The organism is Microbispora sp. H10949, from assembly GCF_014161435.1.
GTDB lineage: Bacteria > Actinomycetota > Actinomycetes > Streptosporangiales > Streptosporangiaceae > Microbispora > Microbispora triticiradicis.
This window is the reverse complement of record NZ_JABBWZ010000007.1, coordinates 282,972-338,443: the sequence shown is the minus strand read 5'-3', so window position 1 is coordinate 338,443 and position 55,472 is coordinate 282,972. Positions and strand designations below refer to the sequence as shown.

Genomic DNA, 55,472 nt, shown 5'->3' with positions numbered 1-55,472 from the left:
CGAGGTCCAGCGCGAGGTTCGCGCCGAGCGCAACCTCGGCGACGATGTCGACGCCGTCCGGGGCGATCGTACGGATCTCGGCGGCCGGGTCGCCCCCGCGGTAGTCGACCACGTGGTGGGCGCCGGCCGCGGTGGCCAGCCGGGCCTTCTCCGGACCGCTGATCGTGCTGATCACGGTGGCGCCGGCCCATCGGGCGAGCTGGATCACCGCGTGCCCGACCGCTCCGGCCCCGCCGGCGGCGAGCACCACCCTGCCGTCGAGCGCACCCGGCCGCAGGCGGCGCGGTCCGTCCTCGGCGACGGTTAGCGCGCGGTGCGCGGTGAGCGCGGGGACGCCGAGCGCGGCGCCGACGTCGAAACCGGCCTCATCGGGCAGCGGGACGGCCTGGCCGGCGGGTACGACGGTGAACTCGGCGGCGGTGCCGGTGGGCCGCCCCGCGGCGGCCAGGAACAGCCAGACCCGCTGACCGATCCGGCTCCGGTCGACCCCTTCGCCGACGGCGTCGATCACACCGGCGCCGTCCAGGTGCGGAGTGACCTCCGGGAAGCGCTTGGGGCCGGTGACGCCGGAGCGGGCCTGCAGGTCGGCCGGGTTGACCCCGGACACGGCGACCCGGACGCGAACCTCGCCGCGGCCGGGCGCGGGCAGGTCACGCTCGACGAGCCGGAGTACGCCGGGGCCGCCGTTGTCGCGGTAGACGATCGCCTTCATGATCCGTCCCCTAGCCGAGCGAAAGTTCGCTGGAGCGGGACTCGACCGCGTCGAGGACGGCAAGGGTGGCGTCGTCGAAGGCGATCTCGCTGGCCGCCATGTTGGCCTCCAGGTGGCCGCGGTCGGCGGTGCCGGGGATGAGCAGCACGTTCGGGGCGTGATGCAGCAGCCAGGCGAGGCCGACCTGGGCGGGCGTGACCCCCAGCGACTCGGCCACGGTGTGGACGACCGGCTCCTCGGCGACCTTGGGCAGACCCGGAAAGGCCCCGCCGAGCGGGAAGAACGGCACCCACGCGATGCCCTCGGCCGCGCACAGCCGCAGCATGTCCTCGTCGTCGCGGGAGACGAGGCTGTAGGCGTTCTGCACGCAGACGATGCCGGCCGGCAGGGCGCGGCGCAGGCCGTCGAGGGTCACGCTGCCCAGGCCGATCGCCCCGATCTTGCCCTCGTCGCGCAGGGTGATCATGGCGGCGAGCTGGTCGTCGAGGTCGACCACCTGGTCGCCCTCGGGACGCAGCCCCGGGCCGGAGTCGAGGCGGCGGAGATTGACCACGGGGAGCCGGTCGACGCCGAGGCTCCGCAGGTTGTCCTCGACGCTGGCCCGCAGTTGTTCGGGCCGCTGCGCCATCCGCAACGGCAGGCGCCCGCCCGGGTTGGGGTCGGCGCCGACCTTGGTGACGACGACAACGTCGTCTTCGGGGCGTACGGCTTCGCGGATCACCGCGTTGGCGAAGCCAAAGCCGTAGAACTCGGCGGTGTCGACGTGGTTCACGCCCAGCTCGACCGCCCGGCGCACCAGCGCGACGGCCTCGGCGCGGTGGTCTCCCAACCGGCCGAGCTGGGCCGCGCCGTAGCCCACCCGGGCCACGGTACGGCTGGCGAAGGAAGCAGTAGGAGTGCTCATGAGCACACCGTACAAACAGAAAATGACAGATTTCAATAGTTGTCATCTGTCGAACATGGTTTGACGGCCGTCAGTCCGCTGACGTACGTTCCGCTGCGGGGCCCGGAGGCCTCGTACCAGCTCGACAGGGAGATCCGATGCGCGGAGAGCCACTCGACGCGGAGACGATCGTGTCGGCGACCGAGGAGGTGCTGCGCCGCCACGGTCCGGAGAAGACCACGGTGCTCGACGTCGCGCGGCTGCTGGGAGTGAGCCACGGCAGCGTCTACCGGCACTTCCCGTCCAAGGCGGCGCTGCGCGAGGCCGTGATCCGGCGCTGGCTCGACCGGGTGCGAGACGATCTCGTCGCGGCGGTTCAGGACGCCGGACTGACCCCGCCCGACCGGCTACGCGGCCTGCTCACCGCCATGTTCGCCGTCAAATGGGCGAAGGCGAGGGAGGACCCGGAACTGTTCGCCACCTTCCGGGTGCTGGCGGCGGAGCACAGCGCCGGGTCGCGGTCCCATCTCGCGTTCCTGCTCGACCAGATCCGCGCCGTCGTCGCCGACGGGGTGGCCGGCGGCGACTTCGCGCCCTGCGATCCGGAGGCGACCGCGCGAGCCGTCTTCAACGCGAGCACCCGGTTTGTCGATCCCAGGCACGCCGCGGAGTGGCAGTCCCCCGAGATCGAGGCGGAGGCCGCGAGCGTCGTCTCGCTCATCCTCGACGGCATCCGGGCACGGTGACGGCCGTCAGGTCAGGACGTCGCCGACGAGGCGATGAGGTCGTCCAGGTTGTCGGCGGCCCACTGCGCCAGTTGCGCGAGGGGGCCGTTCGCGAACGACTCGCCCAGCGGGGAGAGCTGGTAGACCGCGCCTGCCTGGCCGGCGCCACCGCTTCTCACGATCAGTCCGCGCGCCAGCAGACGTCGCAGGGCCTCGGTCAGGACCTTGTCGCTGACCCCCGCGATACGCGTGAGCAGTTCTCTGCGTCGCGTCGGGCCCAGGCGTAGGGCTGAGAGCACGACGGGATCCCAGGCGTGGCTGATGAGCTCGGCCGCGGCGCGTACCTGGCAGTCGGAGACGAATGTCTCACAGGTCCCCTCGATCACGGATCCAGTCTCGCATCGGTCGCCTACCGGATGGTAGGAGCCTCGTTCGTAGCGTTCCCCGGGAAGCCCCTTCGAGACAGAGGAGATCGCTGTGAATCTGGGGATCTTGGGCACCGGGAACCTCGCCGTGACGCTCGGCCGAGCCTGGGCCGCGGCCGGGCATTCGCTGCTGGTGGCAGGGCGCAACCCGGCGCACGCCCGCAGGGCGGCCGATCGGATCGGCCCTGCGGCGGAGGCCGCCGACCCCGCCGGCCTCGCGGCCCGGGTCGATGCGCTCGTGATCGCGATCGCCTGGGAAGGGCTGGAGACCGCGGTGTCCCTCGTCGGCGGCCCCCAAGGGGCGTTGACCGGCATGACCGTGATCGACTGCACCAACCCGGTCGACTACGCGACCGGTGAACTGAAGCCGGCGTCCGGCTCGGCGGCGGCACTCGTGGCTCGGACGGCTCCCGGTGCGCGCGTGGTGAAGGCGCTCCACCTGTTCGCCGGAGCTTCATGGCCATACGTGGGTCCGCGGGAGTCGGCGCCGGTCGTGGCGATCTGCGGCGACGAACCGGAAGCCCTCGACCGCGCCGGGGCACTGATCGGAGATCTCGGCGGACGGGCCGCGGTGGTCGGCGGGCTGGGCAGCGCCCGGCAGTTGGAGGAGGCCGCCGGATTCGTCATGAGGGTCGTCGCAGCGGGCCACAACCCGAGACTCGCCGTTCCCGACGTGGACCCGGCGCTCCTCCGAGCCTCGGGGTCATGATCGCGACTCCCTGAGCTTGAGCGAATACTGTGAGCGCTGTTAGCTTCACCCGGTGGACGACATGCCTGCACGGGCGAAGGCGATCGAGGACTTCGCGGCGGCACTGCGAGAACTCCGCAAATCGGTCGGCAACCCACCTTTCCGAGAAATGTCCGGCCGGTCGGGGGCGATCTCACACACGACGTTGCACGAGGCGACGAAGGGCAACCGGCTCCCCAGTTGGGAGACCACCGTCGAGTTCGTCAAGGCGTGCGGCGCGGACCCGGCCGCGTACCGCGAACGCTGGGAGAGGGCGAACCTGGCGGTCAGATCGGCGGGCGCCGGACCCGAAGCCTCCGCCGCGAACGTCGCGGAAGGCCATAGCGCGCCCAGCGCTCCCGAGTCGCGAACCTCACGGCCGGGCGGTGAGATCGCGGGCGACGTCCGGCCGGTCCCCTCCGCGCCAGAGGACCGAGGACGATTCCGGCGGATCCGCCCGGCCGCGCTCGCGGTAGCGGCCGTCGGTGCGGTGACAGCGGTCCTCATCGCGGTCGCCGTCAGTCGTGGCTCCGGGGCCGACGGGCACAGCTCGAACCCGTCCGGGAGCCCGTCGAACTCCGGGCTGTCGGCGGCCGACTGCCCGATACACGCCACCAGCCCGCCGTGGAGCCCACCCGCGCACGAGGGTGATTCGGCGAAGTTCATCGGGGACATCACGCTCACCGACTGCACGCGCGTCGGCCCCCGCCAGACCGTGACCAAGGTGTGGCGGCTCAAGAACGCCGGGACGGTGCCGTGGAAGGGATATTCGTTGCATCGCCTCGACCTCCCGCAGCGACCTGATCAATGCCAGACCGTCTCCGACATACCGATCAAGGACACACGACCCGGAGAGACGGTCGACATCCGGACCGAAATCACCACGCCGAGCAAGCCGGGCCTGTGCTACGTGCGGTTCAAGATGATGGAGGGTTCGGGACGGGTCGCGTTCCCCGGAGGCCGGCCGCTCAACTTCCAGGTCATCGTCGGCTGACGCCTGTTCCCCGCCGTACGCGGCACGGCGGGGAACAGGGGCGGACGATCTCCGGGGGTTCAGCTGAGAACGATCCCCTTGTAGTAGTACCTGAGGATCCTGGCGTAGCTCCAGCCCGCCTCGGCCTTGTCGCGAGAGCCGTTCTGCGACATCCAGTCGCCGGTGACCCAGTGGCCGCACGCCGTCGTCGTGGAGCAGTACTGCGCTTTGAAGATCTTCCCGTCGCGCGTCATCCGGATGCCCCACGTGGCGTCCACCGCGGCGTTCGTCGCCGCCGTCGCGGAGCCGGGCTTGTACATCTGGCTGGACGTGTGGTCGGTGACGTCGTAGCACTGGCCGCTCGGCGTCCTGCTCGCCGACCTCAGCGCCCAGTACCAGCCGAAGTTCTTGACGGCGATCGCCCCGGCCTTGAGGGACTCCTTCGGCCAGTGCGACCGCCACTCGTTGGGCAGGACGTTCTTGATGTAGGTCTTGAACTCCACCCGGTCCACGCGGTTGAGGGATTTCCGGTAGACGAGGATCGTCGTGGGCAGCCTGCTGTGCGTCCCGTCGGTCTTGCACCCGGTCGGCGGTGCGGAGCTCAGGAACCGGTGGGAGGCGTTCTGGTTCTTCAGGCCGGGCTTGAGGTTGCCCTTGGCGCCGGGAGCGAAGTCCTGGTAGATACTGCCGCCGTAGTTGCTGTTGAAGTAGACCCGGACGGTCTTGCCGCTGCGGTTCCAGACCGACGCGGCGGCGTTCTTGACGCACTTGCCCTTACCTGCGCCCGGACCCTTGAAGTCGAAGCAGGAGGGCTGCCGGGTGCCGTAGTCGGGGACGGACCCGGTGAAGTCCGACAGCGACCCCTTGGTGCCGCTGTTGAAGTAGTAACAGAACTCGCCGGTCTCGCACACGCCGTTGCGGGTGGCCGCCGAGGCGGGCGAGGCGGTGGCCAGCACCGTCCCGCCGAGCACCGCCGCGGCGGCCGTCGCGGCCAGGGGCGAGATCAGCCGTGCGGTTCGCGGAGACACAGTTGCCTTCCTCCTCATCAGAGATCCCGGTGCTTAATCAGGGATCCCGGCGCCCTAGCGGACGTTGTAGCCCTGGGAGATCCAGAACGAGTTCGGGTTCGGGTTGCTCAGAGTCGAGTCGCCGACGCTCTTGGCGGCCCGCGTCTGCCGTCCGGGGCGCATCTCCACGTGGGTGTGCGCTTTGTTCTCGGACGACACCCCGTGCCACGCCTCTTTCGCGATGACCTGGCCACGGGAGATCTGCTGACCCACCCGCAGCGAGGACAGCGGAGCGGAGTGCAGGTAGATGATCGTCTTGTTCAGCGAGGCGTTGTAGACGGCGATCGTGGAAAGCCCCGAGCCGCCGTTGCGCCCGTACACGACGTTGATGATCTGACCACTCGTCAGCGCGTGGACAGCCGAACCGACCCTGCGGGTGATGTCGATGCCCTCGTGCCGGCCGGAGGTGTGGACGTAACCGTCGAAGCCGCAGCTGATATAGCCGCCGCCGGCCTTGTACAGCGCGTACGACATGTTGACGCGCACCGATGACGACGGGCCGAACTGGTGGGAGGCGTTCTGGTTCTTCAGGCCGGGCTTGAGGTTGCCCTTGGCGCCGGGCGCGAAGTCCTGGTAGATACTGCCGCCGTAGTTGCTGTTGAAGTAGACGCGGACGGTCTTGCCGCTGCGGTTCCAGACCGACGCGGCGGCGTTCTTGACGCACTTGCCCTTACCTGCGCCCGGACCCTTGAAGTCGAAGCAGGAGGGCTGCCGGGTGCCGTAGTCGGGGACGGACCCGGTGAAGTCCGACAGCGATCCCTTGGTGCCGCTGTTGAAGTAGTAACAGAACTCGCCGGTCTCGCATACCCCGTTGCGGGTGGCCGCCGAGGCGGGCGAGGCGGTGGCCAGCACCGTCCCGCCGAGCACCGTCGCGGCGGCCGCCGTGGTGAGGATCCTGTTGAGCGTTCCCATGGTGTTCTCCTTCGTTGTCTGTGCAGCCTGGGTTTCGGATGGTCAGCGGCGCCGGTACTCCTCCCAGGTGCGGATGGTCACCTTCGGGCCGTCGTCCGGGCCACGGCCGGCGAGCCCGTTCAGGCCGAGGTAGTAGTCACCGATCTGGTGCTGGGCCTGGCTGGAGAGGTCGGTGTCGTTGATTGCGGCGGCGTGGATGTGCCACGGCCAGTCGGCTTGATCGGGGTTACGCACCCAGGCGGCGAAGCCGACACGTCGCAACGCGCGGACGACGGCGGTGCGGGTGGCGGAGCCCATCCCCTCGACCGAGATGTCGACGACGCCTCCGCCGTCGTGGGTGCCCGCGGACGTGGGGTCGCCGCCGCGGTTGTACGACCCCTGCAACAGCACGAGGTCGCGGCCGAGCAGCCGCTTCGCCTCGGCCAGCATGCGCCGCGTGCGGGCGTCGACGACGACGCCGCCGCCGACGGACACCCGAGCGCCCGGCCCGATGGTGCGGGTGACCGTGAAACGACCGGCTCCGAGCCTGGTGAGCGACGCCTTTCCCGGAAGTCCGTTGGCGGCGAGACCAGTGAGGCCGAGCGACCTCTGGAACTTCGTGAAGGCGACGACCGTCGTGGCGCCGAAGTAACCGTCCACCCACTTCGCGTCGAGCAGGTGCCGGTCGCGCAGCGCCCGCTCGACAAGGAGCACGCCGGCCTTGGCGCCCGGGGTCGGCCTGTCGTCGGACCGCCGCGGGTCGATCTGGGCCGCCTTGACCGTGGCCTCCATGTCCACCCTCGGAAGGGCCCTGACGTCGGCCGCCTGTGCCGCCGGCATCCCGGACGCTCCGGTCAGGCAAGCGAGCAGGGGGGCCGCGAGGGCGGCGGCGCATGGCGGCAGCTTCATCGTTTCTCCTGGTGGCGAGCGCCGGCAGGTGAGTCCTGCGGCGGGATCCACGGTTCCGGATCCCTCGCGCTGTCCACAACGAGATCGTGTTGTCAGCCTGTTCGACAGGCTCGCCGTACAGGCGTCCGTGCCGCCTGACAGGTGATTACGTGACGAGCGAGACGCCCGGGCGCCTCGAAGCGAGCGGGACGGACGCCGTTTCGAGCCCGGAGAACACTGAGGCCCGTTTCCAGGTGATCCTGGTAACGGGCCTTCTGTGATGTGCGCGGCCGAGAGGACTGGAACCCCTAACCTTCTGATTATTAGGGCTCAACGGGCCGGTAGCCCCGCACATAGTCGACCACGAACTCCTTGGGGTACGGCCCTACCCGTTCGGGCCCCTCCTCGTCGGGGAACTCGTAGATCCCGAGCATGAGCTGCATCGGATAGTCCGGGGACTGCCGGACGGTCTTGACGTGCCGGCCGTCCACGAAGAACGTCACCCGATCCGGAGTCCACTCGGCCGCGTACACGTGGAACTCGCGTACGTCGATGGGAAGGACCTCGGCGGCGAACTCGTCGGTGATCGCGGGGTCGCCGAACGGGTGGACGCCCATACCGACGGCCGCCGCCTCCGGTCGTACGTCACGCCCGAAGATCTCGCAGACGCAGATCTCCGCGGACCGCTCGGGCGTGTCCTCGAAGCCGATCATCCACAGTGCGACCATGGCACGCGGGTCGTCGGCGGCCCTGGCGCGCATCTCGATCAGCCCGTAGTGCGGGGTGTAGAGCCGCACCTCGTCCTGCGCCTCCCGCACGACGGCCCGGCCCCGCCCATGCTGGCCGACGCCGCTGCCCACAGGTCCGGAGAACACGCCCGTCTGCAGCGAGGACACGCGCATCCGGCCCTCCGTCTCCGGCGACCACGGCGGCTGGTCCTCCTCGATCAGCAGGCGCAGGCACCCGTCGCCCATCCGATGTCGGGCGGCCGAGGCGGCACGCGTCGTCCACTGGGGCAGGTAACGCGGGATCCAGCGATGCTCGTCGAGCGTGTCTCCGTCGAAGGTGTCCTCGAACTCCAGCACATAGCCGGCCTTCGTCACCGGGTCCGGCGGGTGCGTTCTGTCCACGGCTTCGCTCATACGGCAATCCTGGCGCGACTGGGAAACCTGAGCGTATCTCAAGCAAGCCGACGCCCAAACGTCAGTCGGGAAGGCACACCCAGATGCTCTGGCAATCCCCGAAAGCGTGGAGACATTTCGATGCGGCGATGGCCTCCTGAGCCCTCGCCTTGGCCGCTTTTCGAGCAGCTGTAATCCGTTGTTACGCGGCGATCAGGCACTGGGTCGCCCGCGCACCCCAAGAGGTCCTCCAACACCTCGGGGCCCGGCGAGCTGGTGCGAGGCCGCCTGGGCTCTCGCCGCGATACGGGGCACCGGCCTTTCGGCCAGGCCTTTCCCGGTGCCCATTGCCGGGAAGTAAGGGATAAGCCAAGATCGATGGGTGATCCGCTGCGGCATGCGCCCCGGTCCGCCATCGGAAGGTAGACAAGTGATCAGGTCTGTTACGAAGGTCGTCGCCGTGACGGCCTTGGCCGTCGGCGTTCTCGCGGCCAACCCGGCATACACGGCGTACGCGGCCTCCTCCCCCTACACCCCCGAGGGCGTCTGCGGGGCGGGGTTCGCCCGGGTGAAGGACGGCTCCCGTCCCCTCAAGTCCGGACGTGACACCTTCGGCTATGTCTACCTCATGTACAACCGCAGGACCGGTTACAACTGCGTGGTCAGCATCAAGACCGCCTTCTACCGGACCGCCACCTACACCACCGCCACCCTGACGGTGAAGGGCAGCAAGCCGAAGACCGACGCGGGCAAATTCAAGTACTACGCCGGGCCGGTCAAGGTGAAGGCGCGCGGCAAGTGCGTCTCGTATTGGGGCAGCACCCGAGACACCCGGCTGGACTTCGCCGAGGCGACCGGTGGCCGCAAGACCTTTGGCAACTGCGGGTAGCGAAGCCCCAAGCGCCGAGGCCACCCAGAGAAGGCCGAGCTGCTCGCGGCCAAGCGCGGCTGTTGTCAGCAGCCGCGTTGGCAAGAGCGCTCCGTTGGAGCGGGGGTCGACCTCTCATACCGAGAAGCGGATATCGGATGAAGGCTCCGTTCACCCAGATCGGGCCTTGACCGCACCGTGATCCGGGGCGACAGGTGCTGCACCTGCTCTATCGAGTTCGCCAGTACCTGGACACCTAAGTTCTGCGTGCGAGAACAAGCCGGCAGCGCGGGCTGCCATCTTCGCGTCGGCCAAGGGCCGTCAAAGGGACTGTCGTCACGGTGAATCCGGCTGCTGTCAGGTCATCGCGGACCGCGTGCAGCGGGCAGGTGCCGTAGTACATGACGAAGGGGGGACGCCACACGGCATTGCGTACCTGCATGGCAAGGTCGAATCCGAGCAGCGCCCAGTACCAGCCCGACGTGATGGGGGGCGGCGCGACGATCGGGAAGGCGAAGAGCCCGTCAGGCCGTAACGCGCGGTACACCCCGGCGAACAGCGAGGGCCGTTCGGCGGGCAGGAAGTGTCCGAGCGCTCCGAAGCTGACCGCGAGGTCGAACGCCCCGGCGAAGGGCAGGGCGCGAACGTCGGCCTGTACCCACTCAGCGTCCGGGTGCGCCCGGCGCGCCTGGGCGAGCATGCCGGTGCTGAAGTCGACGCCCGTGATCCGTCCCTGGCACAGGGGGTTGAGGATCCGCATGCCCGCACCGGTGCCGCAACACACGTCCAGTCCCTTCCCGAACGGCCCGAGCGGACGCAGAGCATCGGCGGTTGCGTCAAGAACGCTATCGGGGGTGCGAAAAGGCGTGTGTTCGAACTTCGGGGCGAGCAGGTCGTAGCCGCGCTCGACCGAGGACAGCGCCTGGACCACCAGTTCACGCAGCGACGGGCCTTGAGGCGAGAACACCAGCCAAGGGTACTTCCTCGGATGCCGGGCGGGCCGGCCGCGGGAAGTCCCGGCCGCGGTAGTTGCCGACCGGTGGCGGGTGATCGCCAAGGCGCCGGTGCGTACGGACTGCTGGACACGCACTCCGCTCCACCTCCACAGACTGTTGGCCGAATCGCGGGCGGGCGAAGGCGGGATCGGCATCGTCGTAGTCGCCGTGCAACCAGATGGAGGTCATGTCCCAGTGCAGGCGCGTCACGTCCAGGCCGAACGCCTCGATCGCGGCCAGCCCGACCGACCCGGCCAGCAGGTCCAGATGCGGGGCGATGGCATCCAAAGCGCGGCCGATGCGGTCATCGTTGAGCAGATCAGGCTCGATACCGAAGGCCTCGCCCACCGCCCAGGCACGCGCCCACTCCTGCACGTGCACCAGCGGCGCGGGTGAGGTCAGCCGGTTGGCCACCAGCACCTCGATCACCTGCCCACGAGTCAGCTCCGCGACATCCCGCACCGGGCAGGCCGCATCCGCCAACTCCCGGATCCGTAACCGCGCACAAAACCCCGCGATAACCGGCAACGCCCCAAGCATCTTCTCGACACTGGCCCCGCCCCACTGCGCACGCCGTCTCACCGGCCAGGTCATACCGAAACAACGATCACCACAGCAACCCAGCGATCTCCAATCAACCCGACCTGCGGAAAATGGGGCTAGCCGCTCTCACTGCCGAACAGCATCCGCTCGTCACGACGTGACAGATGCCTGCGATGTGTTTGAGGCAGCCTGCGTTGCGTCAATAGACGCTCCAGGAATCTGGTCCCGACCATCCTCAAGGTCACACGCAGCTGCTGACCGCGCCCGCATCTTCCTGGCCAACCGTGCGGCGTACACCTTGCGCTGTGGCCGATCACGGTCCACCAGCACTGAGGGGCCGGTCCGGGAGATTGAGTCCGTTCCGCCCGCAGCCCACGGGATCACCCTCACGTAGGGCGTCGCGTACACAATTCGAATCTAAAACGACACGGCCGCGATTCCGAACAACAACAGGATCCGACTTCACAGCGCGCCCGCGGCGCCCCATTGACCGTTCTCCCCGAACGCTGGCACGAGGTTGTCCAGGCGCATCCAATGATGAACGCATATCGATGATCGAATCCGTAGTATGGGACCGCCTTTGTTGAGAGTTCGCTTGTTGAAGCCGTCCCCCGGAGGCACCAATGACCCACCAACCTGTCATACCTGTACCCGAGGCTGCCCCCACCCGGCCTCGTCCGCGTGCGCGCTCCGTGAGCGTCGTGCTCGCCATGCTGGCCGCCGTGGTCGCCGGCATCGGGCTGGTCGCCGGCACTGCCGGTGCGGCGACCATCCAGTCCGCAGTTCCCGCAGCGGCCACCCCCACGACGAGCAGCACTGCGGGCGTCCTGCCGACCCCGAGCACGACGCCGACCATCTGCCCCACGTCGCCGACGGCGCTCATTCCATGGGGGACGGCGAGCCCAGCCGTGGCCAATGGCGACACCGTGCCGCCCACGCCGCACGGCGGGCCGGTCTTCACCGAGTGCGGACCGACCGTCGTGGTCAGCTGGGCGCCCGCCACCGACAACGTCGGCGTGGTCGGCTACTACATCCTGCGCAACATCAACCAGTCCGAACAGTTCTACCGCTACTTCGTGACGGGCACCTCGTTCGCGGTCAGCCACGTTGAGGGGCACGAGGTCTACACGGTCACGGCCGTGGACGCTGCCGGCAACGCCTCCGGACTTGGCCAAGCCACCACGGGATGCTGGTCGGCGTCCTGCCTGCCGCCGTCGCCGTCGCCGTCGCCGTCTGGTGGGTACCCGTACGGCTACCCCGGCAATCAGATGCTGACGGTCAACGGGTCAACCGCCACCGTGAGTTGGGCCGCGGCCGGCAGCGTGCCTGTCGTGAGCTACCTGGTAGGCCACCAGTGGTACGAGGTCGGCGGGACGGTCCACGCCGAGTTCGTCACCGTTCCGGGCACCACGACCAGCCAGACCCTCAGCATCGCCACCCCCGGCCTCCATACTTTCTGGGTCAGCGCCCTGGACGCGGCGGGCAACATCTCGCCGGCGCCCAACACTCTCGACTACGGTGTCCCCGTGCCGAGCCCGACCGTGCTCCCACCCACCAGCTGCACGGTCACCTACACCATTAACAGCCAATGGCCCGGCGGGTTCCACACCGACGTGAAGATCCTCAACACCGGCAAGACCACCGTCCACGGCTGGCGGCTCACCTTCACCTTCGCCAACGGCCAGACGATCTCCCAGATCTGGAACGCCGTCCAAGTATCCAACGGCGTGTCCCCCACGGTCGCCCACGCCGACTGGAATCCGGACATCGCGGGCGGGGCCACCGTCTCCTTCGGATTCATCGGCACCTGGACCGGCACCAACTCGCGGCCCGTGGAGTACGCGCTCAACGGGTCGAAATGCTCAGCCGCCTGACCGGCGCAGCGGAGGCGTCGGCGCATGCACTGGCCGTAACGGGAACAAGCCCCATCGTCAGAGGAAAGCCGTCGAAACGTCAGGGACCGTCTGCGGCACCGGACCAAGGAATGGCACGGTGTGCTGTCGGCCTGCGAGACTCTGTGGGAAGGCATCGGGAAAGATCAACCGGAGTCAACGGCTGACGGCCGGACATAGCCGGACACCGGCAACTGATCTGGAACACGAGAAAGCCCAGGTCATCGGCTGATGATCTGGGCTTTCGTGCTGCGCGGCCGGGAGGACTCGAACCCCCAACCTTCTGATCCGTAGTCAGATGCTCTATCCATTGAGCTACGGCCGCCTGGCTGCCTGTTCACTTGCTGTGCTCGGCAACGCGTGTAACTCTACCAGACCCCTCACCCCTGCTTGCGCCAATAATCCGCCCTGCGCACGGTCAAGCCGACCCGTACGCGGGGACCGTCCGCGCACGGCAGGAGCCGGTCGGCGAACGGGCTGGCCGGAATCGGCCGCATGGCTACCTTGGTGCGCCCCCGATGCGCACACTGGTCCTCGGGGGACCCTTGCCACGCCATCACTCTCCGTGACGGATATGACTTCGTGGCGACAGGAGAGGCGTGCCCGGGGTATATGAGCAGGGCACGCAGGCGGACACCGGGCCGCCCCGCGGGAGGGAACGTGAACGAGCCACCAGGCCCGCCCGGCAGGCGGTACCGCCTTCGCGGGCTCGTCGCGGCCGTGGTCGCGGGTCTGGTCTTCTGGGCGCTGGTCATCTGGCTGGTCGTGGCCTTGTTCCGGTGAGAGCCGTCCCCGCGGGAGCCGGATCGCTCAGGGGATCGGGGACGTGCCGGCCAGGAGACCCGCCCCGGCCGGCACCGGCCCTCACCCGCCACGCTGGATGCTCTCCATGAGGTCGAGGTGCTCCTGCACCACCGGCTTGGTGTCCCGGGCGAGCTGCCGCACCTTCTCGGAGGAACCGGTCGACGCCTCCTTGTCCAGCGCCACCAGGGTCATACGGTGATCCTCGACCTGCGCCGGGACCCAGGCCCGGTCGAACGCGGCGCCGCTCTTGGCGGCGAACTTCCGCAGTTCGGCCTGCTGCTTCTCCGTCGGCTGGCCCGGCAGGTCCACCCCGTACTCCGCGGCGACCTTCGTGACCTGCTCGTCGAGGGTGGTGTGGTCCTTGACCAACCGGCTTCCGGCGTCCTTGACGGCCTGGCTTCCGGCCTGCTTCTCGGCGGTGTGGCCGCCCTCGATCTCCGTGAGGTTGTCCTGATGCGCGCTGACCAGGAACGCCTTGTCCTGGTCGCTGGCATCCGGCGGCGCGGCGTGTGCGGCGGTGACCCCTGACAGCGGCGCGATCACGGTCGCGACCGCGACGATGAGCGATCTCAGCATCGGATCCCCCGATCCTCGCCCGACGGCGAGCACCGGTGATCGGTACTCGACCATCCGGGCATACTCGTTGTCAGGTGTCATACCCACCGGCCCGTTCACGGGGAACCGAGCGTGTACGGCGGCGCGGCCGGGAGTTCACCATACCTTTGGCGATCTTTACCTTGGTTCGGGCCGAATTCGGGGTGATGCTGGCGATTGTCCATCCCCCTCGCCTCTGCAAGGAGGTCTCGTGCGGACTCCGCGACGCTTCCGGTCGTCCTGGCCGGCCCGGTTCATCGCCCTGATCGCCGCCGTCGTGTCCCTGACCACGGTGACCGGCACCGTTCCCGCCAGCGCGGCGGTCTACGGTTCCTGCACCATCTCGCGCTGCGCCGACGCGCGCTCGGCCAACGCGATCTGGGCCGGGAAGGGATACCCGACCAGCGCCGGCTGGTACTCCTGGCCGGATGGCAAGTACAACTACACCGGCGGCCGTTTCTACAACAGAGAGGGCCAGCTGCCCAGTGGCGCCACCTACTACGAGTACGACGTGTACTCCCGGGCCCGCGGCGCCGCGCGGGACGCCTACCGGATCGTCGTCAACCGGAGCACCGGCGTGACCTGGTTCTCGCCGAACCACTACACCGACTTCTACCGGCTCTAGGGATCCTTATGACCTCCGCCCCGCGTCCGCTGCCCGAATGGCTCACGATCACCACCGGCCGGGCCCCGGCGGTCGTCGACGGGCGGGCCTGCCGTACCCGTGCCGCCTTCTTCGCGGAGGTGGCACGGGTGCTGCGCCTTCCCGGCTACTTCGGCCACAACTGGGACGCGCTGACCGACTCGCTGCGCGACATCGGGAACGTCCATCTGGTCGTCGAACACGCCGGGGACCTGCTCGCCGCCGAACCCGCCGAGCAGTTCGCCACCCTGCTGGCCGTACTGGCCGGGGCGGCGGAGGACGGGCTGACCCTGACGCTGTGCACCGACTCCGCCCACGAGGCGCCACTCCGCCGGCGTACGGCCGAGGGCCTCGCCTGACCCTTCCGCGGCCCGCACCGGGCTGCCCGCTGCGAGAATCGGCGAATGCTCCTGGAAACGCCACGGCTGTTCCTGCGTCGGTTCCGGCCGGAGGACGCGCCGGCGTTCGCCGCCTACCGCTCCGACCCGGTGGTCGCGCGTTACCAGAGCTGGACCGCCCCCGTTCCGGTGGAGTCGGCCGTCTCGCTCGTCACCGCGTTCTCCTCGCGGGACCCGGAGGAGCCCGGGTGGTTCCAGTACGCCGTGGCGCTTCGGGCCGAGGAGTGCCTGATCGGCGACGTGGGGGTGAACCTGCACGAGAACCGGATGCAGGCGGAGCTGGGCTTCACTCTCGCCGCCCGATGGCAGGGCCGGGGGTACGCCACGGAAGCGGTGCGGGCCGTACTGCGCGACCTGTTCGAGCGGCGCGGCCTGCGGCGCGTCTCCGCCGAGTGCGACGCCCGCAACACGAGCTCGGCACGGCTCCTGGAGCGAGTGGGCTTCCGGCGGGAGGGGCTGCGCCTCCAGCACACCTGGTTCAAGGGCGAATGGACCGATGATCTCCTCTACGGTCTGCTCGCCGACGACTGGAAGAACCGCGCGTGACTCATGCCTCCTCGGGGTCGCGTCCGAGCACCGACCGTCCGCCGTCGACGGGAACGGTCGCGCCGTTGACGAAGCTCGCGTCGGCGGAGAGCAGGTAGGCGACGGCGGCGGCCACCTCCTCCGGACGGCCCACCCTGCCGAGGGGGTGCAGCAGTCCCATCTCGTTCTCGATCCGCTCGGCCGCCGCGGGCTCCTGGCGGCGGAGGAACGCCTCGTACCGTTCGGTGCTGATCGAGCCGAGGGCGACGGCGTTGACCCGGATGCCCCGCGGGCCGTAGTCGACGGCGAGCGCCCGGGTGAGCCCCTCGGTCGCGGCCTTCGCCGTCGCGTACGTCAGGGAGCCGCGCACCGGCCGCTGCGCCTGGTGGGACGAGACGTTGACGATCGCCCCGGCCGTACCGGCGTCGAGGAAGCGGCGGATCGCCGTCACGCAACCGGCGACCACGGGGTTGAAGTTGGCCCCGATGAGAGCCAGGAGCTCCCTCGCCGACGGCGAGTCGAGCGAGGCGGCGCGGAAGACGGCGGCGTTGTTGACCCAACCGGCGAGCGGGCCCGCCGCCTGCGCCAGGTCGGCGGCCCGTTCCGTGACGGTCTCGTCGGCGGCGTCGCCTGCCACCGCGATCAGCCGGGAACCCGCGGGGTGAGTACGGATCCACTCAAGCGCGGCCGGGTCGAGTTCGATCACGGCGACGGTGTTCGCGTCGCCCAGGAGTCGCTCGACGATCGCCCGGCCGATGCCCCGCCCACCCCCGGTGACAACGTACGAAGAGCCCACAACGCCCCCTCCATCGAAGTCACCCCGGGTTGAGGTGTGTACCTGTGATCATTCGACCATGGCACATGAAGAACGTCGCGCACTACCAGCGCCTGCCTGATGTCGCCCAGTTCCTTGAAGCCGGGTTGTCTTGGACGGTCGTTCAGCCCTCGTCGAGCCGATCGGCATCGATGACGTAGCCGCGTCAGTGGTCTTCGCGGAAGAGGGCCAGGAAGCCTCGCTCCAGCTCCTCCTCACCTGTGGCCGAATCGCTAGACCGCGTAGATGGGGGCAAGATCGACGAATATGCGGTAGTCGGAGATCAGGCCGTCGTCGCGGGTGCGCCAGATCGACACGGCTACGGCGCTCGCGTCCTTGCCGTCGAGCCTCCGATAGGTCACCTCGGTCTCGGCGATGACGTCGGCGTCCACCTGCCAGGTACGGACGACCCGGTGCCGCAGGCCGCCGATGGTGGAGTAGAACTCCCGGATGCCCGCGACGATGGCCTCACGTCCCGCCAACGGCTCGGCGTTGCCGAACACCAGCGTGGCGTCCTCGGCCAGCAGCAGCCCGAACTCGTCGGGATCGAACGAATCCACTGATCGGAAAACGCGTAGCACTGCATCGTCGGACATGCCGGTCCATTCTCACGCAGACGGGATCACTGATGCGGACGATACGGGGCGAAGGATGGCGTACAACTAGCGCAAGGGTGTGGATCTTGTTGCCGTGCCCCGGATCGGAGACCTGTCTCAGGTCGCCAGGCCGCAGCAGTGGGCAACTACCACTCGAGCGGGCCGTGACCTGCGTGGATGCGCACACCTGCCTCTCCGGTACGGCACCTCCAGCTACCTGGGCCCGGTGAAACTGTCAGGGCCGCCGCGTAGCCTCGCATCGACGTTCGGCGCCGACAGCCGTAGGAGAGGGCATGGACAGCAAGATCGTCTTCGAGGACGTTGCGCCTGTGATCCCCGTCCGCAATCTGGCCGTCGCGCTTGAGCGTTACCGTCACCTGGGGTTTGCGGCGCGGCAGTCCGATGAGGACCCTGGATACGGGTTCGTCGCTCGGGGGCCGGTGTCGCTCCATCTCACCGAGTGGAACGAGCACGACCCTGCGCGCACCGCTGCGGCCGTGTACATCTATGTTTCAGACGCCGATGCCCTTCACGCCGAATGGGGCGCAGCGGGCGTCGCCGGCCGCCTCGGCGAGCCTCACGACACTCCATACGGACTTCGGGAGTTCGGCTATGTCGACCCTGACGGAACACTGCATCGCGTCGGCTCGCCCTTGCCGTGAATCACGTAATCGGCTCTCCCACTTCGCCGGACGGCCACCCGACGGTGCCGCGTACACGAACACGCCGGCGACTCACGACTACATCGCCAGTCCCAGGTGAAGGACGCGAGCGAGCGCATGGGGGCGGCCCTGTGGGGCGAGGACCGAGGACAACTGCAACCAGAACTGCAACCAGAGGCCCTTTGGAGATCAAAAAGCCCCTCTCGCCAACGAGGGCGAGAGGGGCTCTGAACTGCGGAGGCTCGGGGATTTGAACCCCGGATGGGCTTAAGACCCAAACCGCATTAGCAGTGCGGCGCCATAGACCTGACTAGGCGAAGCCTCCTGGGAGCGCTGCTCAGCACAGCGTACCGGCGATCGCGCAACGCGGCAAAGCGGATTGCCGGGTGGGGCGTGGCACCGTCTCGACCACCCGCGTCGCGGCACCGGAGCGGGCCCGCTCCGGGCGGGCTTCGGCGGGGCTGGAGGGTTGCCGCGCGGGTCGGCGAGCGGCGCACAGACTCGCGCCGGTGCGTACGGCAGGATGTCCTCGGCCGCCGGGTGAGCTGGCGTTATACAAGGGCACAGCCGTCGTCCACAGGCTGTGGATGACGGCTGTGCACAAGGTGTGGATTTCCGCCGGTGCAGTCCACAGGCTCAGGCCTGACGGACGGCCTCGCCCTCGATCTCGATCTTGACCTTCTTACCGACGAGGACACCGCCGGCCTCCAGCGCCTGGTTCCAGGTCAGGCCGAAGTCCTCGCGGTCGATCTCGGTCTCGGCGGAGTAACCGAAGATCTCCTGGCCCCACGGGTTGTTGGCCGCGCCGTTGAACTCGACCTTGAGCTCGACCTCCTTGGTGACGTCACGCACCGTCAGGTCGCCGACGAGCGTGAACTCGTTGCCGGAGAGGCCGGTCACGCGCTTGCTGCGGAAGGTGATCTCGGGGAACTTGTCGGCGCCCAGGAAGTCGTCGCTGCGCAGGTGGCCGTCACGGTCGGCCGCGCCGGTCTCGATCGTGCCGGTCTTGATGACGACGTCGACGGAGGACTCAAGCGGGTTCTCGGCGATGGCGATCTTGCCCTCGAAGTCGGCGAAGTGCCCGCGAACCTTGCTGACCATCATGTGCTTGACGACGAAACCGACGCGCGTGTGCGCCTTGTCGAGCGCGAACTCGCCGGCCGTCGGGACCTTCAGGCCCTCCCACTCACGGATGCTCATGGCTACTCCCCAGATCGTTGCGGTGCGGATGTCTCACTGAGCAAATTTCTACCCGAGGATATTCCTCGCGTCAACTATTCTGACGTAGACTTGGACCATGGATCCATTCGACGACCCGCGGCTCACGGCGATGGGCCTGTTCGCGGAGGTCTTCGCCGGGCTGGCCGCCAAGACCACCCCCACCCTGGTCACCGCCGGGTTGTCCGAGGTCGACTTCGAGACTCTGATCCGGCTGGCCCGCTCGCCCGAGCGGCGGCTGCGGATGAGCGACCTCGCGGCCCAGACCTCACTGTCCACCAGCGGGATCACCCGTGTCGTCGACCGCCTGGAGCGCGAGGGACTCGTCGAGAGGCACGCGTGCGCGAGCGACCGCCGCGCGTCGTACGCGGTGCTGAGCGAGGCGGGGGCGGAGCGGTTGCGCACGGTGCTCCCCGAGCACATCAAGGACATCGAGACCTGGTTCACCGGCCTGCTGACCGACGAGCGGCTCGCCGAGTTCCTGGAGACCCTGCGGGTGATCCGCGACGTCGTACGGCCCTGCGCGACCGCGGGAGCGGACGGAGCCGGCAGGCCGTCGCGGACGAGGACGGGCTGAGCCGCACAGGATCGTGATTCGAGGGAACTGACCGGACGGACTGGCGCATACGATCGTTTTCTGGTGGACTCCGTAATCCAGGAAACGGCTCCACGAAGCCGACGTGTCCCCCGTACCCAAGCCAATGGAGCACTCGTGCGTTTCCCCTCACACGCACTCGCCATCCTCGCCACCGCGGTCCTCGCGGTTCCTGTGGCCGCGTCCACCAGCGCCTTCGCCGCGGCCGGCACCGCCGCCGCGAGCCCGAGCCCCAGTCCGAGCGCCAGTCCGAGCGCCAGTCCGAGCCCGACGCCGACCCCGTCCCAGACTCCGGCCGCGACCCCCAGCCCGAGCGCGAGCGCGACGCCGAGCCCCAGCGCCACCCCGAGCACGACCGCGAAGGCCACGAAGACCCCCCGGCCGAAGACCGTGCCGAAGGACGCCGTCGAGGTGACGGTGAAGAAGATCGTGGACGGTGACGCCCTGGACGTGGTGACCGCCAGCGGCCGGACCGTACGGATCGGTCTCCTGGAGGCGGACGCGCCGGAGAAGGGCGACTGCTGGTACGAAGGCGCGGTCGCGCGGCTCAAGGCGCTGCTTCCCGTCGGCAAGCCGGCCTACGTGCGGGCCTCCGAGCAGGTGACCGAGAACGACCGCGTCCTCGTCTACACGTGGTCGCCCAAGGGCCTGTACGTCAACGGCGACATGGTCAGGAGCGGGTTCGCCCAGGCCGTGCCCTACCTGCCCGACCACAGCTACACCGACTGGCAGTTCGCCGAGCAGATGCGCGCGCAGGCCGATGGCCGGGGCATGTGGTCGGGTCCCTGCTGGGCGGCCGACACCTACGACAAGCGTGGCTCGATCCAGGTTCCGCCCGGATCGTCCGGAGACCTCGCGGTGGAGCCCGCCGACGGCGCCTCTCCCGCGCCCGGCGCGTCCGCGAGCCCGGACCCTGACGGCCTGACCGGCGGCACGACCACTCCCACGCCCACGCCCACCCCGACGCCCACTGCGACGCCGACGCCGACCCCCACTCCGACCGCGACGGGTGACGACGACGGCTCGACGGATCCCCGCTTCGGCACCTGCGAGGAGGCCAACAGGGCCGGCTACGGGCCGTATGTCCGGGGCATCGACGTCGAGTACGACTGGTACGTCGACAGCGACAGCGACGGCGTGGTCTGCGAGACCTGAGAAGCGCGGGACCCTATGAAGCGCGGGAGGTGAGGCGCGCGGCGGTCAGTTCACCCGTTCCCGGGGTTCGGGGACGACCAGATCGCCGCGTAGCTTCGCCATGCCCCGCGAGACCGAGCTCTTGACCGTGCCCACGCTGATCCCCAGCGTCCTGGCGATCTCGGGCTCGGTCATGTCCTCGTAGTAGCGCAGCACGATCGCCGTACGCTGCCGGGTGGGGAGCCGGTCGAGCGCCTGCTCCAACTCCTCGTACCGGTGCCGCGCGTCCTGCTGCGCCGGTACGTCGGGAAGGGACTCCGAGGGGTACTCCTCCAGCCTGCGCCGCCGCCACCAGGAGATGTTGATGTTCACCATCGCGCGTCGCACGTAACCGTCGAGCGACGACCGGTCGCGGATGCGGTCCCAGGCGAGGTAGGTGCGGGTGAGGGCGGTCTGCAGCAGATCCTCGGCGTCGCTGGGGTTGCCGGTCAGCTGGTTGGCGACCCGGAGCAGCGCCGCCCCGCGGGACTGGACGTACGTGTGGAACTCCTCGTGCTTCACGCTCAGGATCACCAACCCGGCCAGAGAGGCATCTCGTGCCAGAATCGCAGCCACGCGATCGGATCCGACTGAGCCGGAATTCAGGTTTCGCCCCGGCCTGCGTAAACACCGGACAAGCCGGTAGCGGCGGGCCGGACGGGCCGTAATCCCACCCGGGCGGTGGTTTGCCCTCGGCGGGTGGCAACCCCTTGCACCGGGAGGAGGAATATTGATCCCGGACGCCACCATCGCCCGGAAAACGGCATCTCCATCCCGCCCCGGCATGTGAGGCTGGAGGACGTGGAAGGGTCATTACCGCACCGGGCCGGAGCGCGACGGCGCATGCTGGCCGCGGCGGCGCTCGGGCGCGATCCCGGGCCCGCGCCGCGGTTGCCGGAGGAGGAGGCGCCGTTCGACGTGGTCGACGGCGAGGTGATCGACGTCAGCCCGCATCTGATCATCGTGGAGGCCGACGACGGCCGGCAGCGGCGCCTGGTGATCGCGCCGTGGGCGACCGCCTGGCGCGGCGGCGCCGTCGCGCCCGCCGACCTGCCCATCGGGTCGCGGGTGGTCATCAGGGCGCTGCGGTCCGGCACGGTGGCCGAGCGCATCTGGGCCGACGTCACGCGGATCACCGGCGTCATCCGTGACGTCCGGGGAACCCGGGACCTCACCGTGGACCTCGACTGCGGTCCGCATCGCCGGGAACGCTCCATTGTGATCCCGTACCGCTCCTCGGGGCGGATCCGGGTGCGGCACCCGAAGCTGGAGCCGGGGTATCTGTTCGACGCCATCGGCCTGCTCGACCAGGGCACGTCACTGGCGCAGCTCCCCGCGACGTCGCAACCGCCGTACCACGCCTCGGCTTCGCCCCCGGCTCCCCCGGCGTACGGAGGGGTCCAGGCGAGCGTCGCGGGCACGGCCGTGTGGGCGGACCTTCCGGAGGACGGCGCGGCCTATCCCGTGCTCGAATCCGAGGACACCGGCTGCGACGACGCGGGCGTCTCCTGCGCGGGCCTGCCGTACCTCGCGCTGGGCTCGCTGCTGCGCGTACGGAACGTGTGCGACGGACGGGCGGACACGCTGCCGATCGTGGCGTGCGGGTGCCTCGCCGGGCGGTTCTGCGACCGCTGCCTCGAATGCGGCACCTCCCCGCGCGGGAGGCTCGTGGAACTGTCGGCGTCGTCCTACGTGGCGCTCGGGGGAGACTTGACCAAGGGCTGCTTCAACGCCCGCGTCGGATTGGGGTGACCGGTGCTTACGATCATCGCGACGGCCGCGTTACCGGTCCTCGCCCTGACGCTGACGCTGGGCGGCGTCGCCAAGCTGGCCACGGCCGGCCGTGAGGCGTCGCCGGGCGCGCTGACCCGGCTGGGCCCGGTCGCGCTCGCGCCGGAGCGGTTCGCCAGGCCCGCGATGATCGCCTGCGCGCTGACCGAGTTCGCCCTGGCCGGCGGATCGCTGGTGCTGGACCACCCCGTCACGCGCTGGTCGCCGGTGGTGTTCTTCGCCATCGCGACGTACGTCCTGTGGGACCTGCGCAGGCGGCGGCCCGACGTCGGGTGCGGCTGTTTCGGGGAGGTCAGCGCGGCGCCGGTCGGGCTGCGGTCGATCGGACGGGCCGCCGCGCTGACGGCGATGGCGGTTCTCGTCGCGGCCGGGAACGTCCCGGGTCTGCCCGGAGTCATGGCCCGGCCCGTACTGCCGCGGGGGACCGCGGCCTGGATCGCCGGCGGCCTCGTCCTGCTGCTGCTCGTCCTCTCGCCGGAGATCGACGAGGTCGCCGCCCGCGTACGGCACCGGGCGCCGTGCGAGCAGCGGGCGCTGCCTTCCGGACGGGCGCTGTCCCGCCTGCGCGGCAGTGCGGCGTGGCGGGCACACGCGGGGTCGCTGGTGACGGACGAGCCGTCCGACATGTGGCGCGAGCTGTGCTGGCGCTTCTTCGTGTTTCCCGCCCGGGACGGCGCCGAGGTGGTCTTCGCGGTGTACCTGAGCGGACGCCGTCCCGCCGTCCGCGTCGCCGTGGTCGGAGCGGATGGCCGCGTCGCGGCGGCCGCCGGTGACCGTACGGACGCCTCTCTGCGGGAATCTACCCCTGTATCGGCCTGACGCTATACAGGCGTAGATTCCCGCATCGAGGACTTCACTTCAGCTCTCTACGGCTCTCTAGCTTCCCCTCTAGAAAGCCGTAGAGAGGTCGATGGGCGTGCCGCCTCAGACCGGCTGGGCACGCAGGAACCTCCCGAAATGGGGCACGGTGAACCCGATCACGCCGCGCTCGGCGCTGTAGATCAGGCCCTTCTTGATCAGGCTGTCGCGGGCCGGGGACAGGCTCGACGGCTTGCGGCCGAGCGCCTCGGCCACCTCGGCCGTCGGCACCGGGTCGTCGCCGAGCTGGGCCATCGCGTGCATGTAGTCGCGCTCCGCGGGGGTGGCCCGTTCGTACCGGCTGCCGAAGAAGCCGACGGCCAGCTCCTCCTCCGCCTCCGGCGCGGACACCTTGATGTCCTCGGCGGTGATGGGGCTGCGGGGCGCGAGGTCCCAGGCGACCTTGCCGTACGCCTGGACGAAGTAGGGGTAGCCGTCGGCCGCCTCGTACAGCGCGTCGAGCGCGTCGGGCGTGAACTCCACGTCCTCGCGGCCGGCCGGGACGATCAGCGCCAGGTCGGCGGCGTCGCGGTCGAGCCGGTCGATGCGGGCGTACCGGAACAGCCGCTCGGAGTAGCTCTTGCTCGCCGACAGCACGCTCGGCAGGTGCGGCAGGCCGGCGCCCACGACGATCAGCGGGCCACCGCTCTGCGACAGCTCGTGGCAGGCCGCGCAGAGAGCCGAGACGTCCGGCGCCTGCACGTCCTGCATCTCGTCGATGAACAGCGCGATGCCGACGCCGAGGTCGGTCGCCACACCCGCCGCGTCGACGAACAGCTCGGTCAGGTCGATCTCCAGGTCACCGGAGTCGGCCCGGCCGCGGGCGGCGGGGACGTCGATGCCGGGCGACCAGTGGGACGTGCCCTTCGCGGCGGCGGGATCACGCATGGCGAACGCCTTGAGCACGCCGAGGAACTCCTCGATCCGCTCGGGGGCGCGGTGCCGGGGCGCGAGCTCCCTGATGGCCATGTGCATCGCGGCGGCCACCGGGCGCCGGATCGACTGGTCGGGCCTGGCCTCGATCTTGCCGGTGCCCCACAGCCGCTGCATGGCCATGGACTTGAAGGTGTTGAGCAGGACCGTCTTGCCCACACCGCGCAGACCGGTGAGGACCATGCTCCGCTCCGGACGGCCCCGGGCCACCCGCTCCAGCACGACCTCGAACTGCTGCAGCTCGCGATCGCGTCCGGCGAGCTCCGGGGGGCGCTGTCCGGCGCCGGGGGCGTAGGGGTTGCGCACGGGGTCCACGCTCTCGGACTTTATGACGGGATATAGCGGCCGTCGTAGATTTCCGTAGAAAGCGCTACGGCGTGTCGCCCGGCGCGGCCCGGGCACGCACCGCACGACGGCGGGCGGAGCCTGGGCCGGCACGACCGGGACGACGACGGGCGGAGCCGGGGAGGGTACGCCGCGGTCGAACGCCGCCGGGCCGGCGAGGCCGGGGGCGGGAGTGGGAGCGGGGGCGGCGGACACCGTCGGCACAGCCATCGCACACTCCTCACCTGCCGGGACTCGACCGAACCCGTGTTCGATCCGGTGCCCATGACTGTAGCGCCTCATCGAACATGTGCGCGAGCGTTCGGTGAAAAAGCTCCGCCAAACGCCGTCGTTCGGCTCCAGTCAGGAGGGCTTCAGTCCTCGAGGGCGGCGAGGTCCTCCGGCGTCAGGTGGATCCGTCCCGCCGCCATGTTCTCCTCCAGATGATCGAGGACCCCCGTACCGGGGATCGCGAGCAGCGCGGGCGAGATCGCCAGCAGCCACGCGAGCGCGATCTGCGGGGCGGTCGCCCCGTGACGCTCCACGACCGCCGCCAGACGCGTCTGGTCGATGGGCCGCCACCCGCCGCCGAGCGGGAAGAAGGGCACGAAGGCGATGCCGTCCTTCTCGCACCGGGCCAGCAGCTCGGCGTCGCCCCGGTCCTGCACGTGGAAGCTGTTCTGCACGGCGGCCACCGGGGCGATGGACAGGGCCTCGTCGAGCTGGGCGGCGTCGACGTTGCTGACGCCGAGGTGCCGGATCAGCCCCTCCTCGCGGAGCTCGGCCAGGGCCGCGAACCGGTCGGAGACGGAGGCGCCGCCTGGGGCGCCCATGCCGCCGACCCGCAGGTACACGAGGTCGAGCCGTTCCACGCCGAGGGTGCGCAGGTTGTCCTCCACCAGCCCGCGCAGCTCGTCCGGGCCGGCCTCGCCGGTCGGCATCCCGGTGTCGTCGAGCAGCGGGCCGACCTTGGTCGCGATCACCAGGCCGTCCGCGTACGGCGCGAGCGCCCGGCGGATCAGGTCGTTGGCGGCGACGCCCCCGCGCCGGTAGAACCATGCCGTGTCGATGTGGTCCACGCCGAGCTCGACGGCGCGGCGGAGCACGGCGACGCCCGTCTCGGGGTCGCGGACGGCGCCGTCGAAGGTGCCGACCGGCAGCCGCATGGCCCCGAAGCCGAGCCGGTGAACGGGCAGGTCACCGCCGAGGAGGAACTCGCCGCCGAGCGCGGCGTTCGTGTCAGTCGTCATGCCGTCAGCCTCGCGCGGCGGGAGGCGGCGGCCAACGCGGTGGCAGCAAGCTGCCAGCCTCCCGCCAGGTCATGGAGGGTCATAATGGGCGGATGACAGCCGAACAGGTCATCACCGTCCGTGGCGACGCGGAGCTCGTGGCCCGGGCCGGTCATCTGTTCACCGGCGTACGGCACGAGTTCGTGTGCGCGGCCCGCGACCTCGCCACCTGGTCGCAGCCCGGGGCCCGGCACTCGGTGGCCGGGCGGATGCCCGGCCCCGGCAGCTCCGGCCTGGCCTTCAGGAAGCTCTACACCCCCGTCGCCCTCGTCGACGAGGCCTCGCGGACGCACCTGCGCGAGGCCGTGGCCAGGGGCGTCGAGGTGCGGATCAGCTCCACCCCGCTGCCGCACGAGACGATCGTCATCGACCGGCGCGTGATGATCCTCGCGGGACGGGACGGGCCCGGCCCCCGCGAGTTCACCGTCACCACCTCGCCCACCCTGGTGAGCGGCGTGTACGCCCTCTTCACGGCCGCCTGGGACGCGGCCACCGAGCTGACCGCCTACCTGCGCGGCGACGCGCCGCACCTCGACGAGGACAGCCGGGCCGTCCTGCGCGCGCTCGGCGCGGGTCACACCGACGAGACCGCGGCGCGGCACCTCGGCCTGTCGGTGCGAACGTACCGCAGGCGCGTCGCCGAGCTCATGGAGGCGCTGGACGCCGGTTCGCGCTTCCAGGCCGGGCTGCGCGCGGGCGAACTCGGGCTCACGGGATAGCCGGACACCGGTCGGACCCAGGCCGCCGGCTCAGCGGGGCAGGTGCGGGAGCACGAGGGCCGCAGCGGCGGCCAGGGCGACCAGCCCCAGGTAGGCGAGGACGAGCCGGGTGTCACGGAGATAGCACTTGCTCCTCGTGAGCCCCGCGCGGCGGGCCCGCCAGTATCCGGCGACGCCCAGGGCGGCGAAGGCGAGCACCGCCCACGCTCCGAACACCCAGGCGAGCAGCGCCACCGTGGCGTAGACGCACAGTTTCAGCGGATCGTACGGCTGCGCCTGACCGTCCGCCGGGGCCTGGCCGGGCGTACGGCCCTGGGCGGCGAGGGCCTGCTCATAGGCGACGCCGGTGGGGTGGTCGTCCGGCCGGTCACCCGCTCGCGGCCCGGTGCCGGGGCTCACGCGGGCTCCGCGACGCGGCGGCTCACGTGATCTCCACGAGCGGCAGCCGTACACCGGCGTCGGCGGAGGCGACGGCCGACAGGCGCTGACGCGCGAGCGCCGGCCAGGCCTGGACCGCGCAGAACGGCGCGCACTGGTCCTGGTCGGAGTGGGTGCCGACGTGTACGCAGCACTGGGTCAGGCGCTCCTCCAGCATCGTGGACATGTCCATGAACGGCTTGACCGTGATCCGGACGACCCGTTCGCCGAGCAGCTTCCGCAGGCGCCGCTGCCGGCCGGGCAGCACCGACGACGCGAGCGTCAGCAGGGTCGTCAACCCGAGATCGCAGTTCTCGCAGATGTCGCGCCAGACCTTCCCGATCTCGGGGTGGGACAGCGACGACTGCTCCGACAACAGGCCGAGCAGCGACTCCTGGACGGCCATGCGAAGCTGGCGGGGGATCTCCGAGTCGGCGATCCGGTTCGAGACCAGGCCGAGGTTCTCCTTGAGACGGTCGTGGCCGATCAGGGCCGTCAGCGAGCGCCACCGGTCGGCGTCGTCCCTGACCATGTAGCCCACCGAGCAGCAGTGGGGGTGCGAGCAGGGCAGTGCCGTGAGGTCCCGCCAGGTGACCAGGCCGTCCGTCTGGGGGCCGAGGCGCTTCAGCACGCCGGTGTGGGTGAGCCGGTCCATTGGGTCGATCACGCCGGACCGTCCCGAGCCGAACTGCGGCTGGATCGACACGCCGCCGACGTAGGGCGTGTCGAGGGCCAGGCGCACCACGTCGCCGATCTCGCCGTCGTTGACGCCGAGGGCGGCCGTCATCACCAGGGTCGTGAAGATCTCCCGCTCCGACAGCCGGCGCAGCGCCTCCGCCTTCTGCCGCCGCAGGTCGCCGCCCCGGTGGTGCCGGGACGCCTCGGCGGACACGCCGTCGTACTGCAGGTAGACCTCGACGCGCTCGCGGTGCTCGGTGAGCAGATCGAGCAGGGCGTCGTCCCTGGCCACCAGGAGGCCGTTCGTGTTGACGAGGATGCGGGTGACCGGCCGCGCCACCAGTCCGGCGAGCAACTCGGGCAGGTCGGGATGCAGCGTCGGCTCGCCGCCGCTGAGCATGAGCACGTCGAGCCGGCCGTTCTCCCGGGCCAGCCGCTGGTCGACGTTGGCGAGCACCTCCCGGACCGGCACGACTCCCCGCAGGTCGGGCGAGGACTCGGTGAAGCAGGTCGGGCAGCGCAGGTTGCACGCCTCCGCCACGTCCTCCAGCAGGATGCAGGTGTGCTGCGTCTGCATCTCCGGCAGACCCCGCAGGTACGCCTCGGGGATCGGGTCGAAGTTGCCCGCGACGTCGGGCAGGTGGGCCTTGGTGGGAGCGGTCCACTCCTCCAGGTAGGCGAGGATCTCCGGGTCCTCGTCGTACAGGGTCCTGACCATGCCGTGGACCCGGCAGCCGCGCTCCAGGTAGACGCGGCCGTCACGGGCGGCCAGCCAGCCGGACAGCCGCGGCACCTCCGCCAGCGGGCGGTCCGGCCGCTCCTCGTGGCAGCGGGGGCAGAACGCGTTGACGTAGCGGAGGATCCGGTCTCCCCGCAGCGGCATTCCCATGGTCACAGTCCGCCGTCCGTGTAAAGCGAGGTGTTGACGCCGGTGCAGAAACCGGCGGTGACGATCGTCACGAGCGCCCATCCGATCATCAGGCCGAGACCGAGCCCCCGCGACCACGGCTGCCGGTGGCGGATCAGCAGCGTCCCGCCGCCGAAGACGATCGCGGCCAGGATCACGGCCCCGCCCACGACCGCCATCTCCTTGTGATCGCCGAGGCCGTCGGCGGCCGCCAGGGTGGCGACGGCGAGGATCGCGTTGACGATCACCTCGAGCACGATCCCCGCGAACGTCAACGCGACGACCACACCGGTGGTGTTCTCCTGCCGCGCCGGTGGTGGCGGCCACGCGTAGGGCGCCCCGCCACCCGGACCGTACGGACCGCCGGGACCGGGTGCGCCGCCAGGCCCGGGTGTGCCGCCGGGGCTGGAACCGGCGCCCGGACCGTACGGACCGCCCGGACCGCCGGGACCGGGCGCACCACCCTGCGCCTCGCCGGGGTACGGAGGCCGGCCCGGGGGTGGGGGCTGGTTGGGAGGCGGGGGCTGTTCCGGTGGCGGGGGCTGGTCGCCGGGCCGGAGGTCCTGGGGCTGCGGATCCTGGGGCTGGGGATCCTGGGGCCGCTCGGGCGGCTCGGGGGGTGTGCTCATCTTTCCTCCTCGCCGGCGGGCGAAAGCCGTACGCCCGTCAATAACGGCCGCTCGCCCCGGCCGGGGAGCAGTCTGTCGTAGAACCCCTTGCGACAGCCATACGTCAGCCGGACGGCGAGGAGCGCCAGGCCCGGCATCAGGAACCACTGCGGGCGGGTCAGGTCGAGCCAGACCGTCTCGTTCGCCCTGGTGAACTCGACCAGGAACCGGAACACGGCGTAGGCGCCCAGGTAGAGGGTGAACAGCTCGCCCGGCCGGTCGACGCGGCCGCGCGCCCACAGCAGCGCGCCGAAGGCGGCGAGCTGGAAGACGACCTCGTAGAGGAAGGAGGGGTGCATGGCCTGCCCGGCCAGGCACCCGGGGCACTCGGGGACGGTCGCAGGCGCGTGGACGCCCCAGGGAAGAGTGGTGGGGCGGCCGGGGGCCTCGGTGAGGAAACAGCCGATGCGCCCGACGGCCATGCCGATCGCGACGGCGGGGGCGAACAGGTCACCGGTCCGCTCCCGGTAGCCGATCAGCCGTTTCGCCACCAGCACGCCGACGTAGGCGCCGGTCAGCCCGCCGAGGATGCTCCGGGCGCCGAACATCCACGCCTCGACGAGCCCGGGGTTCAGCGCGGGGTCGAGGTGCTCGGCCCAGCCGGACAGCCGCATGCCCACCGCTCCGCCGACGAGCGCGCCGGTGACCGCCACCAGCGACTCCTCCCGCAGCGCTCCCCTGCGGCGCGCCTCCAGGACGAAGACCACACTGGCGAGGACCACGCCGAGGCCCACGAAGAAAGCGTGGGCCGGCACGCTCACCCCGCCGAAGCGCAGTTCCTCCATCACGGACGCCACCCTAGCGGCGGCTTCCGACGTTTCCGATCCTCGATTTCCGGGCCGGCCGAGCCGGCTTCACCTGACCGGGCGGTTCCGGGCGACGGCCCGTACGGCGAGGCCGGCGCGAATCGGCCATGTGCTTTCGCGGGCTGGTTATCCACAGGTTGTGCACAACCGTCGGCGCATCCTGCGGGCGCGGGTACTCTGCGCCTATGGGCTTCTTAAAGAACCGCAGGTCAGCGGTGATGATAGCGACGCTGGTGGGCGTGACCGGCTGTGGCGGCGGGGCAGGCCCCGAGGCCGGAGGCGCCGCCTCCGCACCCGCCCGGACGTCGGTGCCCGTCGCCGTCACGTCACCGGCGGCGTCCCTCTCCACGGCAACCGCCACGCCCGCGCCCGCGACGCCCTCGGCGACGCCCGCCCCGTCCGCTCCGGAGGACGGCGGCACACCCAGCCCGAGCGGCCCGCCCGCCTTCTCCTCGAAGATCGAGAAGGTGTCCCGGGACGAGTTGCGGCACTCCTGGCGCCCCGGCTGCCCGGTGGCGCCGAGCGGCCTGCGGAAGATCACGATGACCTACTGGGGCTTCGACGACAAGGCGCACACCGGCACGCTGGTGGTGAACAGGTCGGTGGCCGAGGACGTCGCGTCGGTCTTCGGGAAGCTGTACGAGATGCGTTATCCCATCCGGCGGATGGAGCCCGTCGACGTCTACAAGGGCAGCGACTTCGACTCCATCGAGGTGGACAACACCTCCGCCTTCAACTGCCGCAACGCCACGGGATCGGGCAGCTGGTCCAACCACGCGTACGGGCTGGCGGTGGACCTCAACCCGCGCGAGAACCCGTACGTGGAGGCGGACGGGAGCAACGCGCACCGCAACGCGGACGCGTTCGTGGACAGGCCGCTGAAGAAGCCCGGCGTGATCAACAGAGGCGACCGCGTGGTGCGCGCCTTCGCGAGCATCGGCTGGGGCTGGGGCGGCACCTGGTCGGGCGCCCGGGACTACCAGCACTTCTCGGTCAACGGGCGCTGACGGCACCGGCCGCGCAGACGGCACGGCCCGGAAACCCCGGGACGGGCACACGGAGAGGACCGCGCGGGAGGCGGGCCGGATCGGTGGGGCGAGGGGTGGAGGACAACGCCCGCTTCTCCGGCCGCAGAAGCGGGCGTCTCTCCAGATATGACATCTCCTGATTCTCCGGATAAAGGGGAATCACGAGTGAGGGCTCAAACGCTAACGGGCTACGGACTCCAGCTTGGGAAGGATCGCTTACCAGTTAATAACGATCGGCCTACGACGCCGTCACGCTGTGGCGATCACGCGCGCCCGACCGGTCAACTGCTTGTTCTCAACGGCGAGACAGGAGAGACATGTCCGCTTGGCAGCAATCTGCTCCATTGCCCCATCTGTGGCCCCCCGACCGGTTCGAAGTCCGTTCTGTCCGGCCCGCTCCCGGTGGCCGCGCGGCCGACCGCTACCACTTCCCGCGCAGGGCGCACGAGGCCGCCATTCGCCTTCGCGGTCTCCGCTTCGCGACACAGATCCAGGTGATCCGCCTCGCCGACGGCGCCACCCTCTTCGACCTGTCCGCCGGGGTGGAGGTGCCCGTCGACCACTGGTGACGCCGGGAGCGGTGAGTTCGGCTCCGCACCGCATGACCGGGGCTTTCCCTGGCTGCGCCAAAATGGGGACATGGCGGCGATGGACGGCGACGGCTGGGCCCTGTGCTCGCTGGGACACCAGCACTGGGGACTGCACGGCGCCGCCGGTCTGCTCGCCGTCCACCACACGCTGGACGGCATGCCGTACGTGCTGCTGCAGAAGCGGGCCTGGTGGAGCCATCACGGCGGCACCTGGGGCCTGCCCGGCGGGGCCCGCGACAGCCACGAAGACGCTGTCACCGGCGCGCTGCGCGAGGCGCGGGAGGAGGCGGCGCTGAGCGCCGATCTCGTCCGGGTACGCGGACTCTACGTCGACGACCACGGCGGCTGGTCGTTCCAGACCGTCATCGCGGAGGCGGACGGGCTGCTCGACGCCGCGCCCGCGAACGGCGAGAGCCTGGACATGCGGTGGGTGGCCGCGGACGAGGTCGCCGCCAAGCGGTTGCATCCGGGCTTCGCCGACTCCTGGCCGCTGATCCGGGCCGCGCTGAGCCCGGTCGTGGTCGTCCTCGACGTGGCCAACATCATCGGGGCGCGGGCCGAGCACGGCTGGTGGAAGGACCGGGCGGGCGCCGCGAACCGCCTGCTCAACGAGCTGATCGCGCTGACGGCGCGGGGCGTGGGCGACATGCCGGAAGGCGTGCCGGCGCTGACGCGGTGGTTCCCCCGGATGCTCGCGGTGCTGGAGGGCGCCGCGGCCAGGGCCGCCGACCCCGGGCCGGTGAACGGGGACATGTCGGTCGTGCTGGCCGGGGGCAGCGGGGACGACGCGATCGTGGAGACGGTGCGCGACGTGCGGCCATGGGAGACGGCGCTCGTCGTCACCGCCGACCGCGGGCTGCGCGAGCGGGTGACGGCCCTCGGTGCCCTCGTCACCGGACCACGCTGGCTGCTCGGCCAGCTCTGACACCCCACGGCTCTGACACCAGACGGCTCTGACACCGCGCACCTCTGACCGCACAACTAGGACCACGTAGCCCTGACGCCACGCGGCTCTGACACCAGACGGCCCGACACCGCACAACTCTGACCCGCACCGCCGTACGCCGCGCGGACCGGCACGGCCGTGAGCCCGGGCCGCCTCGGCGCCTGCCCGCACCGGCGGCGGACCGGCCGCCATCCCCAGATCGGACATAAATGTACGAATCATCGTAAATCGCTCCATCTGGGCAGGATGAAGAGCGTGAATCTGTTCTTCCGCAGACTGGCCACCACCTGGACGACGACCGCTCCGATCCTCGCCGTGATCGTGCTCGCCCTGGCATGGGGCCGGACGATCCCTCCCCTCGTCGTCGCGATCGCGGCGATCTTCCTGGCGGCCGCGGTGCTCGCGGCCGTGCATCACGCGGAGGTCATCGCGCATCGGGTCGGAGAACCGTTCGGGTCGCTGGTCCTCGCGGTGGCGGTGACGGTGATCGAGGTGGCGCTGATCATCAGTCTCACCGTGTCCGGCGGCCCGGCCGCGTCGTCGCTCGCCCGCGACACGGTGTTCGCCGCCGTGATGATCACCTGCAACGGCATCGTCGGGCTGTCACTGCTGATGGCGGCGCTGCGGCGGCGGGTGGCGGTCTTCAATGCCGAGGGAACCGGCGGAGCCCTGGCCACCGTCGCCACGCTCGCGACGCTGAGCCTCGTGCTGCCCGCCTTCACCACGACCGTGCCGGGTCCCGCCTTCGCCCCGGCCCAGCTCGCGTTCGCCGCGGTCGCCTCGATCACGTTGTACGGCCTGTTCGTCCTCACCCAGACGATCAGGCACCGCGAATACTTCCTGCCCGTCGAGACCACCGGCGAGCGCGGCGGCAGGCAGGGGGGCAGACACGGGGGCGAGGCGGAGCACGCGGATCTCTCCTCCAACCGCGCGGCCATGGTCAGCCTGGCGCTGCTGCTGGCGGCGCTCATCGCGGTGGTCGGGCTGGCGAAGATCGAGGCGCCCGCCATCGAGACGGTCGTGCGTACGGCACGGCTTCCGCAGGCCGCCGTGGGCGTGGTGATCGCGCTGCTGGTGCTGCTCCCGGAGACCCTCGCCGCCGTACGCGCGGCGCGGCGGGCCCGGGTCCAGGTCAGCCTGAATCTGGCGTTCGGCTCGGCCATGGCGAGCATCGGCCTCACCATCCCGACGATCGCCGCGGCGTCGCTGTGGCTGGAGGGGCCCCTGCTGCTCGGTCTCGGCCCGACGCACATCGTGCTGCTCGGCCTCACGGTCGTCGTGGCCACGCTGACGGTGGTACCCGGCCGGGCTACGTTGCTGCAGGCCGGAGTGCACCTCACGTTGTTCGCCGCGTTCCTGCTCCTGGCTGTCAGCCCATGAGCGGGTCCGCGCGGGAAAAACCCGATGCGGAGCGGATCGGCGTGACCTTAGGGTGCCGGGCATGACCTGGCGACATTGACGCTCACCCGAACGGGCCCTCGCGGCCCGCCTGTACGCCTACGCGTTCTTCGAGGACTTCATCGTCCTCTATCCGGTGTACGCCCTGCTGTTCGCCGAGACCGGGCTGTCGCCCGCCCAGATCTCCTCGCTGTTCGTGATCTGGTCCGTCACCGGCTTCGTGCTGGAGATCCCGTCCGGAGTGTGGGCCGACCTCGTCTCGCGCCGGGCGCTGCTCACCGCCGCACCCCTCCTCACGGGCGTGGGGTACGCCCTGTGGACGTTCGTCCCCTCCTACTGGTCGTTCGCGCTGGGCTTCGTGCTGTGGGGCGCCGGGAGCTCGCTGCGCTCGGGCACCCTCCAGGCCCTCGTGTACGAGGAACTCGGGCGGCACGGCGGGACGGACCGCTACCCCGTGCTCGTCGGCCGGTCGGCCGCGGTCGGCACGACGGCGATCACGGCGGCCACCGCGCTCGCGGCGCCGGTGCTCGCCGCGGGCGGCCTCCGCGCGGCGGGTCTGGCCAGTGTGCTCGTGACACTGCTCTGTGCCGTCGTGGCACTGACGTTCCCCGAGTCACGCCGCCGCGACGAGAGCCCTCGTCCGGCGAACCCCGTGGCCGTCCTGCGGGAGGGCCTCGCCCAGGTGCGCGAAGGGCCGGCGATCCGCCGCGCGATCACGGTCCTGTCGGTGATGTCGGTCATCGGGGCGATGGAGGAGTACCTGCCCCTGCTCGCCCAGGCCACCGGGGTGTCCGCCGGGGCGGTGCCGCTGCTCGTGCTTCTGGTGAGCATCGGCGGCATGGCCGGCGGGTGGTTCGCCGGGCGCGGACAGGGCGCGCTCGCACCGGCCCTGGTGCTCGCCGCCGTCTGCCTGGCCGCCGGGGCGGCGGGGGCCGCTGCGCGCCACCCCGCGGCGGTCACGCTGGTGGCCGTCGCCTTCGGCCTGGTCCAGTGGGCCTCGGCGACGCTGGACGCGAGACTCCAGGACGAGATCTCGGACGGCGCCCGGGCCACCGTCACCTCGATGGCCGGAGTCGGCGTCGAGATCGTCTGCCTGACGGTCTACGGCGGTTACGCCGCCGGATCGATGTGGGCGGGCCCCGGGCCGCTCTTCGCCGTCGCCGCCGTGCCCTACCTCGTGATCGCCTTCGCCGTACGCCGTCCCGAGCGCAGGTGACGCCGCGCGCTCAGCCGTACGGCGGGCCGGCGCCCCGGCCGGGACCGGTCACCGGGCGGTGCGGGCGCAGTCCGGCCTGCCGTACGGGCAGGCGGTAGGTCTCGCCGCGCATGAGGTAGTGCACGAGGTGGGACAGCCCCGCCCGCCGGACGTACTGCTGGAAGTCCTTGAGCGGCGAGGCGAACGCCTCGTAGTCGTCGTAGTGCACGGGCAGGGCCGACTCCGGCTGCATCAGCCGCAGCCACTCCGCGCCCTGGGGGCCGTCCATCGTCACCGTGACGCCGAGGATCCGGGTGCCGCCGAGGTGCACGACGCCCACGTCGATGTCCGGGAAGCGGCGCGGTATCTCGGCCAGGCACGGGTCCATGATCGTGTCGCCGCTGATGTGCATGCGCAGGTCCACCTCCCCGGCGTGGGCGAAGTCGAGCACGCTGCCCATGACCGGCGGCATCAGCCTGTCGACGGGGCCCGGGGCGTGCCGGGCGGGTGTGGCGGTGACCGTCAGCGTGGCGTCGTGGCGGCGCACGAAGTGGTACTCCCAGGGGTCGAGGGCGATGGCCCGATGGAACCCCTGACGCCTTAGCCGGTGCGCGGCGTGGCGGGTGGTGACGATCGGCAGGTCCTTGTCGAGGCCGTCGCGGGCGATGGCGTCCCAGTGGTCGCCGTGCATGTGCGACAGGACGACCAGGTCCACGGGTGGCAGTTGCGTGACCTGCATCGCGGGCTCGGTACGCCGGCGGGTGCGCAGGCCGTAGCCGAGACGGGCCCACTGTCCCCGGTGCAGGAAGTTCGGATCCGTCAGCAGGGTGAACCCATGTGATCGGATGATCATGGTGGCGTTACCCACGAAGAACACGGTCGCGTCCGCTGGATCGGGCATGGCGACTCCCCTCTCCCAGGACTTCAGGCTACGTAAACCACCACAAATCACCCCAAAGTGGGGGGTACTTGACGGGCGCGCGGCGCGACTGCGCGGGCCAGGGCGACGGCCCCCGCCATGCCGGTCGCCGCGGCCAGCGCCAGCCACCAGGCGATCGCTCCCATGGCCTCCGGCCGTGGCGGGTCGGCCAGGGCGAGGAACACCGCGCCGAACACCGCCACTCCGCTGAGCTGGCCGAACTGCATGGTCGTGGTGAGCAGGCCGCTCGCGTCGGCGGCGCGGGCGGGCGGCACGTGGACCAGGGCGTGGGCGAGCAGGCTGGTGGAGACGCCCAGCCCCGCGCCGTACACCACCAGAGCGGCCCACATCGCCGTGCCACCCGCCGCCGAGACGGCCAGGCACGACGCGCTGAGGACGTTGAGCGCCAGTCCGGCCGCCGGCAGCAGGTGGTGGATCCGCCTCGGCAGCCTGCGCCAGTAGAAACTGCCCAGCCCGAACGCCGCCGCCATGGGCAGGAACGTGAGCCCGGCCCGCAACGGGCTCTCCCCGAGCACGCTCTGCAGGTGCAGGGCGAAGGTGAACAGGAACCCGCCGTACGCCACCATCAGCGCGACCAGTGTCACAAGGCCCGACGGCATGCCGGTCACGCGCAGCACGTCCACGTTGAGCAGCGGGTCGCCGCCCCTGGCCGCCGTGCGCCGCTGCGCCACGACGAACACGACGGCGAGCGCGACCCCCACGGCGATCGAGGCGTATGTCCACTTCGGCCAGCCGGACTCCCGGCCCAGCACGAGCGGCAGCACGAGCAGGAGCGTGGCGGGCAGTGCGAGCGCGAGACCGCGCAGGTCGAGCCGCCGCGACCCGCTCGGCCCCGCGGACGGGAGGTCAGGCGGCACCAGCCGGGGCACCGCGAGCGTCAGCAGGACACCCACGGGGACGTTCACGAGGAACACCGGCCGCCAGCCGGCGCCGACCAGCACCCCGCCCAGAGCGAGCCCGACGACCGAACCGGCCGAGAGCACGGCGGTGTACGCGCTGAGCGCCGTGGCCCTGGCCCTGCCGGTGAAGCGCGCCTGGATCACGCTCATGATCTGCGGCACCATGACCGCCGCCGCGGCCCCCTGGACGAACCTGAACGCGATCAGCGTGCCGATGTCCGGTGCGAGCCCGCACAGCAGCGAGCCCGCGGTGAAGCCGGCGACCCCGATCAGATACATGCGGCGCCTGCCGCACAGCTCGCCGAGCCGGGCACCGGTGATCAGCAACGTCGCGTACGCGATGATGTAGCCGCCGACGACCAGTTGCAGGGTGGCCCCGGACGCCCCCAGGTCGGCGCCGATCCGGGGGATCGCCACGTTGACGATGTAGAGGTCGAGCAGTCCCATGAACTGGCCGGCGAGCAGAACCGCCAGCATCGGCCATGGCCGTCCGGCGGTGGTGTGGCTGGGCGTCATCCGCGTCCTTTCCCGTGGTTCTTCCGCGGTGGTCGCCGGTACCTACCGGGGCCGGATGGAGAACTCATCGATGAGAACCCACCGATGAGTTCCGCCGGGCGCGGCGGTAGACACCCGTGACGGCGACGCGACGCGGGAGAGCGCATGTGGAGTGACGAGGAATTCGAGCGGATCACCGGGCCCCACCGGCGTGAGCTGATGGCGCACTGCTACCGGATGCTGGGCTCGGCGCACGACGCGGAGGACCTGCTGCAGGAGGTCATGCTGCGGGCCTGGCGCGCCTCGGGCGACTACGACGAGCGGCGGGCCTCCCCACGCACCTGGCTCTACCGCATCGCCACGAACGCCTGTCTCACCGCGCTCGAACAGCGCGGCCGCAGGGCCCTGCCGTCCGGGCTCGCCGGCCCCGGCGACGATCCGGAGGCGGGACCGGGGCGACCGCTACCGGAGGTGACCTGGCTGGAGCCCATTCCGGACGCGCTGGTCGACCCGGCCGCGGTCGTCGCGTCCCGCGGCGGGATAAGGCTGGCGTTCGTCGCCGCGCTGCAGCACCTGCCGCCGCGTCAGCGGGCGGTGCTCATCCTGCGGGAGGTGCTCGCCTGGCGGGCGAGCGAGGTCGCCGATCTGCTGGACACCTCGGTCGCCGCCGTCAACAGCGCTCTGCAGCGTGCTCGCGCCCAGCTCGCCCGGGTGGGCGCGGCCGAGGACGACCTCGCGGAGCCGGACGACCCCGCCTGCCGCGACCTGCTGGACCGGTACGTCGCGGCGTTCGAGAAGGCGGACGTCGAGACCCTGGAACGGCTGCTGCGCGAGGACGCCGTCCTGGAGATGCCGCCGTTCCTCTCATGGTTCGCCGGCCGCGAGGACTTCGGCCGCTTCATCCGCTGGGTCTGCGGCCGTCGCGGCCCCTGGCGGATGGTGCCGACCCGGGCGAACGGGCAGCCGGCGCTCGCCGCCTATGTCGACGGCGGTGACGGCGTCCTGAGGGCGCACTCCCTCCAGGTCCTCGAGATCACCGAGGGCGGCGTCGCCCGGAACGTCGTGTTCGGGGATCCCACCCTCTTCACTCTCTTCGCACTGCCGGCGGCCCTCTGAGGTTTCAGCTTTCACCACGTAACCGCCCATAACCCCTTTAAAGCCGACGGGTATGGCAAGTAGCATTTCGCCGCAACGGGATCATCGGTGATCACGGACCGATGCTCCCGCGCCGCGGGTGGTCGGCAGGCTGCTCGTCAATCGCGGGAGGTCGGGTGTCCGCACTGCGGCGTGACTCGTGGGTGCCGGTCGCCCTCGCCTACGCCACCTTCGTCCTGGTCGGCCTGAGCGCGGGCGTCGGCGGGGTGCTGCTGCCCGCGCAGATCGACGATTACGGCCTCGACAAGGCCACCGTCGGCACCCAGTTCTTCACCTTCTCGGCCGGGTTCATGCTGGCGGGCTCGACCGCCGGCTGGCTGATCCACCGGTTCGGCGTGCGCACCTCGCTCGTCGTCGGCGGCGGCGTCTTCGCCCTGGCCGGCCTCTACACCGCCGTACGCCCGCCGTTCGCGGCCTTCGTGGCGGTCCAGATCCTGGCCGGGTACGGCACGGGCATCCTCGAATCGGTGCTCAACGCCTACCTCACCGAACGGCCCGGAGCGACGACGCTGCTCAACCGCCTGCACGCCTTCTTCGGCGTCGGCGCGCTGCTCGGGCCGCTGCTGGCCACCTGGATCCTGAGCTTCCTGCCGTGGACGGCCGTGTGGCTGGTCCTCGCCCTGGTGAGCCTGCCGCTGCTGGCCGGGTTCTGGCTGACCCTGCCCGCCCGCGAGATCCCGTCGCCCGCCGCGGACGGGGAACCGGCGGAGCGTCCCGGCCTGCTGACCGCCGTCTCACGGCAGCCCGCCGTCCTGCTGGGCGCCGTGTTCCTGGCCGTGTACGTCGGCCTGGAGATCAGCGTGGGCAACTGGGGGTTCAGCTTCCTGGTGGAGGAGCACGGGCAGGGCGACCTGATCGCCGGATACACCGTCTCCGGCTACTGGCTCGGGCTCGCCCTCGGCCGCTTCCTCATCAGCCCGGCCGCCACCAGGCTCGGCATGACCGCGACCGGGATGACCTACGTGTGCCTGGCCGGCATCACCGTGAGCGCGCTGCTGGCCTGGATCGCGCCGGGCGCCGCCGTGGCCAGCGTGAGCTTCGTGCTGCTCGGCTTCTGGCTCGGGCCCGTGTTCCCCACGACGATGGCCGTGGCGCCCCGGCTCACCGTGCCCCGGCTGGTGCCCACGGCGATCGGGCTGCTGAACGGCGTGTCGGTGGTCGGCGGGGCCGTGTTCCCCTGGCTGGCCGGGGCGATCGCGCAGGGCGTCGGCGTGTGGACCCTGCCGCCCTTCGCCGTGGTCCTGGCCCTGGCGCTGCTCCTCGTCTGGTGGCTCGTGGCGGGCCGCATGACCCCGGCGCCCCGCCCGGCCGCCGATGAGCCGGTTCCCTCCCGCTCTGAGGATCAAGCCGAGATATAGGGTCGTCCAGGTGACGGTAAACGACACCACGGGGGATGTAATGGATTCGAGACTCACCCTGATGGCCGTGCACGCCCACCCCGACGACGAGGTGATGGGCACCGGCGGCGTCCTGGCGAAGTACACCCAGGAAGGCATCCGTACGGTCCTGGTGACCTGCACCAACGGCGAGCAGGGCGACGGCCCCGGCGGGGTGAAGCCGGGCGAGCCCGGGCACGACGACGCGGCGGTGGCCGAGCAGCGGCTGAGCGAACTGCGCGAGTCGGTCGCCCACCTCGGCATCGACCATCTCGAACTGCTCGGCTACCGCGATTCCGGCATGGTCGGATGGGAGGGCAACAGGCACGCCGACGCGTTCGCCAACGTCCCGGTCGAGACGGCCGCCGCCCGGCTCGCCGCGCTCATGGAGCGCTACCGGCCCCAGGTGATCGTCACCTACGACGAGAACGGCAACTACGGGCACCCCGACCACATCCAGGCCCACCGCATCGCGGTCGCCGCGGCGGAGCTGACCGGCATCCCGGACAAGCTGTACTACATCGCCGTGCCGCGTGAGCGGATCCAGCGGATGTTCGAGTTCCTCCAGGAGAGCGGCATGGCCCCGGAGGACTTCGAGATCCCCGAGGACTTCGGCACCCCCGAGGAGCTGATCACCTCCGTCGTCGAGGTCTCGCCGTACGTGGAGCGCAAGATGAAGGCCCTGCGGGCCCACGCGAGCCAGGGCGAGAACATCCCCATGCTGCAGATGTCCCCCGAGGCCCAGCACCAGGCCTTCTCGCACGAGTTCTTCATCAGGAAGACGTCCCGGGTGGCCACCCCCGACCAGGAGGACGACCTCTTCGCCGGCCTCCGCTGACTTCGGCTGAGCGGGCGCGAGAACCCCATATCGTCCTTCGCCCGCTCATAGCACCGAATTTCTCTGACTCCTATGAAAGATCCGCGTCAAAGGTCATGATTCGAGGATCGCACCAAGATGATCGACGACGCGAAATGTAGGAGGAAAAGTTGTCGGTGCCCCCCACCCCGGCATCCCCCGACGCACCTCTCTCCACTGAATCGCCCTTCCGTCCGTCCCGCCGGGCCGTCCTGGCCGGTGCGGGAGCCGCCCTCGCCGCCTCGCTGATCCCCGCCACAGCCGGCCGCGCCCGAGCGGACGAGGCCCGGAACGGCGGCGGCACCTCCGTCGCCTCCGGCACCGACTTCGCCGTCGCCCCCTCACCCGACGGCCGCCTGCTCGCCATCGACATGCTCGGCGTCCTGTGGGTCTGCTCCGCCTCCGGCGGCACCGCCCGCCGGCTCACCAGCGATCTGTACGACATCGCCCAGCCCGACTGGTCTCCGGACGGTTCCACCATCGTGTTCCAGTCGTACCGCGACGGTGTGTTCAACCTGTGGAAGATCCGGTCCGACGGATCCGCGATCACCCAGTTGACCACCGGCCCGTACGACCACCGCGAGCCCCGGTACAGCCCCGACGGACGCACCATCGCCTACTCCTCCGATGCCGGCGGCAGCTACGGGATCCACCTGCTCGACGTCGCCACCGGCGCCACCCGCGCGCTGGCGGACACGTCCGCCGAGGAGTACGAGCCGGTCTGGTCACCCGACGGGACCAAAGTCGCGTTCGTCGTCTCGGACACCAGGATCGACGTCGTCGACGTCGCCACCGGCGCCCGCAGCACCGCAGTCACCGTACCCACCGGTCAGGTCGTCCACCAGCCGTCGTGGCTGCCGAACGGCACCGACATCGCCTACCACCTCTTCAACGCCGGCGTGAACTCCCTGGCCAGCACCGCGGGCCCGCTCGTCATCGGCGAGGAGGTCTTCCCGTTCCGGGCGCGGTTCGCCGCGGACGGGCGCTACTTCTACACCTCCGGTGGCACCATCCGGACCCGCCGCCTCGGCTCCACGTCCGCCGGCACGGTGGGCTTCACCGCCGCGCTGACCGTGACCACCCCGAAGTACAAGAAGAACGTCCGCGTGTTCGACGCGCCCGGGTCGTTCCCGGTCGTCGGCATCGGCAGCCCGGCCGTCTCCCCGGATGGGTCCACCATCGCGTTCCGCGCCCTCAACGACATCTACACGATGCGGATCGGAGGCAGGCCGGTCCCGCTGTTCCGCGACCGGTGGTGGAAGGCCGACCCGGACTTCTCCCCGGACGGGCGGCGGCTGGCGTTCGTCACCGACCGCACCGGCACCCTCAACATCTGGGTCCGCGATCTGGCCGCCGGCACCGACCGGCAGCTGACCCGCCTGACCGACTCCGCGGCCCTGTCGGTCCGGTGGTCACCCGACGGGAAGGAGATCGCCTACCTGGACCAGGACGGCGCGCTGTGGGTCCTGGACGTCGGCACCGGCGACATCCAGAAGGTCTTCGGCGCCACCTTCGAACCGGGCCGGCCGACCTGGTCGCCCGACGGGAAGACCATCGCCCTCGCCGCGGTCGTGCCGTACTCGCGACGGTACCGCGAGGGGCTGTCCAAGATCCTCCTCGTCGACCGGGCCACCGGCGCGGGCACGTACGTCGACCCCGCCCCGCACCGGTCGCTGCAGACCCGCGGCGACGACGGCCCCGTCTGGTCGCCGGACGGCACCATGCTCGCGTTCGCCATGGAATCGCTCTTATGGGTCCTGCCGGTCGACAAGACCGGACGGCCCACCGGCCCCGCCCGCCAGGTGACCCAAGAGCTGTCCGACGCCCCGGCATGGGCCGGCGACTCCGCCTCCTTGCTCTACCTGAACGGCGGGCGGCTGAAGACCGTCCGCATCGACGGCAGGCCCGGACGATCCATTCCGGTACCGCTGACCTGGCGCAACGACCCCGGTCCCGCCGACCAGGTCGTCGTCCACGCCGGCCGAATGTGGGACGGCGTCTCCGCGGGCGTCGCCCGCGACGTCGACGTCATCATGCGCGGCCAGCGCATCGTCGCGGTCGAGCCGCACCGCGACGGACGGCCCGGCACGCTGATCGACGCGAGCGACAAGTTCGTCATGCCCGGCCTGATCGACATCCACCACCACCGCGAGATGCAGGGCTACGCCTACGGATCCCGCCAGGGGCCGCTGTGGCTCGCCCTCGGCATCACGACGACCCGCTCACCCGGCTCGCCCGCGTACCACATGGTCGAAGAACGCGAGTCGGTCCAGTCCGGCGCCCGGCTCGCACCGCGCTATCTGGCCACCGGGGAGGCCATCGACGGGCCGCGCATCTACTACAACTTCATGCGCCCGACGTTCTCCCACCAGCAACTGCGGCTGGAGCTCGAACGGGCCGCCAGCCTCGACTACGACCTCATGAAGGCGTACGTGCGGCTGCCGGTCGTGTGGCACAAGGAAATCATCGAATGGGCCCACCGCAAGGGCAAACCAGTCACGTCCCACTACCACTATCCGGCGATCGCGATGGGCGGCGACCAGACCGAGCACTACGGCGCCACCAACCGGTTCGGCTACTCGCGCACCGTCACCAATGTCGGCTCCGCCTACTCCGACGTCATCTCCATGTTCAACGCGTCCAAGATGGCCAGAACCCCGACCCTGTTCAACTGCAGCACCCTCTACAAGGAGGACACCTCGCTGGTCACCGACGAACGGGTCCGCCGGCTCTACCCGAACTGGCGGATGGCGGCGCTCCAGGCGTCCGTCACGTCGGCGCAGACCACCGATCAGACGGTGCTCCGGGCGGCCCTGGCCAATCACGTCGCGCAGTTCGCCGCGATGATCCGCGGCGGCGGCGTCGTCACCGCCGGCACCGACTCACCGATCGATCACCTCGCGGTCAGCCTGCACATGAACCTGCGGGCCATGGTCAAGTACGGCCTGACCCCGCTGGAGACGCTGCGTACCGCGACCAGCACGTCCGGGACGTTCCTCGGCCAGCCGCTCGGCAGGATCGGCAGGGGCATGTACGCCGACCTGGCCATCGTCGACGGCGATCCCCTGTCCCGCATCGAGGACGCCGCGAACGTCACCGCCGTCGTCGTCGGCGGGAGGCACCACGCGGTCGAGCAGCTGCTCGCCCCGTACCCGTCCTCGACGACGACCGACCAGGCCGATGCGCTCGGTGTCTCGGCGCCCCGGGGCAAGGTCAGGGCCCGCGTGCCCGCCCATCCGAGCACCGCGGCCTTCTGGTGGAACGACGCCGACGAGCTGGAGAAGGCCCGCCTCTCCTGCGGCCACGACCACTAGGCGTGCCCGGCTGACCTACCCACCGGCCGTGTGCGGCCGTACGTCCGCACACGGCCGGAACGATCGACGGCGTCCGGCCGGTGCGAGCCGCCGGCCGGACACCGTGGTGACTGAAGTATCGCTGGTCCGGCAGCGGCCCGAGCCCTTACGCTAGCCGTACAGCAGGGGGGAGTATCCCTTCGCGACGGTCCCGTCATTACGGTGTCGGCACCCGGGGCCGCCGGTCCGGTCGCACGGCGGGCGGGAGAGACCTCTGGCGAGCTTCGCGCTGCCAGGAGGGCTCCGTGACCGAGTTCTTCAAGACCGTGGGAATGGGTGCCTCAATCGTGCCTGTCGCCATGGCCGTCGTCGTCGTGGCCGCCGGTCTGACCGCCCTCTGGGCGCCGTCCGCCAAGCGCCAGACGCGCGCCGTTCAGGTGCTCAAGATCGTGCTGCGCGTTCCTCCCCCCTCCCGGCGGCGCCGGGGCGAGCCGCCGCCGGAGGCCGCCGACCTGGGTGAGCTGCCGCCCTTCCCGGGCCGGGAAAAGTAGATTCCGTGGGAGGGCGTTCTCCACACGGGCGTACGTGTCGGCTCGAAGCGGTCTCCGGCCAGCCGTCCCCGAGAAAGGTGCGGACCGCGTACGGCCCGCACCTTTCCGGGGTTCCTTTTCCTGTTACTGGGCCGGGTAGTCGGAGATGTACACCGGCGCGCCGACCTTGGTCGTGTCGGCCGCGTCGCCGACACCGTTGACGACATGGTCGATCGTGCCCGCGCTGAGGTTGACCGTCATGATGTGGTGCAACCGCACGCCCGGGGTCTGGGGCGCCTCGAAGCCGTTCTCGGTGTGAATCGACGGGTTGTTCTGGTTGAAGACGTAGACACCGCCGCCGTACAGGCGATGCGTCCGCACCCGGTCGCCGACCTTGTAACCGGCGTAGCCCTCGACCTTGCCGTTCATCCAGTCGGCCTGGGTCGGCGGGTCGTACGGCAGCTCGTTCTGGTAGAGGATCGTCGTGCCGTCGTCGCCGTTCCAGACCGTGTTGTAGCGCTGGAAGTGCTCGACGAACAGGCCGGTCGCCGTGACGTGGTCGCCGTTGACGACGGCGCCGTAACGGCCGATGTTGGTCTGCCAGCGCTGCGTGTCGGTGAAGCCCTCGACGCCGTGGTCGGCGCGCCACACCCACGTGTGGTCGATGAGCACGTCGTCGCTGTCGACCTGGAGCGCGACGTCGGTCTTGCCGACGTGCGGCCCGCCGACGCGGAAGTACACGTCGGACAGGGTCGTCGGGTCGTTCGCCGAGGTCCGGTGCCCGCCGTGCCCCCTGCCGACCCGCAGCAGGACCGGCGACCTCTCCGTTCCCGCGTCGATGGTCACGCCCGCGACGACGACGCCGGGGACGTCCGCGACGTCGATGGGGGTCGAGCCGTGGACGGCGGTGAGCGTGGCGTGCCCGAGGCCGAGGATCACCGTGCCGGGACGCTTGACCTCGATGCTCCGCGCGATGTCGTACACGCCCGGCGTGAGCAGCAGGTTTCTGCCCCGGGCGAGCTGGCTGTTGATGGTCTGCACGGAGTCCGACGGCCTGGCGACGAAGAAGTCGCCGATCGGCAGCGTACGGCCCGGGGTCAGGCCGTTCGCCCAGGAGACGCCTCGCGTGTTCTTCCGCGCGGCGGGCACCCGCACGTTGTACCTGCCCTGCGCGTCCACGAACAGGTACGGCTTCTCCCGGCTGACCGGCGTCGTGTCGAGCGTCGTGTACGGCGGGTTGGGGAAACCGCTCTCGTCCGGCGCTCCGACGACCCCGGAGAAGACCTGGTTCCACACGCCGTTGGACCAGCCGGCGATCTCGGTGTTGCGGGTCAGCCACTGCTGCTGTGAGCCGTTCGTGACGGACGGCAGCCTGGAGTCGGCGATGAAACCGCCACTGGCGTACTGCGGGCCGGCGGTGCAGTAGTCCATCAGCGACAACGTGCCGCCGGTGACGTTGAGACGGCGCATCGAGACCGCCTGGGAGACGGCCCAGAAGTTCGCCCCCTTGCGGCAGTCGTCCTGCCCGGCCCCGTTGACGTTGATCGACAGGTTGGACAGCGTGCGCCAGAAGTTGACGAGCGCGAGGCAGTTGCCGGTGCCGTTGTTCTCCAGGCAGCGGTTGTAGACCTCGACCTTGCCGTTGATGACGACGTCCCCGGGGGAGGCGCCGAGACCGGCGATCTCGGTGTAGTACCCGACCTTGATCTGGAGCGGATGCTCCGCCGTGCCGTACGTGCCGGGCCTGAAGAGATAGGCGTGCCGGGTGGTGCCCATCTCGTTGTCGACCTGGGCGGCGTTGGCCGCGTCGAGGGTCGCCTGGATGTCGGCGACCGGCATGCTCGGGTCGAAGACGGTGACGTTCGGACCCAGGTTCGCGGCGCCCTGGTTGTGCGGGGCGGCGCCCGGCTTGTACGGGGTGGCCACGGCGGCCGGGGCCGCCACGGACGTCGCGGCGGCCGTCATCAGGAGGCCGGCGGCGAACACGAGGCCGGCCCGGCGGCGGCCGGAAGGCTGGGGCGTCATGCGGTCCGCCCTTCCCGCTCCATGCCGAATACGGAGGACGTGGGGATGGACGGCGGGTATGCCGGCGCCGCGTGCGGGGTCCCTCGACGGGCGCGGTGGCCCGTTCGCGTGCCGGGGTGGCTCACGATCGTCATCGACCTGCCTACTCAGGGGGTGGACGGCCCGACACCGCCGCCTCCCTGCGGAGCCCGTGAGAGCGCTCTCTCGGGTGGGCGGGCTTGTATCAAGCCGCGAAAAATGTGTTGGGTCGTTTGTACCTCGCCAACCCCTCCCGGCGCTATGTCCACGGCCGCCCCGATTGCCGGAGCGAGGCGCGCGGCCCGTTGCCGTCCCGGGCCGTCGCGCGCTACGTCGGCGGCGACGGCCCCGCGGCGTGAGGAGGCGTCACAAGAGGTCGTGCAGCTCCCGCAACAGCTCAGCCGTCGTCCAAGGGGGCAGAGCCTGGGCGCACAGAATCTCCATCGCGTTTGTGTAGAGGTCGACGTCCTCGCGCTTGTCGATGTAGAGCGCGCTGTTGAGCTGTTCGAGGTAGACCAGATCGGGAAGGTCCGGCTCACCGAACCGCAGGATGGTGAACGAGTGACCGACCAGAGCATGGGCCTCGGCACCGTACGGAAGAACCTGGACGGTCACGGTGGGGCGTTGCCCCATCTCCATGAGGTGCCGCAACTGCCCCCGCATCGTCTCGCGTCCCACTGTGGGGCGCCGGAGAGCGCTCTCGTCGATCACCGTCCACACTGCCGGGCCTTCGGCCGCCGACAGAATCCGCTGACGCTCTCGCAGCAGGTCGACCCGGCGGTCGATCTCCAGCGGAGGCGCGCCTGGATTGGCAAGCGTCAGGTACGCCTTGGCGTACTCCGCCGTCTGCAGAAGAGGGGGGACGGCGTGCTCCTCGTAGCCCCGGATCACCGAGGCTCCCTCTTCCAGCCCCAGATAGGCGTTGAGCCAGGGCGGCAGGACGTCGCTGTACTTGTGCCACCAGCCCGGGTTGTTGGCCTGCTTCACCAGGTCGAGGAGTGCCGCGCGCTCCTCGGCGTCCGTCACGCCGTAGAACGTCAGGAGATCGGCGACGTCCCGCTCCTTGAAGGGGCTCCGGCCCAGCTCCAGACGGCTGATCTTGGATTCGCTGCCTCGGATGAGATGTCCCGCCGCGGCGCGGGAGATGCCTTTCGCCTCACGCAGCCGACGTAGCTGGGCGCCCAGTGTGATGCGCAGGACAGTCGGTCCGCTTCCCGAATGACCGCGATCCCCGTCGGCCGGCCATCCGCTTCCTGCGAGTACCGCCGCCATCAACTCTCTCCCGCGCAGATGACCTGACCTGGGAAACCATGCCTCTATAAGGGTCCGCGCACGTCAAACCGCCCCGGGCTCGACAGTACGCCATCGAATTGTCCGGCGCCCATGGTAACCGAGTCTGCCGCGCCAACCGCCGTGCACGTGCATATAGCCGCTCATAAGCAGGTGCAAACCCCGACAGGCCCGACCGTGCCCGTCGGCCGAGCGCGATGCCAGGAGAAGCACAAGGTGAAAGGAAGGGTGAGGCCGAGCAGATCGACGAACGGCCTGTCCGTGTTCGGCACAGAGGGCAGCGGGACGCATGACCCGACCGCAAGGCATCCGCCATCGCCCCGCACACGCTCTTCCTCGCTCATCCGGTATGAGCTGGGAATTCGCCTGAAGACGGAACTCTGCCCAAGGTCGATCAGGCTCAGGCCGGCAATCCGGAAAGCTCTCCGGCCCGATAGAGAAGGTTATGCACGTGCATCTGGTCGGTCATACTCACGTGCAGATGGCGCTTGCACGGAGGTGATCGCTGGTGGAGGATAAGCGCCATCGAGCGTGGCACCGTGTCAAAGCCACGCAAAAACGAACGGCCCTCCGTGGTCAGACAGAGGGCCGTTCCGATCAGTCCCCGCGCTTCCACCGCACGAAAGGACATGAACCGATGTTGAAGATACCCCCTGCGCCTCGCGGTCGGCGCGTCCCACCGGCCATATCGCCGAGATCACGGGCCGGGAGTTCGGCCAGGGTCTCGGCCACGGCCTCGGGCGCGGCCTCGTGAGTCGCCGGCACAGGACACCGCCGGGAACGACGGACCATCCCAGCAGAAGGGCCGATGAGGCCATGGGCCAACGGAGATGCCGGGTGGTGCGCAGGCGCGTGGTGGGCAGCGGGCCTTACGAGGGACGTCCCCCGGCACTGCTCTCTTCCCGCGCTCTCCTCCTCGTGTTCGTCTCCGTGCAGACCGGGGCGACCGTGGCGGTCAGCCCGGCGCTCGCGCTCCCCATCGGCGTCGCCCTCACCACGCTGGCGCTCCTGCACAGGTTGACAGGTTCCTGAGGGCGCTCGGCGCCCGAGCATCGGCCAGAGGGCAAGGCTGGTGCTGATTCGCCGCCGGTAGCGGTCGACGGCGTCCGGCTGACCGGCCAGACGCCGTCCCGACCTGAAAAATCGCCGGAAGTCGCGGTCAGTCCCGCGTGTGCATCATCGAAAGGGCTTTCTCGGTCACCGCCATCCACATCGCGAAGGCGGCGCAGCCGCCCTCGAATGCGACGAGCCGCGAATACCATTTCTGGTCCGTCCCTTCGGCCTGCACCACCATACGGAGCAGTAACAGGCCACCGGTGAGATTGACGAGCCCCCATTCCGGGAGCGTTATCGGTGCGATTCGCCCTGCAGCGGCCTGCCGGGCGGTCGTTTCTCCGACGTCAGCGAGCGAATTTCGCGATGGCGGCCGGCGTGACGGGGGTGAAGAAATTGACGAGGTTGCCGTCAGGGTCGCGCACCAGGAGCGACCGGTTGCCCCACGGCATGGTGGTGGGTTCCTTCACGAGCTCCGCGACGGACCCGGCCAGGTTCCGGTGCACGCCGTCCACATCGTCGACGAGGAATTCGATGATCACCGAGTGGTTGCCGGCCGGACGGGCCGCTCCGGGCGCGAACAACGGAACGGTGCGGGTGCTACCGATCGCGAGGGTGGCGGACCCGGTCCTGATCTCTGCGAAGTCCTCGCCGGACCAGTCGGCCCGCACACCCGTGGCCCGCTCGTAGAAGCCGACGAGGCGCGCGAGGTCGCCTGTGATGACGCGGATCGAGACGAAATCCATGAGAGATCTCCTTGGTCTGCGGGGCCTACGCAGGAGAAGTTACGTCGAATACTGGACAGAATCGGCCCACTATCGGCACTAAGTTGTGGTGTATGGCCCGGCCCACTCAGCGCGTGCTCACCCTGCTCGAACTCCTGCAGTCGGGCGGCATCCGGACGCTGGCCGAACTCTCCGATCGGCTCGGCGTGGATGAACGCACCGTGCGCCGGTATGTGGACCACCTCATCGACCTCGACGTGCCCGTCGAGTCGGTGCGCGGCCGATACGGCGGATATCGGCTCGCCGTCGGATACCGGATGCCTCCACTCATGCTGAGCGACGACGAAGCCCTCGCCGTGCTGCTCGGCCTGGTCGCCGCCCGCCGGGCGGGGTTGGCGACGACGACGGGCACGGCGAGCGAGACGGCGGCTGTGAAAATCCGGCGGGTACTGCCCGAACGGCTCGCCCGTAAGGTCGACGCCGTGCTCGAATCCCTCGCCTTCACGGCTCCGCCCGGCGAGTTCCCCGCCCCGCAGACCACGGTCCTGCTCGCCGTCGCCGATGCGGTGCGCCACCGTCGGCCGATCTCGATCCGGTACACCGCCGCCGACGGCCGGCGCAGCGAACGCACGCTGCACCCGTACGGGCTCGTCGCCCACTCGGGCCGGTGGTACGTGACGGGTGCGGATCCCGGGGCCGGCGAGGACCGGACCTTCCGGCTGGATCGCATCGCGGACGCCAGAACCCTGCCCGGCTCGTTCGAGCCGCCGACCGCAGGGATCGATCCGGCGCAGCGCGTCCTGTCAGGGCTCGCCAAGGCCCCTTACCGGCACGAGGTGACCCTCAGAATCCAGGGGACGGTCGAGCAGATCCGCACCAGGTTTCCCGCCAGCGTCGCGATCGTGGAGGAGCCGCCGCCGACGGGGGGCGTGGCTTCGGAGACTGAGGGCTGGCTCCGCGTCGAGGTGCGGGCGGAACGGCTCGACTGGCTGCCTCCGCTGCTGGCGTCACTCGACCGGCGGTTCGTCATCGAGCGACCGGATGAGCTGCGCACCCTCGTCATCGCCCTCGCCGATCGGCTCGCGGCCTCCGCCGGCCGGCGGACCTGATCCGCTGATTGCCGGGCAGGCACGACCCACCCGGCAGATTCGCTCCCCCCGTCGTCAGGCCTGTCTCAGTGGCCGTGTCCCTGGAACTCGGCTCCGGCGTCCGCTCGGGCCGGCAGGAGCACGGCGGTGATCACCACGGCCAGGGACAGCACCGCGCCGATGACGAAGGCCAGCCGCATGCCGCCCAGGTTGGCGAGCACCTCCGTCGTTCCCGCGGACCTCAGGGCATCGGCCCGCGCGCTCATCACGGTGATCACGAGCGCGGTGCCAAAGGCCGCGGCGACCTGCTGCAACGTGCTCAGGATCGAGCTGCCGTGGGAGTAGAGGTGCGGGGGAACCGCGCCGAGCCCGAGGGTGAACACGGGGGTGAAGGTCGCGGCCAGGCTCACCATCAGCAGCGCGTGCAGGCCCAGCAGCTGCCAGTACGGCATGGTCATCGTGACCTGGGTGAAGCCGGCGAGCGCGAACATGATGCCGACCGCGCCGGGAACGACCAGAACCCGGCCGCCGAACCGGTCGAACAGGCGGCCGACGGTCGGGCCGAGAAGCCCCATCGCGAGGCCGCCCGGCATCACGAGGAGGCCGGTCTCCAGGGGGCTCAGCTGCCGGACGTTCTGCAGGTACAGCGGCAGCAGGATCATCGCACCGAGCATCGCCATGAAGGAGACCGACATGAGGATCAGCGCGATCGTGTAGGTGCGGTGCCGCAGGGTGCGCAGGTCCATCAGCGGCACGCCGCGCTTCTGCAACGACAGCTGGCGGACGACGAAGACGGCGATGGCGATCAGGCCCGCCGCCACGATCGAGGCGGCCACGCGGACGTCGCCACCCTCGAACTGGCTGAGCCCGTAGACCAGGCCGCCGAAGCCGGCGGCGGCGGTCACCACGCTCAGCCAGTCGATGGCGCTGGCCTGGGTCTCCCCGACGTTCCTGAGCTGCCGCAGACCGCTCCACGCGATCAACGCGGCGATGGGGAGCACCACCGCGAACAGCAGCCGCCAGGACCCGAGCTGGAGGATCACCCCCGAGACCGCCGGGCCCATGGCGGGCGCGACCGAGATGGCGAGCGTGACGTTGCCCATCACACGGCCGCGGTCCGACTCAGGCACAACCTGCATCAACGTCGTCATCAACAGCGGCATCATCACGGCCGTCCCGGACGCCTGGATGATGCGGGCGCCCAGCAGCATCTCGAACGACGGCGCGACGGCGGCCAGCGCCGTGCCGAGCAGGAACAATCCCATCGCGGTGGCGTACGCACCACGGGTGGACACCCGTTGCAGGAACCACCCGGTGATCGGGATGACGGCCGCCATGGTCAGCATGAAGGCGGTCGACAACCACTGCGCCGTCTGTTCCGTGATGTGCAGTGCGCCCATCAGCCGCGGAATCGCGTTGATCAGGAGCGTCTCGTTGAGGATCACCACGAACGTGGCGAGCACCAGCAGCCGGATCACGGGCGGGGTGCGCCCCGGAGCTGCGGCGGTCACAGGCTTGGCGGGTGAATCAGTCTGAGCGATTGACACGGTACCTCGATCAGGGTCGTCGGAACATGACGCGGGCATGGCTGGAGCCCCAGCCTTGGGCTCCGCAAGAAGTTGCGTTCATGGAAAGCCTGACGGACACCACCGACAAAACTCATCGCCCAAGCACAGAGTTACGGCACCTGCCATGAAATGTCACATGGTTTTCACCTGGCGGCGGGCACCGGCACCCCGAAGCGACGCCTTCGGCGCCGCGGCACCGCCCGCACCGAGCCAGGCGGCTCACGCCGTACGCGACCTCAGCCGGGCGGCCTTCGTCAACTGCTGAGCGCGCGGGGCGCGTACGGTCGCCCAGCCACGCGTCTCGCGATCCCGTACGACCCGGTCGATCCACCCCGCGGGCAGGAAGTCGGTGACGACATCTCCGGGGCCCGCGGGCGGCGGCGGCCGTGAAATTTACACCTGCAGCGGTGAATCGCCATCGGACCCCATGTCCCTCTGAGGGCCGCCGATCCCGCCTGCACTCGCCGAGCTCCCGGGGTTTCCGAGTTCCTGCCCACGACGCCGCAGCGACCCTGGCGGCAGGCCACCCCGCCTGCTCGCCGTCTTTCCCAGTCAGGGCGGGAAACCTCGAAAAGTTTCGAAAAACCTGCCGCCGGCTTAGCCGCAGGCGGAGGGCCGACTATCGCACTCCTATCTCCCCCAGAGGGCACCGGGAGCGAAACCACTGGTGGTTGGAGCTCTTGACGTACAACAAGCCACTTCCTATGGTCTGCATTACTTTCGTAACAACCTCGAAACTTTCGGTCATCCTCCGTACGAAGATGGAGTCGTCGTGGTCAACCGAAGCCGGCGTCCACGCGGGCCACGTCTTCTCGCAGCTCCACCGGCCGCGACGGTTCTCCCGCCGGTAGGCCGCGCCTGCTCGCCGTACCGCGCGAGCGCCGCGTGAGCGTAGTCATGTGCCCGTCGGGCGATCGTGTGCGGCCCTGTTGGAGACGAGCGTCGCCATCCGCGCACCTCCCGACACCGGTCCGGCGGGGCTGACCTGATCCACAACAGCCATCAGATCCCTGTTTCCAACCCGAGGAGTTCCTGTGGTTCGTTCCGCACTGTCCATCGGCGTCCTGAGCGCCACGGTCCTGCTGGGCGGGGTGGCTCTCACCAACTCGGCCTCCGCCGAACCGGGCGCCGCCGCTGCCGCACCGTCCAAGGCCGTCCGCTACCCCGCGGACTCGCTGCGCGCCCTCGGCGACCGGATCGGTCTGCGCATCGGCACCGCCGTGAACATGGACGAACTCGGCAGCAACACCGACTACACCAAGATCACGGCTGAGCAGTTCTCCAGCGTCACCCCGGAGAACGTGATGAAGTGGCAGCTGGTGGAGCCCACCCGCGGCACCTACGACTGGGCGCCGGCCGACCGGCTGGTCGCCTTCGCGAAGACGAACAAGCAGCTGGTCCGCGGCCACACGCTGGTGTGGCACAGCCAGCTGCCCACCTGGCTCTCCTCGGACGGCTACACCACCACGCTGTCCAACGACGAGCTGAAGGCCCTGCTCAAGAAGCACGTCCAGGACCAGGTGAAGCACTTCAAGGGCGACATCTGGCAGTGGGACGTGGTCAACGAGGCGTTCGACGACGACGGGAAGCCCCGCCAGACCGTCTGGTACAAGGCGTGGGGCGGCCTCGGCTACATCGCCGACGCCTTCCGCTGGGCGCACGAGGCCGACCCGAAGGCCCTGCTGTTCTACAACGACTACAACCTCGAGTTCACCGGGCCGAAGAGCAACGCCGTGTACGACTTCGTCAAGACGCTGAAGGCCCAGCGTGTGCCCATCGACGGCGTCGGCTTCCAGGGCCACCTCGACACCCAGTACGGCTTCCCGGACCTGCAGAACAACCTGCAGCGCTTCGCGGACCTCGGCCTGAAGGTGGCCGAGACCGAGGTCGACGTCCGCACGTTCACGCAGGCCGCGCCGAACGTGAACACCCCGACCGACCCGCTGGCCCCGTACGCCCAGGAGAGCTACTGGTCCCGCGCCCTGAAGGCCTGCCTGGCGGTGCGCGAGTGCATCTCGTTCACCCCGTGGGGCTTCGGCGACACGTACTCCTGGATCCCCGGCTGGTTCGACAACCCGCAGGAGGGTGCCGCCCTGCTGTACGACGCGGACCTGAAGCCCAAGTCGCAGTACTACGTGATCCAGCAGGACCTGGCACTGGCCGCGGGCGCGCCGCGCCGGAACGGCCCGGGCGCCGGCCACTGACCGTACCGACAGGAATGGGGCCGCACTCCACGAGTGCGGCCCCATTCGCCGTATCGGGTTCACTCTATAACTCTATATAGGTAGAGTATCGGAGGTGACCCGGACACGGCGTTTCTCTCCCCAGGCGGAAGCGGTGCTGCGCGCGCTGGCGGCGGACCCTTCCGAGTGGCGTTACGGCTACGAGCTCGGGCGGGAGGTGGACCTCAAGGCCGGCTCCCTGTATCCGATCCTGATGCGGCTGGCCGACCGCGGGCTGCTGGAGTCGTCCTGGGAGAAGGCCCCGGTGGCGGGCCGCCCTCCCCGGCACCTCTACCGCCTCACCGGCGCTGGACTGGCGGTCGCCGCCGAGGTGGCGGCGAAGGCCGCGGCGCGCTCGGCCGCCGAGCAGGACAGGCCCGGCACACAGGGTTCCCTGCGCGGTGCCTGGTGAGCCGCCCCAGAGGCGACGCGGCGGGGCGGCTCCTCGCCTTCGCGCTGTGGCTCCTGCCTGCCGCCCGGTACGACTGGGGACTGGCCATGCGGGCCGAGCTCGCGCATCTGGAACAGCCCGCGGCACGCCTGCGCTTCGCGCTCGGCTGCGTCCGAGCGGCGGCGGTGCAACCGGTGGCACTGCGCCGCCTGGCCCTTTCCGCCGTCGTGGCCGGCGCGTTGGCGCTCCTGCTGGCGGGAGGCGTCACG

General features: G+C 70.3%; 57 protein-coding genes and 2 tRNA genes (2 of these 59 cut by a window edge). 30 read left to right on the top strand and 29 right to left on the bottom strand.

The features are described from left to right. Together HHX40_RS20900 and HHX40_RS20895 are read right to left on the bottom strand one after the other, a co-directional pair. Nucleotides 1-712: the 5' portion of an NADPH:quinone reductase gene (locus HHX40_RS20900; RefSeq protein WP_182881931.1), read on the bottom strand. Its footprint begins 308 nt before the window's first position; only the first 712 of its 1,020 coding nucleotides appear in the window; its start codon is at nt 710-712; the stop codon falls past the left edge of the window. A 10-nt stretch (nt 713-722) separates the two neighbouring features. After that, nucleotides 723-1,616 (bottom strand): aldo/keto reductase, encoded by an 894-nt coding sequence (locus HHX40_RS20895; protein WP_182881930.1) that lies wholly within the window; start codon nt 1,614-1,616, stop codon nt 723-725. A gap of 137 nt (nt 1,617-1,753) precedes the next feature. Between HHX40_RS20895 and HHX40_RS20890 the strand changes: the two genes are divergently transcribed. Then, complete coding sequence (locus HHX40_RS20890) at nt 1,754-2,341, top strand: TetR family transcriptional regulator (RefSeq protein ID WP_182881929.1); 588 nt, start codon at nt 1,754-1,756, stop codon at nt 2,339-2,341. 11 nt (nt 2,342-2,352) lie between these two features. Here the strand turns inward: HHX40_RS20890 and HHX40_RS20885 are convergent, their stop codons facing one another. Beyond that, nucleotides 2,353-2,706, bottom strand: a complete 354-nt coding sequence (locus HHX40_RS20885) for a winged helix-turn-helix transcriptional regulator (protein ID WP_182881928.1) — start codon at nt 2,704-2,706, stop codon at nt 2,353-2,355. 91 nt (nt 2,707-2,797) lie between these two features. On the opposite strand from HHX40_RS20885, the gene HHX40_RS20880 reads away from it, so the two are divergent. Together HHX40_RS20880 and HHX40_RS20875 are read left to right on the top strand one after the other, a co-directional pair. Next, entirely contained in the window at nt 2,798-3,454 is a 657-nt protein-coding gene (locus tag HHX40_RS20880; RefSeq protein WP_220499366.1) for an NADPH-dependent F420 reductase, read from the top strand. 61 nt (nt 3,455-3,515) lie between these two features. Further along, a complete protein-coding gene (locus HHX40_RS20875) occupies nt 3,516-4,466 on the top strand; it encodes an NBR1-Ig-like domain-containing protein (RefSeq protein ID WP_259403805.1) in 951 nt (316 codons plus the stop codon). Between the two features lie 59 nt (nt 4,467-4,525). Here the strand turns inward: HHX40_RS20875 and HHX40_RS20870 are convergent, their stop codons facing one another. The 4 genes from HHX40_RS20870 to HHX40_RS20855 all read right to left on the bottom strand — a co-directional run bounded on the left by HHX40_RS20870 (nt 4,526) and on the right by HHX40_RS20855 (nt 8,433). Then, nucleotides 4,526-5,473: a SpoIID/LytB domain-containing protein gene (locus HHX40_RS20870; RefSeq protein WP_220499365.1), complete on the bottom strand. Its 948-nt coding sequence runs from the start codon at nt 5,471-5,473 to the stop codon at nt 4,526-4,528. 54 nt (nt 5,474-5,527) lie between these two features. Next, nucleotides 5,528-6,424 (bottom strand): peptidase inhibitor family I36 protein, encoded by an 897-nt coding sequence (locus HHX40_RS20865; protein WP_182881925.1) that lies wholly within the window; start codon nt 6,422-6,424, stop codon nt 5,528-5,530. A gap of 42 nt (nt 6,425-6,466) precedes the next feature. Continuing rightward, nucleotides 6,467-7,312, bottom strand: coding sequence for a peptidoglycan-binding protein (locus tag HHX40_RS20860; RefSeq protein ID WP_182881924.1), 846 nt, complete (start codon nt 7,310-7,312; stop codon nt 6,467-6,469). Nucleotides 7,313-7,614: 302 nt separating this feature from the next. Further along, a complete protein-coding gene (locus HHX40_RS20855; protein ID WP_182881923.1) occupies nt 7,615-8,433 on the bottom strand; it encodes a glycoside hydrolase family 16 protein in 819 nt (272 codons plus the stop codon). A gap of 409 nt (nt 8,434-8,842) precedes the next feature. Here HHX40_RS20855 and HHX40_RS20850 point away from each other — a divergent pair, with 409 nt between their 5' ends. Further along, entirely contained in the window at nt 8,843-9,301 is a 459-nt protein-coding gene (locus HHX40_RS20850) for a hypothetical protein (protein ID WP_182881922.1), read from the top strand. 235 nt (nt 9,302-9,536) lie between these two features. Here HHX40_RS20850 and HHX40_RS20845 read toward each other — a convergent pair whose 3' ends face one another. Both HHX40_RS20845 and HHX40_RS36920 read right to left on the bottom strand, forming a co-directional pair. Beyond that, a complete protein-coding gene (locus HHX40_RS20845) occupies nt 9,537-10,247 on the bottom strand; it encodes a class I SAM-dependent methyltransferase (protein ID WP_117410405.1) in 711 nt (236 codons plus the stop codon). Further along, nucleotides 10,216-10,869: a DUF4277 domain-containing protein gene (locus HHX40_RS36920; RefSeq protein WP_259403764.1), complete on the bottom strand. Its 654-nt coding sequence runs from the start codon at nt 10,867-10,869 to the stop codon at nt 10,216-10,218. The genes HHX40_RS20845 and HHX40_RS36920 overlap by 32 nt, the downstream gene beginning before the upstream one ends. 641 nt (nt 10,870-11,510) lie before the next feature. On the opposite strand from HHX40_RS36920, the gene HHX40_RS37790 reads away from it, so the two are divergent. After that, nucleotides 11,511-12,692 carry a cellulose binding domain-containing protein gene (locus HHX40_RS37790; RefSeq protein ID WP_182881921.1) on the top strand — a complete coding sequence of 394 codons (1,182 nt, stop codon included), beginning with the start codon at nt 11,511-11,513 and terminating at the stop codon, nt 12,690-12,692. A gap of 270 nt (nt 12,693-12,962) precedes the next feature. On the opposite strand, the gene HHX40_RS20830 is transcribed toward HHX40_RS37790, so the two are convergent. Continuing rightward, nucleotides 12,963-13,035: transfer RNA gene (locus HHX40_RS20830), tRNA-Arg, on the bottom strand. Nucleotides 13,036-13,370: 335 nt separating this feature from the next. On the opposite strand from HHX40_RS20830, the gene HHX40_RS36910 reads away from it, so the two are divergent. Beyond that, nucleotides 13,371-13,493: a hypothetical protein gene (locus HHX40_RS36910; protein ID WP_259402020.1), complete on the top strand. Its 123-nt coding sequence runs from the start codon at nt 13,371-13,373 to the stop codon at nt 13,491-13,493. Between the two features lie 81 nt (nt 13,494-13,574). Here HHX40_RS36910 and HHX40_RS20825 read toward each other — a convergent pair whose 3' ends face one another. Next, nucleotides 13,575-14,090 (bottom strand): DUF4142 domain-containing protein, encoded by a 516-nt coding sequence (locus HHX40_RS20825; RefSeq protein WP_182881920.1) that lies wholly within the window; start codon nt 14,088-14,090, stop codon nt 13,575-13,577. 229 nt (nt 14,091-14,319) lie between these two features. Between HHX40_RS20825 and HHX40_RS37785 the strand changes: the two genes are divergently transcribed. The 3 genes from HHX40_RS37785 to HHX40_RS20810 are packed head-to-tail and all read left to right on the top strand — an operon-like array spanning nt 14,320 to nt 15,695. Beyond that, entirely contained in the window at nt 14,320-14,733 is a 414-nt protein-coding gene (locus HHX40_RS37785; protein ID WP_220499363.1) for a ribonuclease domain-containing protein, read from the top strand. 8 nt (nt 14,734-14,741) lie between these two features. Beyond that, nucleotides 14,742-15,110 carry a barstar family protein gene (locus HHX40_RS20815; protein WP_117410409.1) on the top strand — a complete coding sequence of 123 codons (369 nt, stop codon included), beginning with the start codon at nt 14,742-14,744 and terminating at the stop codon, nt 15,108-15,110. Between the two features lie 45 nt (nt 15,111-15,155). Continuing rightward, complete coding sequence (locus HHX40_RS20810) at nt 15,156-15,695, top strand: GNAT family N-acetyltransferase (RefSeq protein WP_182881918.1); 540 nt, start codon at nt 15,156-15,158, stop codon at nt 15,693-15,695. Between the two features lies 1 nt (nt 15,696). Here HHX40_RS20810 and HHX40_RS20805 read toward each other — a convergent pair whose 3' ends face one another. Together HHX40_RS20805 and HHX40_RS20800 are read right to left on the bottom strand one after the other, a co-directional pair. Then, nucleotides 15,697-16,470, bottom strand: coding sequence for an SDR family NAD(P)-dependent oxidoreductase (locus tag HHX40_RS20805; protein WP_182881917.1), 774 nt, complete (start codon nt 16,468-16,470; stop codon nt 15,697-15,699). A gap of 251 nt (nt 16,471-16,721) precedes the next feature. Next, nucleotides 16,722-17,084, bottom strand: a complete 363-nt coding sequence (locus tag HHX40_RS20800; protein WP_259403763.1) for a nuclear transport factor 2 family protein — start codon at nt 17,082-17,084, stop codon at nt 16,722-16,724. Nucleotides 17,085-17,377: 293 nt separating this feature from the next. On the opposite strand from HHX40_RS20800, the gene HHX40_RS20795 reads away from it, so the two are divergent. Further along, nucleotides 17,378-17,746: a bleomycin resistance protein gene (locus HHX40_RS20795; protein ID WP_220499362.1), complete on the top strand. Its 369-nt coding sequence runs from the start codon at nt 17,378-17,380 to the stop codon at nt 17,744-17,746. A 235-nt stretch (nt 17,747-17,981) separates the two neighbouring features. On the opposite strand, the gene HHX40_RS20790 is transcribed toward HHX40_RS20795, so the two are convergent. Together HHX40_RS20790 and HHX40_RS20785 are read right to left on the bottom strand one after the other, a co-directional pair. Then, a tRNA-Ser gene (locus tag HHX40_RS20790) sits at nt 17,982-18,071 on the bottom strand. Between the two features lie 311 nt (nt 18,072-18,382). Further along, nucleotides 18,383-18,946: a YceI family protein gene (locus HHX40_RS20785; RefSeq protein WP_182873052.1), complete on the bottom strand. Its 564-nt coding sequence runs from the start codon at nt 18,944-18,946 to the stop codon at nt 18,383-18,385. A gap of 97 nt (nt 18,947-19,043) precedes the next feature. On the opposite strand from HHX40_RS20785, the gene HHX40_RS20780 reads away from it, so the two are divergent. Together HHX40_RS20780 and HHX40_RS37780 are read left to right on the top strand one after the other, a co-directional pair. Then, a complete protein-coding gene (locus HHX40_RS20780) occupies nt 19,044-19,541 on the top strand; it encodes a MarR family winged helix-turn-helix transcriptional regulator (RefSeq protein ID WP_117408899.1) in 498 nt (165 codons plus the stop codon). A 135-nt stretch (nt 19,542-19,676) separates the two neighbouring features. Then, a complete protein-coding gene (locus HHX40_RS37780) occupies nt 19,677-20,714 on the top strand; it encodes a thermonuclease family protein (protein ID WP_220499361.1) in 1,038 nt (345 codons plus the stop codon). A gap of 45 nt (nt 20,715-20,759) precedes the next feature. Here the strand turns inward: HHX40_RS37780 and HHX40_RS20770 are convergent, their stop codons facing one another. After that, nucleotides 20,760-21,299 carry a SigE family RNA polymerase sigma factor gene (locus HHX40_RS20770; RefSeq protein ID WP_310738221.1) on the bottom strand — a complete coding sequence of 180 codons (540 nt, stop codon included), beginning with the start codon at nt 21,297-21,299 and terminating at the stop codon, nt 20,760-20,762. A gap of 234 nt (nt 21,300-21,533) precedes the next feature. Here HHX40_RS20770 and HHX40_RS20765 point away from each other — a divergent pair, with 234 nt between their 5' ends. Together HHX40_RS20765 and HHX40_RS20760 are read left to right on the top strand one after the other, a co-directional pair. Beyond that, the gene (locus HHX40_RS20765; RefSeq protein ID WP_310738210.1) at nt 21,534-22,484 is read left to right on the top strand and encodes a hypothetical protein; all 951 of its coding nucleotides are present in this window, start codon (nt 21,534-21,536) and stop codon (nt 22,482-22,484) included. 3 nt (nt 22,485-22,487) lie between these two features. Further along, entirely contained in the window at nt 22,488-23,342 is an 855-nt protein-coding gene (locus HHX40_RS20760) for a MauE/DoxX family redox-associated membrane protein (RefSeq protein WP_182881915.1), read from the top strand. Nucleotides 23,343-23,447: 105 nt separating this feature from the next. On the opposite strand, the gene HHX40_RS20755 is transcribed toward HHX40_RS20760, so the two are convergent. Then, on the bottom strand, nt 23,448-24,629 hold the full coding sequence (locus tag HHX40_RS20755; RefSeq protein ID WP_117408895.1) for an ATP-binding protein: 1,182 nt from the start codon (nt 24,627-24,629) through the stop codon (nt 23,448-23,450). 383 nt (nt 24,630-25,012) lie between these two features. Beyond that, entirely contained in the window at nt 25,013-25,888 is an 876-nt protein-coding gene (locus HHX40_RS20750; RefSeq protein WP_182881914.1) for an oxidoreductase, read from the bottom strand. A gap of 92 nt (nt 25,889-25,980) precedes the next feature. Between HHX40_RS20750 and HHX40_RS20745 the strand changes: the two genes are divergently transcribed. Then, on the top strand, nt 25,981-26,646 hold the full coding sequence (locus tag HHX40_RS20745; RefSeq protein ID WP_182881913.1) for a DNA-binding response regulator: 666 nt from the start codon (nt 25,981-25,983) through the stop codon (nt 26,644-26,646). A gap of 30 nt (nt 26,647-26,676) precedes the next feature. Here the strand turns inward: HHX40_RS20745 and HHX40_RS36895 are convergent, their stop codons facing one another. The 4 genes from HHX40_RS36895 to HHX40_RS20725 are packed head-to-tail and all read right to left on the bottom strand — an operon-like array spanning nt 26,677 to nt 30,101. Continuing rightward, entirely contained in the window at nt 26,677-27,045 is a 369-nt protein-coding gene (locus HHX40_RS36895) for a hypothetical protein (protein WP_259403762.1), read from the bottom strand. 22 nt (nt 27,046-27,067) lie between these two features. Next, nucleotides 27,068-28,630 (bottom strand): radical SAM protein, encoded by a 1,563-nt coding sequence (locus HHX40_RS20735; RefSeq protein WP_259403761.1) that lies wholly within the window; start codon nt 28,628-28,630, stop codon nt 27,068-27,070. Nucleotides 28,631-28,632: 2 nt separating this feature from the next. Further along, the gene (locus HHX40_RS20730) at nt 28,633-29,277 is read right to left on the bottom strand and encodes a hypothetical protein (RefSeq protein WP_182881912.1); all 645 of its coding nucleotides are present in this window, start codon (nt 29,275-29,277) and stop codon (nt 28,633-28,635) included. Beyond that, on the bottom strand, nt 29,274-30,101 hold the full coding sequence (locus HHX40_RS20725) for a prolipoprotein diacylglyceryl transferase (RefSeq protein ID WP_182882034.1): 828 nt from the start codon (nt 30,099-30,101) through the stop codon (nt 29,274-29,276). The genes HHX40_RS20730 and HHX40_RS20725 overlap by 4 nt, the downstream gene beginning before the upstream one ends. 239 nt (nt 30,102-30,340) lie before the next feature. Between HHX40_RS20725 and HHX40_RS20720 the strand changes: the two genes are divergently transcribed. From HHX40_RS20720 to HHX40_RS20700, 5 genes are all read left to right on the top strand, one after another. Then, entirely contained in the window at nt 30,341-31,129 is a 789-nt protein-coding gene (locus tag HHX40_RS20720; protein WP_259402024.1) for a M15 family metallopeptidase, read from the top strand. Between the two features lie 365 nt (nt 31,130-31,494). Then, nucleotides 31,495-31,719: a hypothetical protein gene (locus HHX40_RS20715; protein ID WP_182881910.1), complete on the top strand. Its 225-nt coding sequence runs from the start codon at nt 31,495-31,497 to the stop codon at nt 31,717-31,719. A gap of 70 nt (nt 31,720-31,789) precedes the next feature. Next, entirely contained in the window at nt 31,790-32,665 is an 876-nt protein-coding gene (locus HHX40_RS20710; RefSeq protein ID WP_182881909.1) for an NUDIX hydrolase, read from the top strand. A 276-nt stretch (nt 32,666-32,941) separates the two neighbouring features. Then, nucleotides 32,942-34,066 carry a calcium:proton antiporter gene (locus HHX40_RS20705; RefSeq protein ID WP_220499360.1) on the top strand — a complete coding sequence of 375 codons (1,125 nt, stop codon included), beginning with the start codon at nt 32,942-32,944 and terminating at the stop codon, nt 34,064-34,066. Nucleotides 34,067-34,220: 154 nt separating this feature from the next. Next, nucleotides 34,221-35,300, top strand: a complete 1,080-nt coding sequence (locus HHX40_RS20700) for an MFS transporter (protein WP_182881908.1) — start codon at nt 34,221-34,223, stop codon at nt 35,298-35,300. Nucleotides 35,301-35,310: 10 nt separating this feature from the next. On the opposite strand, the gene HHX40_RS20695 is transcribed toward HHX40_RS20700, so the two are convergent. Further along, nucleotides 35,311-36,180, bottom strand: coding sequence for an MBL fold metallo-hydrolase (locus HHX40_RS20695; RefSeq protein WP_182881907.1), 870 nt, complete (start codon nt 36,178-36,180; stop codon nt 35,311-35,313). A 47-nt stretch (nt 36,181-36,227) separates the two neighbouring features. Next, entirely contained in the window at nt 36,228-37,634 is a 1,407-nt protein-coding gene (locus HHX40_RS20690) for an MFS transporter (RefSeq protein WP_182881906.1), read from the bottom strand. Nucleotides 37,635-37,778: 144 nt separating this feature from the next. Between HHX40_RS20690 and HHX40_RS20685 the strand changes: the two genes are divergently transcribed. The 5 genes from HHX40_RS20685 (at nt 37,779) to HHX40_RS20665 (ending at nt 44,844) form a co-directional block, all read left to right on the top strand. Then, a complete protein-coding gene (locus HHX40_RS20685) occupies nt 37,779-38,729 on the top strand; it encodes a sigma-70 family RNA polymerase sigma factor (protein WP_182881905.1) in 951 nt (316 codons plus the stop codon). A 155-nt stretch (nt 38,730-38,884) separates the two neighbouring features. Then, complete coding sequence (locus tag HHX40_RS20680) at nt 38,885-40,126, top strand: MFS transporter (RefSeq protein ID WP_220499359.1); 1,242 nt, start codon at nt 38,885-38,887, stop codon at nt 40,124-40,126. Nucleotides 40,127-40,166: 40 nt separating this feature from the next. Next, the gene (locus HHX40_RS20675) at nt 40,167-40,982 is read left to right on the top strand and encodes a PIG-L family deacetylase (protein ID WP_182873060.1); all 816 of its coding nucleotides are present in this window, start codon (nt 40,167-40,169) and stop codon (nt 40,980-40,982) included. A 155-nt stretch (nt 40,983-41,137) separates the two neighbouring features. After that, the gene (locus HHX40_RS20670) at nt 41,138-44,314 is read left to right on the top strand and encodes an amidohydrolase family protein (RefSeq protein WP_182882032.1); all 3,177 of its coding nucleotides are present in this window, start codon (nt 41,138-41,140) and stop codon (nt 44,312-44,314) included. Between the two features lie 284 nt (nt 44,315-44,598). Further along, nucleotides 44,599-44,844 (top strand): hypothetical protein, encoded by a 246-nt coding sequence (locus HHX40_RS20665; RefSeq protein WP_182881904.1) that lies wholly within the window; start codon nt 44,599-44,601, stop codon nt 44,842-44,844. A gap of 123 nt (nt 44,845-44,967) precedes the next feature. On the opposite strand, the gene HHX40_RS20660 is transcribed toward HHX40_RS20665, so the two are convergent. Further along, entirely contained in the window at nt 44,968-46,848 is a 1,881-nt protein-coding gene (locus HHX40_RS20660; RefSeq protein WP_182881903.1) for an adenylyl cyclase, read from the bottom strand. 384 nt (nt 46,849-47,232) lie between these two features. Next, nucleotides 47,233-48,138 carry a helix-turn-helix domain-containing protein gene (locus HHX40_RS20655; protein WP_182881902.1) on the bottom strand — a complete coding sequence of 302 codons (906 nt, stop codon included), beginning with the start codon at nt 48,136-48,138 and terminating at the stop codon, nt 47,233-47,235. Nucleotides 48,139-48,993: 855 nt separating this feature from the next. On the opposite strand from HHX40_RS20655, the gene HHX40_RS20650 reads away from it, so the two are divergent. Next, the gene (locus tag HHX40_RS20650) at nt 48,994-49,188 is read left to right on the top strand and encodes a hypothetical protein (protein WP_182881901.1); all 195 of its coding nucleotides are present in this window, start codon (nt 48,994-48,996) and stop codon (nt 49,186-49,188) included. 127 nt (nt 49,189-49,315) lie between these two features. On the opposite strand, the gene HHX40_RS36890 is transcribed toward HHX40_RS20650, so the two are convergent. Then, a complete protein-coding gene (locus HHX40_RS36890; RefSeq protein ID WP_259403760.1) occupies nt 49,316-49,450 on the bottom strand; it encodes a hypothetical protein in 135 nt (44 codons plus the stop codon). A 106-nt stretch (nt 49,451-49,556) separates the two neighbouring features. Continuing rightward, a complete protein-coding gene (locus HHX40_RS20645) occupies nt 49,557-49,955 on the bottom strand; it encodes a VOC family protein (protein ID WP_117409846.1) in 399 nt (132 codons plus the stop codon). 92 nt (nt 49,956-50,047) lie between these two features. Here HHX40_RS20645 and HHX40_RS20640 point away from each other — a divergent pair, with 92 nt between their 5' ends. Further along, on the top strand, nt 50,048-51,043 hold the full coding sequence (locus HHX40_RS20640; RefSeq protein WP_182881900.1) for a helix-turn-helix transcriptional regulator: 996 nt from the start codon (nt 50,048-50,050) through the stop codon (nt 51,041-51,043). A 65-nt stretch (nt 51,044-51,108) separates the two neighbouring features. Here the strand turns inward: HHX40_RS20640 and HHX40_RS20635 are convergent, their stop codons facing one another. After that, nucleotides 51,109-52,533, bottom strand: coding sequence for an MDR family MFS transporter (locus tag HHX40_RS20635; protein WP_310738209.1), 1,425 nt, complete (start codon nt 52,531-52,533; stop codon nt 51,109-51,111). 1,091 nt (nt 52,534-53,624) lie between these two features. Between HHX40_RS20635 and HHX40_RS20630 the strand changes: the two genes are divergently transcribed. The 3 genes from HHX40_RS20630 to HHX40_RS20620 form a co-directional block, all read left to right on the top strand. After that, nucleotides 53,625-54,794 carry an endo-1,4-beta-xylanase gene (locus HHX40_RS20630; protein ID WP_182881898.1) on the top strand — a complete coding sequence of 390 codons (1,170 nt, stop codon included), beginning with the start codon at nt 53,625-53,627 and terminating at the stop codon, nt 54,792-54,794. A 94-nt stretch (nt 54,795-54,888) separates the two neighbouring features. Next, nucleotides 54,889-55,224: a PadR family transcriptional regulator gene (locus HHX40_RS20625; RefSeq protein ID WP_182881897.1), complete on the top strand. Its 336-nt coding sequence runs from the start codon at nt 54,889-54,891 to the stop codon at nt 55,222-55,224. After that, a protein-coding gene (locus HHX40_RS20620) for a hypothetical protein (protein WP_182881896.1) crosses the window boundary here: on the top strand, nt 55,221-55,472 show its start. 918 nt of this gene lie beyond the right edge of the window; the window shows 252 of its 1,170 coding nt (coding positions 1-252); it begins with the start codon at nt 55,221-55,223; its stop codon lies beyond the right edge, outside the window. The genes HHX40_RS20625 and HHX40_RS20620 overlap by 4 nt, the downstream gene beginning before the upstream one ends.

Excerpts from the sequence above, each read along its gene's own strand:
- HHX40_RS20785 (WP_182873052.1), bottom strand. The coding sequence starts at position 18,946 with ATGAGCATCCGTGAGTGGGAGGGCCTGAAGGTCCCGACGGCCGGCGAG.
- HHX40_RS20895 (WP_182881930.1), bottom strand. The coding sequence starts at position 1,616 with ATGAGCACTCCTACTGCTTCCTTCGCCAGCCGTACCGTGGCCCGGGTG.
- HHX40_RS36890 (WP_259403760.1), bottom strand. The coding sequence starts at position 49,450 with ATGGTGGTGCAGGCCGAAGGGACGGACCAGAAATGGTATTCGCGGCTC.
- HHX40_RS20795 (WP_220499362.1), top strand. The coding sequence starts at position 17,378 with ATGGACAGCAAGATCGTCTTCGAGGACGTTGCGCCTGTGATCCCCGTC.
- HHX40_RS20710 (WP_182881909.1), top strand. The coding sequence starts at position 31,790 with ATGGCGGCGATGGACGGCGACGGCTGGGCCCTGTGCTCGCTGGGACAC.
- HHX40_RS36920 (WP_259403764.1), bottom strand. The coding sequence starts at position 10,869 with ATGACCTGGCCGGTGAGACGGCGTGCGCAGTGGGGCGGGGCCAGTGTC.
- HHX40_RS20730 (WP_182881912.1), bottom strand. The coding sequence starts at position 29,277 with ATGAGCACACCCCCCGAGCCGCCCGAGCGGCCCCAGGATCCCCAGCCC.
- HHX40_RS20725 (WP_182882034.1), bottom strand. The coding sequence starts at position 30,101 with ATGGAGGAACTGCGCTTCGGCGGGGTGAGCGTGCCGGCCCACGCTTTC.
- HHX40_RS20685 (WP_182881905.1), top strand. The coding sequence starts at position 37,779 with ATGTGGAGTGACGAGGAATTCGAGCGGATCACCGGGCCCCACCGGCGT.
- HHX40_RS20815 (WP_117410409.1), top strand. The coding sequence starts at position 14,742 with ATGACCTCCGCCCCGCGTCCGCTGCCCGAATGGCTCACGATCACCACC.
- HHX40_RS20855 (WP_182881923.1), bottom strand. The coding sequence starts at position 8,433 with ATGAGCGAAGCCGTGGACAGAACGCACCCGCCGGACCCGGTGACGAAG.
- HHX40_RS20780 (WP_117408899.1), top strand. The coding sequence starts at position 19,044 with ATGGATCCATTCGACGACCCGCGGCTCACGGCGATGGGCCTGTTCGCG.
- HHX40_RS20800 (WP_259403763.1), bottom strand. The coding sequence starts at position 17,084 with ATGTCCGACGATGCAGTGCTACGCGTTTTCCGATCAGTGGATTCGTTC.
- HHX40_RS20890 (WP_182881929.1), top strand. The coding sequence starts at position 1,754 with ATGCGCGGAGAGCCACTCGACGCGGAGACGATCGTGTCGGCGACCGAG.
- HHX40_RS20720 (WP_259402024.1), top strand. The coding sequence starts at position 30,341 with ATGATAGCGACGCTGGTGGGCGTGACCGGCTGTGGCGGCGGGGCAGGC.
- HHX40_RS20675 (WP_182873060.1), top strand. The coding sequence starts at position 40,167 with ATGGATTCGAGACTCACCCTGATGGCCGTGCACGCCCACCCCGACGAC.
- HHX40_RS20825 (WP_182881920.1), bottom strand. The coding sequence starts at position 14,090 with ATGCTGAGATCGCTCATCGTCGCGGTCGCGACCGTGATCGCGCCGCTG.
- HHX40_RS20690 (WP_182881906.1), bottom strand. The coding sequence starts at position 37,634 with ATGACGCCCAGCCACACCACCGCCGGACGGCCATGGCCGATGCTGGCG.
- HHX40_RS20750 (WP_182881914.1), bottom strand. The coding sequence starts at position 25,888 with ATGACGACTGACACGAACGCCGCGCTCGGCGGCGAGTTCCTCCTCGGC.
- HHX40_RS20745 (WP_182881913.1), top strand. The coding sequence starts at position 25,981 with ATGACAGCCGAACAGGTCATCACCGTCCGTGGCGACGCGGAGCTCGTG.
- HHX40_RS20810 (WP_182881918.1), top strand. The coding sequence starts at position 15,156 with ATGCTCCTGGAAACGCCACGGCTGTTCCTGCGTCGGTTCCGGCCGGAG.
- HHX40_RS20865 (WP_182881925.1), bottom strand. The coding sequence starts at position 6,424 with ATGGGAACGCTCAACAGGATCCTCACCACGGCGGCCGCCGCGACGGTG.
- HHX40_RS20735 (WP_259403761.1), bottom strand. The coding sequence starts at position 28,630 with ATGGGAATGCCGCTGCGGGGAGACCGGATCCTCCGCTACGTCAACGCG.
- HHX40_RS20655 (WP_182881902.1), bottom strand. The coding sequence starts at position 48,138 with ATGGCGGCGGTACTCGCAGGAAGCGGATGGCCGGCCGACGGGGATCGC.
- HHX40_RS20695 (WP_182881907.1), bottom strand. The coding sequence starts at position 36,180 with ATGCCCGATCCAGCGGACGCGACCGTGTTCTTCGTGGGTAACGCCACC.
- HHX40_RS20645 (WP_117409846.1), bottom strand. The coding sequence starts at position 49,955 with ATGGATTTCGTCTCGATCCGCGTCATCACAGGCGACCTCGCGCGCCTC.
- HHX40_RS20875 (WP_259403805.1), top strand. The coding sequence starts at position 3,516 with ATGCCTGCACGGGCGAAGGCGATCGAGGACTTCGCGGCGGCACTGCGA.
- HHX40_RS20860 (WP_182881924.1), bottom strand. The coding sequence starts at position 7,312 with ATGAAGCTGCCGCCATGCGCCGCCGCCCTCGCGGCCCCCCTGCTCGCT.
- HHX40_RS20640 (WP_182881900.1), top strand. The coding sequence starts at position 50,048 with ATGGCCCGGCCCACTCAGCGCGTGCTCACCCTGCTCGAACTCCTGCAG.
- HHX40_RS20660 (WP_182881903.1), bottom strand. The coding sequence starts at position 46,848 with ATGACGCCCCAGCCTTCCGGCCGCCGCCGGGCCGGCCTCGTGTTCGCC.